The organism is Vibrio penaeicida, from assembly GCF_002933855.1.
GTDB classification, from domain to species: domain Bacteria; phylum Pseudomonadota; class Gammaproteobacteria; order Enterobacterales; family Vibrionaceae; genus Vibrio; species Vibrio penaeicida_A.
The window spans coordinates 1-57671 of record NZ_BFAQ01000005.1; the positions used below are offsets into that span (position 1 = coordinate 1).

Annotated in this window: 52 protein-coding genes and 2 pseudogenes (1 of these 54 running past the window's edge); 29 read left to right on the top strand and 25 right to left on the bottom strand. The window is 44.1% G+C overall.

Annotated features, from left to right (window positions below):
* Positions 1 to 323 precede the first annotated feature (323 nt).
* Positions 324 to 878, top strand: coding sequence for a gamma carbonic anhydrase family protein (locus VPNCDNU1_RS00590; protein ID WP_104398556.1), 555 nt, complete (start codon positions 324 to 326; stop codon positions 876 to 878).
* Here VPNCDNU1_RS00590 and VPNCDNU1_RS00595 read toward each other — a convergent pair.
* The 4 genes from VPNCDNU1_RS00595 to VPNCDNU1_RS00610 form a co-directional block, all read right to left on the bottom strand.
* On the bottom strand, positions 865 to 1131 hold the full coding sequence (locus tag VPNCDNU1_RS00595) for a DUF1488 domain-containing protein (protein ID WP_104398557.1): 267 nt from the start codon (positions 1129 to 1131) through the stop codon (positions 865 to 867). The two genes, VPNCDNU1_RS00590 and VPNCDNU1_RS00595, sit on opposite strands and share 14 nt — an antisense overlap.
* A gap of 6 nt (positions 1132 to 1137) precedes the next feature.
* Complete coding sequence (gene aroE / locus VPNCDNU1_RS00600; protein ID WP_104398558.1) at positions 1138 to 1968, bottom strand: shikimate dehydrogenase; 831 nt, start codon at positions 1966 to 1968, stop codon at positions 1138 to 1140.
* A gap of 98 nt (positions 1969 to 2066) precedes the next feature.
* The gene (gene hemF, locus VPNCDNU1_RS00605; RefSeq protein WP_101115238.1) at positions 2067 to 2984 is read right to left on the bottom strand and encodes an oxygen-dependent coproporphyrinogen oxidase; all 918 of its coding nucleotides are present in this window, start codon (positions 2982 to 2984) and stop codon (positions 2067 to 2069) included.
* Between the two features lie 23 nt (positions 2985 to 3007).
* On the bottom strand, positions 3008 to 3565 hold the full coding sequence (locus VPNCDNU1_RS00610) for an L-threonylcarbamoyladenylate synthase (protein WP_104398559.1): 558 nt from the start codon (positions 3563 to 3565) through the stop codon (positions 3008 to 3010).
* Positions 3566 to 3757: 192 nt separating this feature from the next.
* Here VPNCDNU1_RS00610 and purE point away from each other — a divergent pair, with 192 nt between their 5' ends.
* Positions 3758 to 4243: a 5-(carboxyamino)imidazole ribonucleotide mutase gene (gene purE / locus VPNCDNU1_RS00615; RefSeq protein ID WP_104398560.1), complete on the top strand. Its 486-nt coding sequence runs from the start codon at positions 3758 to 3760 to the stop codon at positions 4241 to 4243.
* Positions 4244 to 4248: 5 nt separating this feature from the next.
* Positions 4249 to 5376, top strand: coding sequence for a 5-(carboxyamino)imidazole ribonucleotide synthase (locus tag VPNCDNU1_RS00620; RefSeq protein WP_104398561.1), 1128 nt, complete (start codon positions 4249 to 4251; stop codon positions 5374 to 5376).
* 80 nt (positions 5377 to 5456) lie between these two features.
* Here VPNCDNU1_RS00620 and VPNCDNU1_RS00625 read toward each other — a convergent pair whose 3' ends face one another.
* From VPNCDNU1_RS00625 to VPNCDNU1_RS00640, 4 genes are read right to left on the bottom strand one after another with little or no spacing between them, the layout of a single operon-like run.
* Positions 5457 to 6026: a DNA topoisomerase family protein gene (locus tag VPNCDNU1_RS00625; RefSeq protein WP_104398562.1), complete on the bottom strand. Its 570-nt coding sequence runs from the start codon at positions 6024 to 6026 to the stop codon at positions 5457 to 5459.
* 13 nt (positions 6027 to 6039) lie between these two features.
* Complete coding sequence (locus tag VPNCDNU1_RS00630; RefSeq protein ID WP_101115243.1) at positions 6040 to 6513, bottom strand: DUF494 family protein; 474 nt, start codon at positions 6511 to 6513, stop codon at positions 6040 to 6042.
* 2 nt (positions 6514 to 6515) lie between these two features.
* A complete protein-coding gene (gene dprA, locus VPNCDNU1_RS00635) occupies positions 6516 to 7616 on the bottom strand; it encodes a DNA-processing protein DprA (protein WP_104398563.1) in 1101 nt (366 codons plus the stop codon).
* Entirely contained in the window at positions 7617 to 8711 is a 1095-nt protein-coding gene (locus tag VPNCDNU1_RS00640) for a LysM peptidoglycan-binding domain-containing protein (protein WP_371410772.1), read from the bottom strand.
* Between the two features lie 129 nt (positions 8712 to 8840).
* On the opposite strand from VPNCDNU1_RS00640, the gene def reads away from it, so the two are divergent.
* The 5 genes from def to VPNCDNU1_RS00665 all read left to right on the top strand — a co-directional run bounded on the left by def (position 8841) and on the right by VPNCDNU1_RS00665 (position 14702).
* Positions 8841 to 9362 carry a peptide deformylase gene (def, locus tag VPNCDNU1_RS00645; protein WP_104398565.1) on the top strand — a complete coding sequence of 174 codons (522 nt, stop codon included), beginning with the start codon at positions 8841 to 8843 and terminating at the stop codon, positions 9360 to 9362.
* A 34-nt stretch (positions 9363 to 9396) separates the two neighbouring features.
* A complete protein-coding gene (gene fmt, locus VPNCDNU1_RS00650; RefSeq protein WP_104398566.1) occupies positions 9397 to 10344 on the top strand; it encodes a methionyl-tRNA formyltransferase in 948 nt (315 codons plus the stop codon).
* Positions 10345 to 10460: 116 nt separating this feature from the next.
* Positions 10461 to 11741 carry a 16S rRNA (cytosine(967)-C(5))-methyltransferase RsmB gene (gene rsmB, locus VPNCDNU1_RS00655; RefSeq protein WP_104398567.1) on the top strand — a complete coding sequence of 427 codons (1281 nt, stop codon included), beginning with the start codon at positions 10461 to 10463 and terminating at the stop codon, positions 11739 to 11741.
* Positions 11742 to 11822: 81 nt separating this feature from the next.
* Complete coding sequence (gene trkA / locus VPNCDNU1_RS00660) at positions 11823 to 13199, top strand: Trk system potassium transporter TrkA (RefSeq protein ID WP_101115249.1); 1377 nt, start codon at positions 11823 to 11825, stop codon at positions 13197 to 13199.
* 57 nt (positions 13200 to 13256) lie between these two features.
* On the top strand, positions 13257 to 14702 hold the full coding sequence (locus VPNCDNU1_RS00665; RefSeq protein ID WP_104398568.1) for a TrkH family potassium uptake protein: 1446 nt from the start codon (positions 13257 to 13259) through the stop codon (positions 14700 to 14702).
* A gap of 51 nt (positions 14703 to 14753) precedes the next feature.
* Here VPNCDNU1_RS00665 and trhA read toward each other — a convergent pair whose 3' ends face one another.
* A complete protein-coding gene (trhA, locus tag VPNCDNU1_RS00670) occupies positions 14754 to 15407 on the bottom strand; it encodes a PAQR family membrane homeostasis protein TrhA (RefSeq protein ID WP_104398569.1) in 654 nt (217 codons plus the stop codon).
* A gap of 166 nt (positions 15408 to 15573) precedes the next feature.
* The gene (locus tag VPNCDNU1_RS00675) at positions 15574 to 16374 is read right to left on the bottom strand and encodes a sporulation protein (RefSeq protein ID WP_101115252.1); all 801 of its coding nucleotides are present in this window, start codon (positions 16372 to 16374) and stop codon (positions 15574 to 15576) included.
* Positions 16375 to 16947: 573 nt separating this feature from the next.
* On the opposite strand from VPNCDNU1_RS00675, the gene VPNCDNU1_RS00680 reads away from it, so the two are divergent.
* From VPNCDNU1_RS00680 to VPNCDNU1_RS00695, 4 genes are all read left to right on the top strand, one after another.
* Positions 16948 to 17211, top strand: coding sequence for a YihD family protein (locus tag VPNCDNU1_RS00680; RefSeq protein ID WP_101115253.1), 264 nt, complete (start codon positions 16948 to 16950; stop codon positions 17209 to 17211).
* 340 nt (positions 17212 to 17551) lie between these two features.
* On the top strand, positions 17552 to 18970 hold the full coding sequence (gene ccoG, locus VPNCDNU1_RS00685; RefSeq protein WP_104398570.1) for a cytochrome c oxidase accessory protein CcoG: 1419 nt from the start codon (positions 17552 to 17554) through the stop codon (positions 18968 to 18970).
* A 48-nt stretch (positions 18971 to 19018) separates the two neighbouring features.
* Complete coding sequence (locus tag VPNCDNU1_RS00690; protein ID WP_104398571.1) at positions 19019 to 20005, top strand: serine/threonine protein kinase; 987 nt, start codon at positions 19019 to 19021, stop codon at positions 20003 to 20005.
* A gap of 42 nt (positions 20006 to 20047) precedes the next feature.
* Positions 20048 to 20650 carry a thiol:disulfide interchange protein DsbA/DsbL gene (locus tag VPNCDNU1_RS00695; protein WP_104398572.1) on the top strand — a complete coding sequence of 201 codons (603 nt, stop codon included), beginning with the start codon at positions 20048 to 20050 and terminating at the stop codon, positions 20648 to 20650.
* Between the two features lie 76 nt (positions 20651 to 20726).
* On the opposite strand, the gene VPNCDNU1_RS00700 is transcribed toward VPNCDNU1_RS00695, so the two are convergent.
* Positions 20727 to 21611 (bottom strand): acyltransferase, encoded by an 885-nt coding sequence (locus VPNCDNU1_RS00700; protein WP_104398573.1) that lies wholly within the window; start codon positions 21609 to 21611, stop codon positions 20727 to 20729.
* A gap of 201 nt (positions 21612 to 21812) precedes the next feature.
* On the opposite strand from VPNCDNU1_RS00700, the gene VPNCDNU1_RS00705 reads away from it, so the two are divergent.
* Positions 21813 to 22787, top strand: coding sequence for a DUF2860 family protein (locus VPNCDNU1_RS00705; protein ID WP_104398574.1), 975 nt, complete (start codon positions 21813 to 21815; stop codon positions 22785 to 22787).
* Positions 22788 to 22846: 59 nt separating this feature from the next.
* On the opposite strand, the pseudogene VPNCDNU1_RS00710 reads toward VPNCDNU1_RS00705, so the two are convergent.
* Positions 22847 to 23524: pseudogene (locus VPNCDNU1_RS00710) on the bottom strand (ATP-binding protein); the annotation flags it as partial.
* Between the two features lie 165 nt (positions 23525 to 23689).
* On the opposite strand from VPNCDNU1_RS00710, the gene VPNCDNU1_RS00715 reads away from it, so the two are divergent.
* The 6 genes from VPNCDNU1_RS00715 to VPNCDNU1_RS00740 all read left to right on the top strand — a co-directional run bounded on the left by VPNCDNU1_RS00715 (position 23690) and on the right by VPNCDNU1_RS00740 (position 31495).
* A complete protein-coding gene (locus VPNCDNU1_RS00715) occupies positions 23690 to 24337 on the top strand; it encodes a TnsA endonuclease N-terminal domain-containing protein (RefSeq protein ID WP_201797099.1) in 648 nt (215 codons plus the stop codon).
* The gene (locus tag VPNCDNU1_RS00720; protein ID WP_104398576.1) at positions 24330 to 26249 is read left to right on the top strand and encodes a Mu transposase C-terminal domain-containing protein; all 1920 of its coding nucleotides are present in this window, start codon (positions 24330 to 24332) and stop codon (positions 26247 to 26249) included. The genes VPNCDNU1_RS00715 and VPNCDNU1_RS00720 overlap by 8 nt, the downstream gene beginning before the upstream one ends.
* Positions 26246 to 27136: a TniB family NTP-binding protein gene (locus tag VPNCDNU1_RS00725; protein ID WP_104398577.1), complete on the top strand. Its 891-nt coding sequence runs from the start codon at positions 26246 to 26248 to the stop codon at positions 27134 to 27136. Before VPNCDNU1_RS00720 ends, VPNCDNU1_RS00725 begins: the two co-directional genes overlap by 4 nt.
* Positions 27094 to 28245, top strand: coding sequence for a TniQ family protein (locus VPNCDNU1_RS00730; protein ID WP_104398578.1), 1152 nt, complete (start codon positions 27094 to 27096; stop codon positions 28243 to 28245). Before VPNCDNU1_RS00725 ends, VPNCDNU1_RS00730 begins: the two co-directional genes overlap by 43 nt.
* A gap of 166 nt (positions 28246 to 28411) precedes the next feature.
* The gene (locus VPNCDNU1_RS00735; protein ID WP_104398579.1) at positions 28412 to 29539 is read left to right on the top strand and encodes a hypothetical protein; all 1128 of its coding nucleotides are present in this window, start codon (positions 28412 to 28414) and stop codon (positions 29537 to 29539) included.
* A 120-nt stretch (positions 29540 to 29659) separates the two neighbouring features.
* A complete protein-coding gene (locus tag VPNCDNU1_RS00740; RefSeq protein ID WP_104398580.1) occupies positions 29660 to 31495 on the top strand; it encodes a hypothetical protein in 1836 nt (611 codons plus the stop codon).
* A gap of 510 nt (positions 31496 to 32005) precedes the next feature.
* Here VPNCDNU1_RS00740 and VPNCDNU1_RS00745 read toward each other — a convergent pair.
* Complete coding sequence (locus VPNCDNU1_RS00745; RefSeq protein WP_104398581.1) at positions 32006 to 32458, bottom strand: hypothetical protein; 453 nt, start codon at positions 32456 to 32458, stop codon at positions 32006 to 32008.
* Between the two features lie 168 nt (positions 32459 to 32626).
* On the opposite strand from VPNCDNU1_RS00745, the gene VPNCDNU1_RS28765 reads away from it, so the two are divergent.
* Positions 32627 to 32764, top strand: coding sequence for a hypothetical protein (locus VPNCDNU1_RS28765; protein ID WP_167404689.1), 138 nt, complete (start codon positions 32627 to 32629; stop codon positions 32762 to 32764).
* A 153-nt stretch (positions 32765 to 32917) separates the two neighbouring features.
* Positions 32918 to 33445: a hypothetical protein gene (locus tag VPNCDNU1_RS00750; RefSeq protein WP_104398582.1), complete on the top strand. Its 528-nt coding sequence runs from the start codon at positions 32918 to 32920 to the stop codon at positions 33443 to 33445.
* 204 nt (positions 33446 to 33649) lie between these two features.
* Here the strand turns inward: VPNCDNU1_RS00750 and VPNCDNU1_RS00755 are convergent, their stop codons facing one another.
* From VPNCDNU1_RS00755 to VPNCDNU1_RS00780, 6 genes are all read right to left on the bottom strand, one after another.
* Positions 33650 to 34273: a hypothetical protein gene (locus VPNCDNU1_RS00755; protein WP_104398583.1), complete on the bottom strand. Its 624-nt coding sequence runs from the start codon at positions 34271 to 34273 to the stop codon at positions 33650 to 33652.
* A gap of 151 nt (positions 34274 to 34424) precedes the next feature.
* On the bottom strand, positions 34425 to 35468 hold the full coding sequence (locus VPNCDNU1_RS00760) for a hypothetical protein (protein ID WP_104398584.1): 1044 nt from the start codon (positions 35466 to 35468) through the stop codon (positions 34425 to 34427).
* 13 nt (positions 35469 to 35481) lie between these two features.
* Positions 35482 to 37842 (bottom strand): sensor histidine kinase, encoded by a 2361-nt coding sequence (locus VPNCDNU1_RS00765; RefSeq protein WP_104398585.1) that lies wholly within the window; start codon positions 37840 to 37842, stop codon positions 35482 to 35484.
* The gene (locus VPNCDNU1_RS00770) at positions 37826 to 39496 is read right to left on the bottom strand and encodes an N-6 DNA methylase (RefSeq protein WP_104398586.1); all 1671 of its coding nucleotides are present in this window, start codon (positions 39494 to 39496) and stop codon (positions 37826 to 37828) included. Before VPNCDNU1_RS00770 ends, VPNCDNU1_RS00765 begins: the two co-directional genes overlap by 17 nt.
* Before the next feature lie 139 nt (positions 39497 to 39635).
* Positions 39636 to 40058 (bottom strand): hypothetical protein, encoded by a 423-nt coding sequence (locus tag VPNCDNU1_RS00775; protein ID WP_104398587.1) that lies wholly within the window; start codon positions 40056 to 40058, stop codon positions 39636 to 39638.
* Between the two features lies 1 nt (position 40059).
* Entirely contained in the window at positions 40060 to 40449 is a 390-nt protein-coding gene (locus tag VPNCDNU1_RS00780) for a hypothetical protein (RefSeq protein WP_104398588.1), read from the bottom strand.
* Between the two features lie 496 nt (positions 40450 to 40945).
* Here VPNCDNU1_RS00780 and VPNCDNU1_RS00785 point away from each other — a divergent pair, with 496 nt between their 5' ends.
* Positions 40946 to 41521 (top strand): recombinase family protein, encoded by a 576-nt coding sequence (locus VPNCDNU1_RS00785; protein ID WP_104398589.1) that lies wholly within the window; start codon positions 40946 to 40948, stop codon positions 41519 to 41521.
* A gap of 19 nt (positions 41522 to 41540) precedes the next feature.
* On the opposite strand, the gene VPNCDNU1_RS00790 is transcribed toward VPNCDNU1_RS00785, so the two are convergent.
* The 3 genes and pseudogenes from VPNCDNU1_RS00790 to VPNCDNU1_RS00800 form a co-directional block, all read right to left on the bottom strand.
* Entirely contained in the window at positions 41541 to 42062 is a 522-nt protein-coding gene (locus VPNCDNU1_RS00790) for an ankyrin repeat domain-containing protein (protein WP_104398590.1), read from the bottom strand.
* Positions 42059 to 44686, bottom strand: a complete 2628-nt coding sequence (locus VPNCDNU1_RS00795; RefSeq protein WP_104398591.1) for an S-type pyocin domain-containing protein — start codon at positions 44684 to 44686, stop codon at positions 42059 to 42061. Before VPNCDNU1_RS00795 ends, VPNCDNU1_RS00790 begins: the two co-directional genes overlap by 4 nt.
* A 746-nt stretch (positions 44687 to 45432) precedes the next feature.
* Positions 45433 to 46281, bottom strand: a pseudogene (locus VPNCDNU1_RS00800) (YifB family Mg chelatase-like AAA ATPase); the annotation flags it as partial.
* A 459-nt stretch (positions 46282 to 46740) separates the two neighbouring features.
* On the opposite strand from VPNCDNU1_RS00800, the gene ilvG reads away from it, so the two are divergent.
* The 5 genes from ilvG to ilvA are packed head-to-tail and all read left to right on the top strand — an operon-like array spanning position 46741 to position 53038.
* A complete protein-coding gene (gene ilvG, locus VPNCDNU1_RS00805; protein ID WP_104398592.1) occupies positions 46741 to 48387 on the top strand; it encodes an acetolactate synthase 2 catalytic subunit in 1647 nt (548 codons plus the stop codon).
* A complete protein-coding gene (gene ilvM, locus VPNCDNU1_RS00810) occupies positions 48387 to 48671 on the top strand; it encodes an acetolactate synthase 2 small subunit (protein ID WP_104398593.1) in 285 nt (94 codons plus the stop codon). Before ilvG ends, ilvM begins: the two co-directional genes overlap by 1 nt.
* A 15-nt stretch (positions 48672 to 48686) precedes the next feature.
* Positions 48687 to 49652: a branched-chain-amino-acid transaminase gene (gene ilvE / locus VPNCDNU1_RS00815; protein WP_104398594.1), complete on the top strand. Its 966-nt coding sequence runs from the start codon at positions 48687 to 48689 to the stop codon at positions 49650 to 49652.
* 11 nt (positions 49653 to 49663) lie between these two features.
* On the top strand, positions 49664 to 51505 hold the full coding sequence (ilvD, locus tag VPNCDNU1_RS00820; protein WP_104398595.1) for a dihydroxy-acid dehydratase: 1842 nt from the start codon (positions 49664 to 49666) through the stop codon (positions 51503 to 51505).
* Positions 51506 to 51508: 3 nt separating this feature from the next.
* Positions 51509 to 53038, top strand: a complete 1530-nt coding sequence (gene ilvA, locus VPNCDNU1_RS00825) for a threonine ammonia-lyase, biosynthetic (protein ID WP_104398596.1) — start codon at positions 51509 to 51511, stop codon at positions 53036 to 53038.
* A gap of 28 nt (positions 53039 to 53066) precedes the next feature.
* Here the strand turns inward: ilvA and punR are convergent, their stop codons facing one another.
* Positions 53067 to 53978, bottom strand: coding sequence for a DNA-binding transcriptional activator PunR (punR, locus tag VPNCDNU1_RS00830; RefSeq protein WP_104398597.1), 912 nt, complete (start codon positions 53976 to 53978; stop codon positions 53067 to 53069).
* Between the two features lie 137 nt (positions 53979 to 54115).
* Between punR and punC the strand changes: the two genes are divergently transcribed.
* Positions 54116 to 55318, top strand: coding sequence for a purine nucleoside transporter PunC (punC, locus tag VPNCDNU1_RS00835; RefSeq protein WP_104398598.1), 1203 nt, complete (start codon positions 54116 to 54118; stop codon positions 55316 to 55318).
* Between the two features lie 60 nt (positions 55319 to 55378).
* Here the strand turns inward: punC and VPNCDNU1_RS00840 are convergent, their stop codons facing one another.
* The gene (locus VPNCDNU1_RS00840) at positions 55379 to 56152 is read right to left on the bottom strand and encodes a transporter substrate-binding domain-containing protein (RefSeq protein ID WP_104398599.1); all 774 of its coding nucleotides are present in this window, start codon (positions 56150 to 56152) and stop codon (positions 55379 to 55381) included.
* A 102-nt stretch (positions 56153 to 56254) separates the two neighbouring features.
* Here VPNCDNU1_RS00840 and VPNCDNU1_RS00845 point away from each other — a divergent pair, with 102 nt between their 5' ends.
* Entirely contained in the window at positions 56255 to 56998 is a 744-nt protein-coding gene (locus VPNCDNU1_RS00845; RefSeq protein WP_104398600.1) for an amino acid ABC transporter permease, read from the top strand.
* Positions 56999 to 57084: 86 nt separating this feature from the next.
* Here the strand turns inward: VPNCDNU1_RS00845 and glmU are convergent, their stop codons facing one another.
* Positions 57085 to 57671 carry the final stretch of a bifunctional UDP-N-acetylglucosamine diphosphorylase/glucosamine-1-phosphate N-acetyltransferase GlmU gene (gene glmU, locus VPNCDNU1_RS00850; protein ID WP_104398601.1) on the bottom strand. It continues 775 nt past the right edge of the window, so 587 of the gene's 1362 nt are visible here — the last part of the coding sequence; its start codon lies beyond the right edge, outside the window; its stop codon occupies positions 57085 to 57087.

Genomic DNA, 57671 nt, shown 5'->3' on the forward strand with positions numbered 1-57671 from the left:
CTATATTGTTAAAGAGCGTGATTTGAGCCTCACTCAAATCGGACGGCTATTTTAGCGAGATAAACGTTAGTGTCAAACACTTTTTTCAGTTTATTTCGTTAGCTTTTCAGCTACCTAATCTAACCTCTGACTCGGTTCGTTTCTTTCGAAGCGTTCCCGTGTCAGCGAGGGGGCATTATAGAGATCGGCATCACATTGGCAAGCCCTTTTTGACGTTTTTTTCAATTTCTAGGTTGTTTGCGTGTTTTTTATTCAAAAGGTGGTATTTTCACTATTCTTCTTTCACTTTTTACCCTTTAATCGCCCTAAATTAAGGAGAAATCATGAGCTCAATTCGAAGTTATAAAGGTATTTGCCCTGAAATTGGTGAAGGTGTCTATATAGATAGCAGCTCTATCTTAGTGGGTGACATTAAAATAGGTAAGGATTCTAGCGTTTGGCCACTTGTTGCTGCCAGAGGTGATGTTAATCATATTCATATTGGCGAGCGTACCAATATTCAAGACGGTTCCGTTTTGCACGTTACTCATAAAAATGCGGAAAACCCTGAAGGCTACCCACTTATCATTGGTAATGAAGTGACTATCGGTCATAAGGTCATGCTTCATGGGTGCAAGGTAGGCGATCGTGTATTAGTAGGTATGGGTGCCATCGTCTTAGACGGCGTGCACATAAAAGATGAAGTCATGATTGGTGCGAGCAGTTTGGTCCCTCCCAATAAAGTATTGGAAAGTGGTTATCTCTATGTAGGGAGCCCAGTAAAACAGGCTCGCCCATTAAGTGAAAAAGAAATCGCTTTTTTGCGCAAGTCCGCAGATAACTACGTCAATACTAAAAATGAGTACAGAACGGTAGTAGAGCCAGTTACTTTCGAATAACAACTTGCCCGCTGTCGTCGTAGTCTTCCTCTTCTATCAAAGATTCGGCAAGCTCTTCCATATCAAAACGGTATTGTGAGAATAGAGTGAGAGCTTGCCGCTCTTCCTCTATAGTCTCTCCGCTCACTCGTTCAATGGCAGCCACTAAAGCGAGACATTCGATCAACATACCAGATTGTTGTGCAGGAAAACGTACCGCGTTATGTTCTTCATCCCAAGTTTGGATATCAGGAAAGAGTATTGATTGATTCATGGCAGGCTATCCTTCCAAGTTTTTTCTTAGTTCTCTGAGAACTTGCTTTGCGCCAGGTCTTAACCCACGCCATACAAGGAAGCTTTCAGCTGCCTGCCCTACCAGCATACCAAGGCCATCGTAAGTATTTACAACTTGGTTATTTTTAGCCCACTGGTTAAATGCTGTCAGCCCCTGCCCATACATCATGTCATAGCTAACGGTTGTTGAAGTGAATATCGAAGAGCTAACCGCAGGTAGGTCACCACTCAAACTAGCAGACGTAGAATTGATCACCACATCAAAGGAAGTATTGATATCTTCCATGGGAACTGCACGAATATCACCAAATCCGTTAAACATCTCCTCAAGCTTTTTCGCTTTAGCAAATGTGCGGTTGGTGACCACTATGCTTTTTGGGGATTGGTCCAAAAGTGGCTTTATCACGCCGCGTGCTGCACCACCCGCGCCAATAACCAAAATACGGACACCTTCTAACGGTACTTGGTATTGCAATAAATCTTGAACTAAGCCTTCACCATCGGTGTTATCACCAATGATTTCTCCATCATCGAGTTTTTTTAGCGTATTCACCGCCCCAGCCAATTGCGCTCTTTCGGTCAGGCGATCAGCAAATTGAAAAGCGTCTTCTTTAAATGGCACAGTCACATTACAGCCTTTCCCACCTTGCGAGAAAAACTCTATTGCTGATTCTACGAAACCATCCACGGGCGCTTGGCGCGTTACATAGGATAAAGACTGATTGGTTTGCCGAGCAAAGAGGGTGTGTATAAAAGGGGATTTACTGTGTCCGATAGGGTTACCAAACACGACGTACTGATCGATAGGTTGCGCCATTTCCTTGCCTGCAAAATTAAATAGGGTCGTTTGTACAGACCCTATCATCATACCCAAATTGCCTCAAGCTACTGGATTCTGAGCGTTATAGCTGGAAATCACCATTCTCTAGGTTTTAGGTAATTTTGGTACAGGTCATCTTCCGGTGTCCCTGGCTCAACCTGATAGTCGTATTCCCATCGTGCTAAAGGAGGCATCGACATTAAGATCGATTCAGTACGCCCACCACTTTGTAGCCCAAATAAGGTGCCTCTATCATAGACTAAGTTGAATTCGACGTAGCGACCACGGCGGTATAACTGAAATTGGCGCTCTTTTTCACCATATTCAGTCTCTTTTCTTCGATCAATGATTGGTACAAGCGCATCGGTATAGCCTTTCCCAACGGCTTGAATATATTCAAAGCTTTTATCGAAACCCCATTCGTTGAGGTCATCAAAAAATAAACCACCGACACCACGAGTTTCATTACGATGTGGAAGGAAGAAATATTCATCACACCACTTTTTATGCTCTGAATACACATTATCACCAAAGGGTGCGCAGATTTCTTTCGCCGTGTTGTGCCAATATAAGCAATCTTCTTCGAAAGGATAAAACGGGGTCAAATCGAAGCCACCACCAAACCACCAGATGGGATCATGCCCTTCCTTCTCGGCAATAAAGAAACGCACATTGGCATGGGAAGTGGGTACATAAGGGTTGTGAGGGTGCATCACTAACGACACACCCATCGCCTCAAATTTTCGACCAGCAAGTTCAGGGCGATGAGCCGTAGCGGATGCAGGCATCTCTCGGCCGGAAACATGTGAAAAGTTCACACCGCCTTGTTCAAAGACGTTGCCGCCACTCATGACTCGAGTTCGACCTCCGCCACCTAAACGTTCAGTCGATTCACGATGCCAAATATCTTCTTCAAATACAGCCTTACCGTCTACCTCTTCAAGCTGCTGGCATATGCTGTCCTGAAGTTCTAACAAAAAGTACTTTACTGCATCTTTATCGATATCTGACATTGCTTGTTCCTATTTTCGGCAGGTTATCCCTGTCTTAATATGGTAGACGTTAAAGCGTCGCGTATTTCACTCGGTTTATCACGACCACCGGTTTCGCCTTCTAAAATTGCGACCAAGTAATCACCTAGCTGTGCATGTACCTCCTGATAAGTCATACACGGAGGCTCACCCGTTAAGTTGGCGCTGGTTGAGGTTAGCGGTTTACCAAACGACTCGCAAAGTTTTTGTACCAATGGATGATCAGTCACCCTTACTGCAATAGAATCAAATTGACCTGAAAGTAGGTTTGATAACCCCGGTTTTGCAGGCATTACCCAAGTAACTGGTCCTGGCCAAGTGTCAAATACCGCTTGGCGAGCTTCATCCGTTAATTGAGATTCATCGACGTATGGCTTGAGCTGCTCAAAATTGGTGGCAATGAGAATTAACCCTTTTTCTACTGGTCTTTTCTTAAGTTCAAGTAGCTTTTGGATTGCTTCTGAATTATCAGGGTCACAGCCGACTCCAAATACACCTTCCGTTGGGTAAGCAATCACTTCCCCATCATGGAGCGCCTGAACTGTGTTTTCAAAATTGGTCAATTTGACCCCCTTATCTTTAACATTTGAGCAGTAGTGTACAAAGAGTTTACACCTCAGCCCAAAAGTAATTTATCAGTAAACTGTATCAAACCTTAAAACGATTTCGCGCAAACGTTTTCCTTACCGAAAATTCTACGTATAATGCGCGCAAAATATCCGCTCACCCAATGAAAGCGCTGAAGGAGTTTTGAGATGCAAGTCGGTATTATTATGGGTTCTAAATCAGATTGGCCAACCATGAAACTAGCAGCAGAAATGCTGGATCGCTTTGGTGTGTCCTATGAAACGAAAGTGGTTTCTGCCCACCGTACGCCACAATTATTGGCAGACTACGCCAATAGCGCAAAAGACCGCGGCATCAAGGTCATCATTGCTGGCGCAGGCGGTGCCGCACACTTACCTGGTATGGCGGCGGCCTTTACAAGTTTGCCGGTTCTAGGAGTTCCTGTTCAATCTCGTGCATTAAAAGGCATGGACTCCCTACTTTCAATTGTACAAATGCCTAAAGGTATTGCAGTGGGCACTTTGGCCATTGGCGAAGCTGGTGCAGCCAATTCCGGTATTTTAGCCGCTCAGATCATTGGTACTCACAATGAAGAAGTTATGGCAAAAGTTGAAGCTTTCCGCGAAGAGCAAACTGAGACGGTTTTAGCTAACCCGAACCCAGCAGAGGATTGATCCCCATGCACGTTCTTGTCTTAGGCGCAGGTCAACTGGCTCGGATGATGTCTTTGGCTGGCGCGCCACTGAACATTCATATTTCTGCCTTCGATGTAGGCACAGAAAACATTGTTCACCCACTCACCCAACAAGTGATTGGAAATGGCTTAGCCACGGCTATTGAACAAGCGGATGTCATAACGGCCGAGTTCGAACACATTCCACACGATGTGCTTGATGAGTGTGAAAAAAGCGGTAAGTTTTTTCCGACAACCGACGCCATCAAAGCTGGTGGTGATCGTCGCATAGAGAAATCGCTACTCGATAATGCCAAGGTGAGAAATGCCAAGTACTTCGTGATCAATACACAAGAAGATTTTGAGAATGCCATCAAGCATGTTGGTATTCCGATGGTGCTGAAAAGCACTCTTGGTGGTTACGATGGAAAAGGACAGTGGCGTTTAAAAGACAAAGCACAAGCCAATGCGATTTGGCAGGAAATGTCTGAGTGCATCGCTGAAACACCAAACCAAGCGATTGTCGCAGAAGAGTTTGTACCGTTTCAGCGTGAAGTGTCTTTGGTTGGTGCTCGAAATGCCTCGGGTGAAATCGCCATCTACCCACTAGCAGAGAACGTTCATACTGATGGGGTTTTAACGCTATCGACAGCCATTGCGGATGAAACACTTCAGGCGCAAGCCAATACCGCGTTTACGGCGGTAGCGGAATCTTTGAACTATGTGGGTGTTTTGGCGCTCGAATTCTTTGATGTGAATGGCGAGTTACTGGTCAACGAAATCGCACCTCGCGTCCATAATTCTGGTCATTGGACTCAACAAGGTGCTGAGACTTGCCAATTCGAGAACCACTTACGTGCTGTGTGTGGGTTACCATTAGGCAGCACTGAGCTGGTACGCCCAACCTCTATGGTAAATATCTTGGGTGAAGACCAAGTGCCAGAGAGCGTTTTGGCAATGCCAGAGTGCCATGTGCATTGGTATGGTAAAGAAAAGCGTGCAGGTCGTAAAATGGGTCACATCAATGTGTGTGCAAGCAGTGATGAGGCGTTAAAAGCCGCTTTGGTTAAGCTTGCAAATATTTTGGATGCAGATGCTTTTCCTGCATTAAAGGAAAGCGCCCAAGCTCTGTAATACGCAACTGCTTATAAAAAGCAGTTACCTATAATAAGCAGCATTACCTGTAAAAGCGGCACTCTACTGAGTGCCGTTTTTTATTGGATTTGTTCTTTCTGGCACTTCCGATTAGCGCACAATACTTTAACGCCAGATGCCAGTTTCTTCTCAATCAGTAGTGAGTAATCACACTCAGTGCACGAACCGACAATGGCTTTATGGTTCACCGCAAACTTGCATTTCGGGTAGCTATTGCAGGCGTAAAAAGTTTTGCCATAGCGCGACTTTCTTTCGACCAGATGACCTGTTTTGCATTCAGGGCAGGTAATCTCTTCTTCCTTTTTCTGCTCCTCTTTAGGGGCATCTAAGGACTCAATATGATGGCAATCTGGGTATGCACTGCAACCGATAAACATGCCATAACGACCCTGCCTCAGCACCAATTCATTAGCACACTCTGGACAAGGGACACCTAACTCTTTAACAATATGACCATCGTTTTGACCAATCGTACGAATGTAGTCACAAGATGGGTACTGATTGCACCCTAGGAAAGGACCATGTTTACCATGACGTAAAGACAATTCTCCACCGCATTGAGGGCACGGCTCTTTTTCCAGTGCGTGCTCATGGGCAGAGAATAATTGCGAATCAATTTTACCGCTCATTCACCCAAAACCATTAATGAAGAATACCACTCTCGGTAGTATACAAGAGCTCCTCCATTTGGGTGTAGGCGTTTTCATTACCCGGTACATTAAACAGTACCATCAATACAATCCACTTTAGATCGTCCAGCTGAAAGTCACTGGTTTCCAAGCCCATTACTCGATCAATGATCATTTCACGAGTTTCGGCGGTCAACACTTCAACTTGCTCCAAAAACAGCAAGAATCCACGACATTCTATATCTAAACGTGTCATTTCAGTGCGCGTGTAAATACGTACCGACGTAGCTGCACTGGTTCTCATGGCGGATTGTGCGTCGCTTTGTTGTAGCGCTGCCAAGTCCTCTAACCAATTCAGGGCTTTGTAAATTTCTTTTTGGTGGAATCCAGCTCTGAGAAGCTCATCTTCCAACTCATCTTGATCGACCATCAATTCCGCATCACTGTGGATATAGGTCTCGAACAAATACATCAGTATGTCCATCATAGTTAGCCCCTCCCCTTTCGAATATAGCCACCAGGTACTGCAACAACATACCCTGAAAGCTCAAGCTCCAGTAGTTGCATCATGACTTCATGCACAGGTATATGGGTCCGCTCTGCAAGAATATCAACGGGTGTTGCTTCTAACCCTACGTTAGCCATTAGTTCAGGAAATGGCAATTCTTCTTGCGAGGCTTCTTCACTAAATATAGATGTTTGTTGGGAAAACGACCAAGAAACTAAATTTTCTACTTCTTGAAGAATATCTTCGGACGATTGGACTAAACAGGCACCAGACTTAATGAGTGCATTCCCACCTCTGGAATTGGGGTTGTGAATTGAGCCGGGCAGTGCAAAAACATCGCGACCTTGCTCTGCTGCGTATCGCGCTGTTATCAACGACCCACTGCGTTCAGCAGCTTCAACAACAAAAACGCCAACCGACAATCCACTAATAATACGATTGCGGCGCGGGAAGTGCTCAGGTCTGGGTTTGGTGTTGGGTCGAAATTCAGAAACGAGCGCGCCTTGCTCAATAATCCTTTGCGCTAGTTTTCTGTGCCGAGCCGGATAGATGCAGTCAAGCCCCGAGCCCAGCACAGCAACAGTTTGACCGCCTCCCTCCAACGCGCCATCGTGAGCGTGTCCATCCACACCGAGCGCCAAGCCACTGGTGACTACTAGCCCATTTGAGGATAAATCTTTGGCAAACGCCCTCGCTGTTTGTAGCCCTTCTATACTGGCGTTTCGACTGCCAACCATGGCTATCTGTGGGGCGCTCAAAGACCGAACGTCCCCTTTAACAAATAGTGTGCTTGGTGGAGAAGATACTTCTTTGAGTAGTGGCGGGTACGATTCATCGAGCAACGTAACAATATGATGATGTGAGACCTGCTGCCATTCCAAACACTCATCAACCTCTGGGTGTGAACTAGTTTTAAGGAATTGAATTTGTTTCGGCTTAAGCCCTATGGCTTGCCATCGCTCTTCACTGGACGCAAGTAAATTGACGGGAGAATCAATAGTGAGCAATCGAGTCAGAGACTGACCACCCAATTGAGGCGTAAAACTCAATGTCAGCCAAGCTCTTAACTCATTTTCGGTCATTTAACTGTCTTCGTCCTTAGCTTCCAATGCTTCATTTTGTTGCTCTTTCAATAATGGAGAAAGTCCCAAGGTTTTGGTGTGAATCGGTGCTTTGCTTCGGGTAATCAATGCAATACTGAAAGACGCGTACGGTCGAATAACGATCATTTCCCCGACGGAAACATCCGGAAGATTCTCGCTAAGCCATCCATCATCCACAATGTAGTTGCCTCGACTTCCAGAAACACCTAATCCTTCCTCCCAAAGGTCAAACATAGTGCCTTGTTCCACGTTATCGTTAAGCCCGCGATCAATAATGACGACCTGGTTACGTCCAATAAACTTACTTCCTTCTAAAGAACCAAGAATAGAAGCAGAAACATTTTTAGGCGCTGGTTCTGGATAAAACGTATTAGAGAATGACAAACCTTCATGATGCTGGTGAGGCAATGCAAAATCATTAGATAGAATTTCTTGCTTCTGGGATTCCACTTTCAATGAACTCAGCTTTTCCTCTGATCTTACTAACGTTGCTGTCGCAACCATTTTCAAAGAAAAGACTTCTTCACCATTATCACTGCGCTGATATTCAGCCACAGAACGATAGATACCCCAATGTTTCTCTGTGGTACTGCCATCAATGAACAATTGATCGTGTTTACTCAAGAAACGTCTTCCATCTTGTGTCCCGATCACTCGCATTGCGCTGTCTAATGTATCTTTAGTGACCAGCCGATCCGAGTTGATGTATGGCAAAACCAGTCCTTCAGGTAAGGTTGGTACGGCATCTTTATCAAGAATTCTGGCTTTAGGAGAAAGCGTAAGAAGCGGTTTTCGGCTCAGCATAGGTTGCCCATTTCGCCATACCAAAGTCAGCTTGTCGCCTGGGTAGATAAGGTGAGGGTCGTTAATATCTGGGTTAATTTGCCAGAGTCGAGGCCAAAGCCATGGGCTGTCGAGGTAAAGTGCCGATATATCCCATAGGGTATCCCCTTTTTTAACTTCGTACGTTTTCGGTGCGTTTTCTTTAACCGATAAAACATCACTTTTTGCAAGGACACTATGTGTGACAACACATGTTATTATAGCTAAAGAGGTACGACCTAACTTGGCCATTATTCCTTTCATAACCTCAGTTTCCCTATCCAATATTGGCTAGGATGCTGTCATTTAGGTTATAAAATGTCTAGAATTGAGCCAGCTAGGTTTTAGCTGTTTCGGCACAGTTCAATATTTAGAGTGTATATGTCTGTATTACAAGTATTAACTTTCCCTGATGATCGCCTTCGCACAGTGGCTAAGCCCGTCGAAGCAGTGACACCAGAAATTCAAAAAATCGTCGACGATATGTTAGAAACCATGTACGACGAAGAAGGCATCGGTCTTGCTGCAACGCAAGTCGATATTCATCAGCGCATCGTTGTTATCGATGTTTCTGATACCCGCGATCAGCCAATGGTACTGATTAACCCTGAGATCACCGATAAACGCGGTGAAGACGGCATCGAAGAAGGTTGTCTGTCTATCCCAGGTGCTCGTGCTTTGGTGCCTCGTGCGGCTGAGGTTTCTGTTACAGCGATGAATCGCGAAGGTGAGGAATACTCATTTGAAGCCGATGAGCTTTTGGCCATTTGCGTTCAACATGAATTGGATCACCTTCAAGGCAAGTTGTTTGTTGATTACCTTTCGCCACTGAAGCGTAAGCGCATTCAGGATAAGATGCTGAAGCTTAAGCGTTTCAATGAAAAGCAAGCGAAAAACGCCTAATCCAAACCACCTTCATCCATAAAGGAACCTTACCTTGAGTCAGTCTTTAAGAATTGTCTTTGCAGGTACTCCGGACTTCGCCGCCCTTCACTTGGCGGCGTTATTGTCTTCGGAGCACGACGTTATTGCGGTTTACACCAATCCAGATCGCCCAGCAGGTCGGGGGAAAAAGCTTACCCCTACCCCAGTTAAGAGCTTGGCTCTGGAGCACGACATTCCAGTTTATCAACCGGAAAACTTCAAATCTGATGACGCGAAACAAACGTTGGTGGATCTTAATGCCGACATCATGGTTGTAGTCGCGTATGGCATGTTGCTGCCACAAGCAGTATTGGATACACCTCGTTTAGGTTGCGTCAACGTTCATGGCTCGATTTTACCGCGCTGGCGAGGTGCTGCACCGATTCAACGCTCGGTATGGGCGGGGGATGCAGAAGCAGGCGTCACAATTATGCAGATGGACATTGGTTTGGATACGGGTGATATGTTGAAAATCGCCTCTCTACCTATTGAAGCGACCGACACCAGTGCAACTATGTACGACAAGCTGGCCGTTCTTGGTCCAGAAGCGCTTGTCGACTGCTTAACTGATATTTCCAATGGTAAGGCACAACCCGTCAAGCAAGATGACGAGCAAGCCACTTACGCGAAGAAGCTCAGCAAAGAAGAAGCCCGTATCGATTGGAATGACGATGCCGCTCACATAGAGCGCTGTGTTCGTGCCTTCAATCCATGGCCCATCAGCCATTTTGAAGCTGCAGATAACACCATCAAAGTTTGGCAAAGCCGCTTAGATAGTCAAACCACCGATAAAGCAGCTGGTACCATTCTTCAAGCGGACAAAACGGGTATTTACGTTGCGACAGGTGACGGAGTACTTGTACTAGAAAAGCTGCAGGTTCCGGGTAAAAAAGCGATGCCAGTTCAAGATATATTGAACTCACGAGCATCTTGGTTTGAAGTGGGCACGCAACTCATTTAAATCAAACATAACTAATCACAATATTTAATTGGTTAGTACATCGACGAAGTGAAGACTCACTTCAATACGTACTTTTTGAGGGCAGAGATGCCCTCCTTTGCTTTAAGGTATTCATCATGAATGTTCGCGCTGAAGCTGCCAACGTTTTGTATCTCGTTGTCGACAAAGGGCAATCACTTTCTACCGCCCTTCCTGCCGCTCAACAAAATATCCGCCCACGTGACCACGCGCTATTGCAAGAAATTTGCTACGGCGCACTGCGCTACCTCCCTCGTTTAGAAACCATTGCTAATCATTTGATGGATAAACCATTAAAGGGTAAGCAACGTGTATTTCATCACCTTATTCTGGTGGGTATTTATCAACTGAGTTTTATGCGAATTCCTGCACACGCAGCGGTTGGGGAAACGGTCGAAGGCACCAAAACACTAAAAGGTCCTCGGCTTCGCGGCTTGATCAATGCGGTACTTCGTAACTACCAACGAAACCAAGAAGAATTGGATCAAGTTGCAGTTAGCCACAACGCGGGCAAATATGGTCACCCAAGCTGGCTACTAAAATTGTTGCAAACGGCTTACCCTGAGCAATGGGAAACCATTGTTGAAGCTAACAACCAAAAAGCACCGATGTGGCTGCGCGTAAACCACCAGCATCACAGCCGCGACGAGTACCTTGAGTTACTCAAAAATGCAAACATTGATAGCAGCGCACACAGTGAAGCATTAGACGCCATAAAATTGGATGCGCCGATCGATGTTCACGCATTGCCCGGCTTTGAAAGTGGCTGGGTATCGGTACAAGATGCTGCAGCTCAACTATCGTTGAATTACCTGACCCCTCAAGACGGCGAATTGATTTTGGATTGCTGCGCGGCACCGGGTGGTAAAACAGCACATATACTTGAGCGCACCCAAAACAGCGACGTTGTTGCGATAGATTGCGACGAAAAACGCCTCAAGCGAGTGCATGAAAACCTGAAGCGCCTCAACCTTCAGGCGAAAGTTATTTGCGGTGATGCTAGGAATCCTCAAGAATGGTGGCAAGGTGAACAATTTGACCGCATTTTGCTTGATGCACCGTGTTCTGCGACAGGGGTTATTCGCCGTCATCCAGACATTAAATGGCTGCGCCGAGCCGATGACATCGACGCCTTAGCCGAACTACAAAGTGAGATTCTCGACGCAATGTGGCAACAGCTTAAACCGGGCGGCACGCTTGTTTACGCGACATGTTCGATCACCCCGCAGGAAAATCGCGATCAAGTGGTTAAATTTCTGAATCGCACATCGGATGCAACGCTAAATGGGTCAGACATCGAAAACCCGGGTAGACAAATTCTTCCGGGAGAAGACGACATGGACGGCTTCTATTACGCTGTATTGAGAAAGCAAGCGTAAGCAAAAAAACAACCATGCTCAATGCGTGTCGCCAAAAGGCGCAGCAGTAGTAAGCGGATAGACAAGCAGAATAGGTAGGCGATGAAAATCATCATACTCGGTGCCGGACAAGTAGGCGGCACCCTTGCAGAAAACTTAGTGGGTGAGAACAACGACATCACGGTAGTAGACCGGAATGGAGACCGACTGCGTGAATTGCAGGATAAGTATGATTTGCGGGTGGTCAATGGGTTTGCCAGCCACCCGGGAACCTTACGTGAAGCGGGTGCTCAAGATGCCGACATGCTGGTTGCGGTCACCAATACCGATGAAACCAATATGGCGGCATGTCAGGTTGCCTTTACGTTATTTAATACCCCAAACCGAATTGCTCGTATTCGCTCACCAGAGTATTTGACAGAAAAAGACGCACTGTTCCAATCCGGTGCGATTCCTGTCGACCACCTTATTGCGCCAGAAGAATTGGTGACGAGCTATATCGAACGCTTGATCCAATACCCTGGCGCACTCCAAGTGGTCAGTTTTGCTGAACGTAAAGTCAGCTTGGTCGCGGTTAAGGCCTATTATGGCGGTCCGCTAGTCGGGAACGCGCTTTCTGCACTGCGTGATCACATGCCTCACATTGATACCCGTGTAGCAGCCATCTTTCGCCAAGGCAGACCCATTCGTCCTCAAGGCACCACCGTCATTGAAGCAGATGATGAAGTGTTTTTCGTCGCGGCGAGCAACCACATTCGTTCCATCATGAGTGAGCTCCAACGTCTTGAGAAACCTTACCGCCGCATCATGATAGTCGGGGGAGGAAACATTGGGGCGAGCTTAGCGAAACGCCTTGAAAAAGAATACAGCGTCAAGCTGATTGAACGCGGTTATCAGCGAGCAGAAAGGTTGTCTGAACAGCTTGAAAATACGATTGTTTTCTGTGGCGACGCGGCCGATCAGGAACTGCTCGCAGAAGAAAACATCGACCAAGTGGATGTGTTCATCGCTCTAACCAATGAAGACGAAACCAATATCATGTCCGCCATGCTGGCAAAACGCATGGGCGCAAAAAAGGTAATGGTACTGATTCAACGCGGTGCTTACGTCGACTTGGTACAAGGCGGTACCATTGACGTGGCGATATCACCACAGCAAGCCACAATTTCTGCACTCCTGACACACGTTCGACGCGCAGATATCGTCAACGTATCATCCTTACGCCGTGGGGCGGCGGAAGCCATCGAAGCCATTGCACATGGGGATGAAACCACGTCTAAAGTTGTTGGTCGTGCGGTAGGTGATATCAAACTTCCACCAGGTACCACCATTGGTGCCATTGTTCGCGGCGAAGAAGTATTGATCGCCCACGACCGAACGGTGATTGAACAAGACGACCATGTGGTGATGTTCTTGGTCGATAAAAAATACGTGCCCGACGTGGAGCGCTTGTTCCAACCAAGCCCATTTTTCCTATAGAGTCAGTGTTGACGCTCTGTGTTTGGGGCGTCGCTCAAACCGTGGTAATAAGTCGATATGGTCCATCTACGCCCGATCTTATTTGTCATTGGACTGGTGCTCTCTAAGCTAGCCCTATTTATGTACGCCCCCACTGCCGTTGCCTTTTTTACTGGTACACCTGGGTTTATCGAATTTGGTCAGTCTGTACTGATTTTGCACGGCGTGGCATTCGTTTGTTTAACCATTGGGCGCACCGCAGAATTCCGGCTTGGAGTTCGAGATCTCTTTTTGATTACGTCACTCGTCTGGACCATCGCCAGTGCCTTTGCTGCCCTTCCCTTCGTGTTCATTAACCACATCAGCTTTACTGATGCGTATTTTGAAACCATGTCGGGGATTACCACCACGGGTTCAACGGTACTCAGCGGACTCGATAGTATGGCGCCGAGTATTCTGCTTTGGCGCTCAATCTTGCAATGGTTAGGAGGAATCGGTTTCATTGTAATGGGGGTGGCCATCTTACCCATGCTGAATGTTGGCGGCATGCGATTGTTCCAAACCGAAAGCTCTGACTGGTCTGACAAAAGTGCACCACGAACAAAAATTGTCGCCATTCATATTGTGTACGTGTATCTCTCATTAACGGCTTTATGCGTGATTGGCTATTTGCTCACAGGAATGTCGGGCTTTGATGCGATTAATCATGCCTTCACCACGCTCTCCACTGGAGGGTACTCCACATCAGACAGCTCCATGAACCACTTTTCCAACGGAGCACATTGGGTGGGGATTCTTTTTATGTTTCTCGGCGGGCTTCCCTTCTTATTGTTTGTTACCACACTGAAAAAACGCGAACTCAATTCCTTTTGGCAAGATGCGCAAGTAAGAGGGTTCGTCTACTTGGTCGCGTTTACCTCTTTGATTGTCGCTGGTTGGTTATGTCTCCATCAGCACTATCTGTTATCCGACGCCATTCGTGTTTCCCTGTTTAATATCATCTCAGTCACAACCACAACAGGGTTTGGCTTGGAAGACTTCACAGCTTGGGGCGCATTGCCTGCCGTTATTTTTGCATTCATGATGATGGCGGGGGCTTGCTCTGGCTCTACATCGGGCGGCATTAAAGTCTTTCGATTCCAAATAGCACTTACCCTGCTGCACAAACAAATGATGCGCTTAATTCACCCGTCAGGTGTTTTTGTCCAAAAGTACAACCATCGCCCTGTCAACGACGACATTGTTCGCTCATTGGTCGCATTTGGGCTGATGTTCTTTATTACCATTATCGTGATTGCCACAGCGTTGGGGGCTATGGGTTTAGACCCAGTCACCGCCATATCGGGAGCGGTCACCGCGGTGGCGAATGTTGGTCCGGGTATGGGGCATGTTATCGGTCCTACGGGGAATTTTGCCCCGCTTCCAGATACTGCGAAATGGTTACTTAGTATTGGTATGTTAATGGGAAGGCTGGAAATACTGACACTACTGGTGCTGTTCTTCCCTGCTTTTTGGAAGCGTTAAAATTTAAGGTTAACCTAATTCAATTTGAGCACGAAGTACTTGCCGACCCAATCAGATTGGGTCAACAAAGAAGTAAATAGCAAAGAAATGACAGGCGGCCCCCCCTAATACAAACCCGTGCCATATGGCGTGGTTAAAGGGAATACGTTTGCTCACGTAAAAAATCACCCCTAAGGAATACACTACCCCACCAATAGCGAGTAAAACCAGACCGCCTACATCGAGCGTGATGGCTAATTGATAAATAACAACAAGTGACAGCCATCCCATGCCGAGATACGTATACAGCGACAGTTTTTTAAATCGGTACACGAAGGCTATTTTGGCAATGATGCCAATCAGTGCGAACGACCAAATAATGATCATCAAGCCAATGGCTAGTGGGGTTCGTAAGCTGACCAATAAGAAAGGTGTGTAACTGCCGGCAATGAGCAGATAAATGGCGCAATGATCCAGCGTTTTTAAAAACCGTTTAGCTTTGCGATAAGGTACGGCGTGATAAACCGTCGAAGCCAGAAACAGTAGAATAAGGCTACCACCGTATACGCTCATACTGGTGATGGTTAGCGTATCTGCATGATTATCTACCGCTTTGATCAGTAAGAACACCAATCCCACTATGCCACAAATCATACCTAGCGCATGTGTGATGCTATTAGCTATCTCTTCACTTACGCTGTACTCAGTCGTTGTAGGACGTGTCATACGCCCCTCCTTCAATTTAGAGCGAATACTCAACAGAAAAGAAGTATGACACACTCAGCGTACAGTTGTAAGCTTAAAATTTTAGCTAGACAGACCGATTCAGATTAACAGATCTGTTTATAGTCAAATGACTATGTTTATGGGCTGACTAGGTTTACAGGGCTGCCTAAGTCGAACTTTCCAGAAACGCCAATACTTGCTGCCCTGCATCTTCACCAGATGTGCTGGATGGCAAAACCAAATGACGTTTTAATTCGTTGCCGCCAAGTAACCCGGCCAACATGCCACCAATGCCTTTCTTGCGGCGATCCACTTCAAACCAAAGCTTCAATTCACCTTCGTCACGGTACGCCACGATTTCCAGCTCTCGCCAGCGACCATGGTAAGGTCCCGTGGTCGGAACAAATTCAAACTCTTGCACAAATGGAAGTTCAAACCCTTTGGCTTCTTCACATTCCACCTGTCGAATACGTAAGCCTTGCTCTTCTAGTGCCGTAAAAATGCCATCCATTAAAGGATCTGGTCGAACGGTCAATACATCTTTGTCTGTTGGATCAATCGCCATAGAAATATCCAAGCCAGTTTCCAGCCACACTTTGGCATCACCGATGGTTACTGGCGTATTCCATGGAATAGGCAGCTCTACATCAAACGTGCGTTCTTCACCGGGTTCAATGGTAAAAGCGTAAGGCAACTGCCATGAAGCCAATGCGTATTTCACGTTTTGCTTCTTGGTTTGCATCCCTTCTTGCACGTGGCTTTTATCGTTATCTGCGGGTACTTCGCGTACGTATCGACAACAAAGCTTCAAATCGATGTTATCGATCTCTTGCGCAGAAGAACCGCCATACACGTGGATTTTAATGCTGACATTCTGCCCCGGAATTAGCACTTCCTGCTGAAGAATAGAATCTACTTTGGCACTACCGATACCAAAGCTGGCTAAGGTTTTCTTTAAAAAAGACATGAACAACTCCTGTGGTTAGGTTCTTCCTTTGCTTTATAACGTGATGATTGGCAGAAGAAAGTTCCGATTATTTTCTATACATATCCTGTACTGCGGACTTGTGCAACATTCATACGAGAGACTCACTAAAAAATGAGCAAAAAACCAGCATTTTGTTCGCACATATTTTGAATAGATGCTAATCTTTGAGCCGGATATGACTTCATATCTATACTCCTGATTTTCTATAGGATTGGCGCTCGCCAGAAGAGATTTTTCTCATAGTGAATCAGGCCATATGATTGGCAAAGGATGTGCCTGACTGTTAGGTAAACGAATGCGCCCAACACCTGTCAGGTTTTCGCACACACATCGTAGTGCGTCTCGACGTCGTTCAGGTTTTGCTTCAGCTCCAGTCTGCAGCAAACCAGCTCCACAGGTAAACTTAGTTGTTAAAAAAGCTCTTGAGAGCCAGAAAGACAAGAAAGTAACCCAAGCGGCTTAATAAAAAGCGCGGTCTCAGACTGCGCTTTTTTATTTCAACAGATTTTGTTAACGTACAAAAATATCACTATGAAATTTGTGGAGAAAGATATGAAATGTCATCGCATCAATGAGTTAATCGAGCTCATGCATCCAGAATGGCAAAAAGAGTCAGACCTCAACTTAATGGCATTCATCCAAAAGTTATCTCAAGAAGCAGGATATGAGGGCAAACTCGAAGATTTGACCGATGATGTGCTGATCTACCATTTAAAAATGCGAAACAGTCAAAAAGAAGACATGATTCCAGGGTTGGCTAAAGATCAAGAAGACGATTTCAAGACAGCGCTTCTAAAAGCTCGCGGCATTCTTTAATTCCAACCGTATTTCAATTCTCTTTCCTTAAAGCGGCGTTTCTGCCGCTTTTGTGTATGCCTATTTTTTTGCTCAACTGTTACTAAGAAAGTTATTAAACCTTGATACCCATAAAAAAATAAATGTTTTATAAACAGTATAATCCTTAGGCAATTCGAGCTGTGTCTTGCTCTTTGTTTGTGTAGTTAAACAGAGTGTCGTGCTCTCTTCATGTACACAAACCTTCTTACGTTCGACTTCTTCGTGTGAGATCTGGCAAGACAACTAGAATAAAAAAAGCAATGTCGAAGAGTGAAGGCAAAAGAACCTTCACCTCAAAACGCCCAAGAAGGACACCTGTATGAGTCAGGACAAAATCGAAGTTAAAGATGTGACTCCGAAAACCTATAACCCTAAAACTCACAAGGGTAAAGGAGACCGTTTTAACCCGAACAACCAAATCTATGTGCGAGAAAGTAAAGGGACCTACCAAAAACTCCGTCGATACGGTGGTTGGTTTTTATTGCTGGTGTTTGGTCTAACGCCTTGGATACCCTACGGTGATCGTCAGGCGATTCTGTTGGATTTAGGCAATCAACAATTTAATTTCTTCGGAACAACCTTGTTTCCACAAGATCTCACTCTTCTTGCCTTGTTGTTTATGATCGCTGCCTTTGGGCTGTTCTTCCTAACTACATTTTTAGGACGAGTTTGGTGTGGCTACCTTTGCCCTCAAACCGTTTGGACATTTATGTACATATGGTTTGAAGAAAAGTTAGAAGGCGCCGCCAATAAACGGCGAAAGCAAGACAGCGGAAAAATGAACTCAAACCTTCTGCTTCGCAAAGCCCTGAAGCACATAGCGTGGTGGTTTATTGCCCTTGTCACCGGCTTTACCTTTGTCGGATATTTTGTGCCCGTCAAAGATCTGGTTATCGACTTTTTCACTTTTAACGCCAGCTTTTGGCCTGTGTTTTGGGTCGTATTTTTCGCTGCTTGTACCTATGGTAACGCAGGGTGGATGCGCTCAATTATGTGTATACATATGTGTCCTTACTCTCGCTTTCAGTCTGCAATGTTCGATAAAGATACCTACATCGTGGGTTACAACACCGAAAGAGGGGAAACACGTGGCGGTCGCTCTCGAAAAGCCGACCCGAAACAGCTAGGGTTGGGGGATTGCATTGATTGCGACTTGTGTGTTCAGGTGTGCCCGACTGGTATCGATATCCGTGATGGCTTGCAATACGAATGCATCAACTGTGGCGCTTGTATTGACGCGTGTGACAAAACCATGGACCGCATGGGGTATGAAAAAGGGCTCATTAGCTACACCACAGAACATCGCCTATCAGGTAAGCACACCAATATAATGCGACCGAAATTACTGGGTTATGGCGTGGTCATGTTACTCATGACGGGGCTTTTCCTCTTCCAAGTGGTGAGCGTTGAACCGATGGGATTATCAGTCCTGCGAGATAGAAACCAACTGTTTAGAATGAACAGCGAAGGGCTCGTAGAAAACACGTACACCCTTAAAATCATCAACAAAACTCAAGAGCGACAGGAATACAGCCTCAACGTAAGTGGCATTAGTGATGTCACTTGGTATGGCTCCCAAACCGTGCAAGTTAGCCCAGGTGAAGTACTTAACTTACCTTTGAGTCTTGGTGCTGATCCTGACAAACTTCGCTCTCCCATCTCAAAGATTCAGTTTATACTCACCGACAGTGACCAATTTACTGTCGAAGTCGAAAGCCGATTTATTAAGAAGCTATAGACTCTTCTCAAGATGGAATAAGGCGCAGTAATGCGCCTTTTTTAATGTATGTCTGAAAATGCCTTTAACTTTGAAGCTCTGACTCCCGACTTCATGTGGTACGCGCTGGAAAGCATTGGAGTCCGTGCGGAATCTGGGCTGCTCGCCTTAAACAGCTATGAAAACCGAGTCTATCAATTCGCAGATGAGGATAAGCGACGCTATGTGGTTAAATTTTATCGACCATCGCGCTGGAGCAAGGCTCAAATCCAAGAAGAACATGATTTTGCTTTAGAATTACTGGAACAAGACATACCTCTTGCCCCTCCTTTGGTGATCAATGGTCAAACATTGCATGAGTACAATGGCTATCTATTCACGCTATTTGATAGCGTAGGCGGGCGCCAATTCGAAGTCGATAACGACGAACAGTTGGAGTGGGTAGGTCGTTTTATGGGTCGGATTCACAAAGTTGCTCAAAGTAAGACATTTAAACATCGTCCTACTTTAGGCTTTGAAGAGTACCTCTATCAACCACGCGCACTATTGCAACAATCCAACCTGATACCCATGCACTTGGAAAAGAGCTTTTTCAACGACTTAGACATGCTTATTGAGCGAATTGAGTCGCATTGGGTTTCTGGAGCAGCTATACAGCGTTTGCATGGAGACTGTCACCCAGGGAACATTCTTTGGCGAGATGGACCGATGTTTGTCGACTTAGATGATGCGCGAAATGGTCCTGCTGTTCAGGACTTATGGATGTTACTCAATGGTGAGCGCCATGATAAATTGGCTCAATTGGATATCATTCTTGAGGGTTATGAAGAATTCTGTAACTTTAATCACAATGAATTGAAACTAATTGAGCCATTGCGCGGTCTACGAATGGTACATTACATGGCTTGGTTAGCTAAGCGATGGCAAGATCCCGCATTTCCAGTTGCATTCCCTTGGTTTAGCGACGCGAAATACTGGGAAGGTCAAGTGCTTGCATTCAAGGAACAATTGGCGGCTTTAGAAGAAGCCCCGCTGACACTCACGCCTCAATGGTAAGTTGTGCTGTGTCCAACACGGTTTTACACGGAGAATAACTACATGAAAAAACTTTTTGCACTGATTGCAACTGTGCTTATCAGCGTTTCTGCCCATGCAGCAAAATTCAGTGAAGGTGAACACTACAAAGTACTGGATCTTCCTGCGTCTTCTTCCCCTACAGTTACTGAGTTTTTCTCATTCTATTGCCCTCACTGTAATTCATTCGAACCTGTTGTTCAGCAACTTAAGAAACAACTGCCAGACAACGCAAAGCTGGTTAAGGTGCATGTTTCTTTCATGGGTGGCAACATGGGCGTACCAATGAGCAAAGCATACGCAGCTATGGTGGCACTAAAGGCAGAAGATAAAATGGTTCCGGTTATGTTCAATCGCATCCATAACTTGCAAAAGCCACCAAAGAATGAAGAAGAATTGCGTCAGCTCTTCCTAGACGAAGGTATTGATGCCAAGGCATTCGATTCAGCTTACAAAGGTTTTGCAGTGGATTCTATGGTACGTCGATTCGACAAGCAGTTCCAAGACAGCGGTCTACGCGGTGTTCCTGCCATTGTGGTCAACAATAAATACCTTGTACAAGCACCATCGATTAAATCAATGGACGAGTACTTCGAGCTGGTTAATTTCCTATTGAAACTCAAATAGCTCACATTGAACAGTCATTAAAAAAAGGAGCCTTTGGCTCCTTTTTTTATTTTTAATCAATTAGTTACATTAAAGTCTATTTACCGTGATAAATATTCTTCAGCACTTCATCTTTATCTCGCCAAATATCCCCAAGCCATTGCTGGAACTGCCTCTTGTAAGGCTTATCGTTGAAGTAATCTCCCGTTACCTCTTCTGTCATCGGTATCAAACGAATACGCACCTCTATTCGCTTCATTTTACCCATTAACATGTCTTTAAACGGGGCATCTACGTTATCTGGGTACGCCAATGTGACATCAATAATATGATCAAATTGTTCGCCCATCGCCGCTAGCGTATAAGCAATTCCACCCGATTTAGGAGCTAATAAGTACTGATAAGGGGCTTTGGACTTTTTCTGCTTTTCAGTTGTGTACCGTGTACCTTCCACATAGTTCACGACTGTGGTGGGTAAGTGTCTGAATTTTTCGCATGAGCGGCGGGTTGTTGCCAAATCCTGACCGCGCTTTTCAGGGTGCCTAATTAAGTACTCCCTTGAATAACGACGCATAAATGGCATATCCAGCGCCCAACAAGCCATACCAACGAAAGGGACGTATAAAAGTTGCTGTTTTAGAAAAAATTTAGGCATGGGTATGCGATCTTTAAATACAGAACAAAGAACAACGATGTCTGTCCAGCTGAGATGATTGCTGATCATCAAGTACCAGCCTTCTTTTTTTAACCCTTCTCCCCCGTCAATACGCCACTCTATTCGGTTAGAAATAACCAATATCAGCCCATTGAGTGTTGCCCAAAGCCACATAAAAAAGTTGGCACCACGAGTAACATGCGTTTTTAGTTTTTGTCCCGGAACGAGAAGTTTGACCAATGCGAGTAAGACGATTGGAATGGAGCACAAAGCAGAAGTCAGAATGACGAGTGTGACGTTGAGAATAAGAAGAAAATAACCAAACATAGCGTTATAAGTATTGAAAATAAGCCCACGTTAAAAATGGTGCATTATTGTACTGCGCTGTCATCTTAATGTAATCCATTTATTTAATGGTCTGATTTGTCGAGTTTTTCGTATGACAGCATGGATTAGTGGATTAATTACCATTTAATATGACATTCTGTACTCTCGCTCAAAAATCAGTATTCGGATAAAGGAATTATCATGGAACGAAAATCGTTAAGTGTTTTACTGTCTGCTTTGGTTGTTTCCTATGGTGCCCAGGCAGAGCTCAGCGATAAGAATGGATTCAGTGGCGAAGTGGCTATCAATGTTGGCTATACCAGTCAAACATCAAATATGAACACAGAAGCCAGCGCTCAGCGTAAAAAAGGCGAAACCCCAACCGAGAATAACGTATTGGTTGCGCCGTTAGGGAATCTTCAATACACGTTCGGATCAGATAAACAGCATCAGGTATTTTTTGGTACTTCTCGCGCTGATATTGCCATCGGTACATTAGCGCTTGAGTTAGGCTACAAAAATGAGTTGTCTTCAGGCATGACATGGAGCCTCGCAGCACTGCCAAGTGTCCTTCAATCCGAAGTATGGCAAGACCCTTATCAGCTCAATGGTAACCGTGCAGAAACCAAAGAATTTGGTACGGCTTATCGCCTTCAATTGGAAAAGACACCGTTGTTTGGTCTCAATTTTGATCTCGCCTATGGGCAAATTAATATTGATAAAGAAACTTCAGGATCAGAATTAGCGTCGGGTGCCGATAAACTGGATCGAAATGGCAGAGTGCTGTATTCCAAAGTCGAAAAATTTGTGCCATTAAGCCGCACCACCTTTTTGCTGCCTTCGCTCAAATACATCCAACGCGATGCCGATGGTTCTGCAATGCAAAACACTGGAATCGGTGCAGACTTAACCGCGATCATGGTTCGCGGTCAGCATCAATTCGTTACTACCGTGTCTTATCTCAATCGCAGCTTTGACGACACGAATCCTGTCTTCGATAAAACCCGAGATGATAATCAACTCAAACTGTTCTTAGCTTATGAATACGTGAACTTCATGGGGTGGGAAAACACTTCTCTAGTGGCTTTTGGTGGGTACGACTCCGTCACTTCAAACATCGATTTCTACGACAGCAGCAACTGGATTGTTGCTACTGGCTTGAATTACAGCTTTTAAAAAGTTTAAGTAACCCAATAACGTATCATTTAACAATGCCAGCTGTTCGCTGGCATTTTTTATACCGCTTGTGCGGTGAGTTGCTTCATTAACCTATCCATGGCGCGATATCCCAAGGCTTCAGCAATGTGTGGACGCTCTATGTTTCGGCTACCCGACAAATCGGCAATGGTGCGAGCAACCTTGATGATTCGGTGGTACGCTCGAATAGACAACCCAAGCTGATGCAACGCATTTTCAAGAAACTCGGCATCTTGCTTTTGTAATGGGCAATACTTGTCAATTTCACGTGTCCCTAGCAACGCATTTACTTTTCCATTTCGCGATTGCATTCTCTCACGTGCAAAATTCACCCTCTGTTTCACAACTTGAGTGGGCTCCCCACGATCTCCTCCCTCAGAGAGCGTACCTTTAGGCAAGGCAGGGATTTCTAAAGACATGTCGAACCTATCGAGCAGTGGTCCAGATAGGCGACCTAAATACCGGAGTATGGCCTGAGGATTCACTCTCGCTTGATTCCCTTCGTAATACCCTGTCGGGCTTGGGTTGAGCGCTCCCACCAGCTGAAAGCGAGCAGGAAAGCGCGTTTTACCCGCTGCACGCGAGATGATGATTTCACCTGACTCTAGGGGCTCTCGTAATGAATCCAGTACCTTTCGTTCAAACTCTGGCATTTCATCCAGAAATAGGAGCCCGTTGTGAGCCAACGAAATTTCACCCGGCCTGGGTATAGAGCCGCTGTGATATCGTGAAATTAATGCGACAATCGGCAACAGAGAATAAGACCTTGCGATAAAGTGTTTTACAAATAAATGCGACGAAATTTAATAAATTAAGTGCGATTGGGGAGTTGTATGTCCAGAAATAGCTGCGACTATGTAAATAAAGGAGTTGCTAGAACTTTGAAACCTACAAGGAGAAGTGTTTCAGGCTTCGTACCTATCCGAAGTGGTTCTTCCGTTGGTTACGAGTCTCTTCTGGAGCGAGATTTTATCGTTCGAGCAGATTCTGACCTTTCTGTATTAGATATCCTTCCACAACCAGTAAGTATTCCATTTTGCTACCCAGACGGTCGAAGCTTTGAATATACACCTGATTTTTTAGTCCACTATCGCCTTGGGTACCACAATGTAGATCATTACACCAAGCCAATGCTTGTTGAGGTAAAGCCTAAAGAAGAATGGCAAAAACACTGGCGTAAATGGCTACCTAAGTGGAAGGCTGCATGGCGATTCGCTCAAGAGCAGGGCTACTCATTTCACATTATGGATGAATCGCGTATAAGAGATTTGACTCTTTCTAACATCGAGTTTCTAAGTAGGTATAAACGAATGCAATTCGATGAAGACATTTCAAATCGTATCATCGCCAATGTTGAACAACATGGGCAAATAATGTTTAGCAACCTAGTTGGCTTTCACTTTTCAGGTATAGGGCAAGCAATTGGTATCGCTCACCTTTGGTACTTAGTCGCTACCAGGCAACTTGATTGTGACCTTTCCCTCCCGCTGTCAAACAACACGTATTTGTGGGTACCTTGTTATGGATAATGAATTTTTAAATAAGAACTTTAAGCCTAACCGAGAGCAAGTCTCTGTGGATGTTGGGAATATTGTATATCGCGGAAATGACTTGTTTGTAATTAAAGAAATTGTTGATTTTTCAACTGTCATTGCAACCAGTCCTGTTACAAACAGAACAGCTGTTCTAAAGGTAAAAGAGTTACGTCCCGCAAATGTACAGATGGAAAACTCGGTCGTTGAAATTGATTTATCTGACATTTCCGAAAAAGATTGGGAAACAGCTGAGTATCGTTTTAATGCAATAAAACCGTTCATCCAGTTGGAAAAAGTGGGAAGAAATTTAGTTAAAAAACGAGCGGAAGAAATAAATGTAGATCCTGCAACCTTATATCGCTGGTTAAAAAGATATAGGAGCTATGGTTTAGTTATCGCTCTAGCGCCTAAACGCAGAGGTTGGAAAAAGGGCAATAGTCGGCTCTCAAACAAAGAAGAAGAAATCATTAACGAAGTGATCAACGACTATTACCTCACGCAACAGCGACCTTCTGCCGCAAACGTCATTCTCGAGGTACAACGAAGATGTCATAACGCTTGTATTAAGTCGCCTTGTCATTCAGCAATAAGAGCTCGAATAGCATCAGTATCAGAGCGAGAAAGGCTAAGAAAACATGGTTTTAGAGACAAAGCAATCAATAAGTTTAAACCCGCCCCAGGAACATTCCCTGGTGCAAACTATCCCCTTTCAGTGATTCAAATTGATCATACCCCTGCCGACATCATCATTGTCGATGACGAACATCGAGAACCCATTGGTCGTCCTTGGATAACAATGGCTATTGATGTCTACAGTAGGATGGTTGTAGGTTATTACCTCTCTCTCGACCCTCCCACAGAAACATCCGTTGCAATGTGCGTAGCTCATTCTATATTGCCAAAAGAAGAATGGCTTACATTACATAACATAGATACTGATTGGCCTGTATGGGGCGTTCCCGCAAAAATACACGTTGATAACGGCGCTGATTTCCGTTCCGATAATTTTCAGCGCTCTTGTGCTGCATATGGAATTGAGTTGCAATTTAGACCAGTTAAGCAGCCCCAATATGGTGGACATGTCGAGCGGCTGCTAGGGACCTTTTTATCGGATATACACAACTTACCAGGCACAACTTTTTCAGATATTAAAGCCCGGGAAGGCTACGACTCAGATAAACATTCAGCACTGACTCTATCTGAGCTTGAAGAATGGCTCGTCAGGAAAATATGTAAAATCTACAACAATAAAAAACATTCCAGCATAGGCATGTCACCTATCCAAAAGTGGAATGAAGGAATATTTGGAACAAATGACTCTCCCGGCGCAGGGCTTCCACCAAGGCCAGTGAATAAGAACACGATTCAACTTGACTTCATGCCATCTTTTTATCGAACTGTGCAACCTTTCGGAGTGAGTATCGATAAGCTTCGGTACTATTCAGAGTCACTGAGACCTTGGATCAATGCAATAGATCCAGAGACAAGTAAAAAACGAAAACTGCTCTTTCGACGAGATCCCCGTTCACTGAAAACTATTTGGTTCTACGATCCTACACTTAAGCAGTATTTTGAAGTGCCATTCTCTGACCAATCTAAACCCGATTTAAGTCTTTGGGAATTAAGAAAGGCTCAAGAAAAACTCAAGCTTTCTGGCCAGAAAGGAATAAATGAGGCACAAATATTCGAAGCTCTAAATGAACAACGTGAACTTGTTGATGCAGCAAAGAAAAATACGAAACGAGCAAGACGCCAGGCCCAGCGCAGAAAGGTTCACGCTCAAGAAGTCACACCGGCTTCCCCATCTATAAAAAGTCAATCGGATTCGAAGTCTTTTACACCTACTGAATCAAGCGACTGGGATTTATTGGAAGAAGAAGTGTCAGGATATGGAGACATTGCATGAGTGACTTAGACCACATTCACCCTGAATTTAGACATATTGCCGCACTAAATAGTCAAGAGAGAATCCAGTTTTTAGAACACCCTCGCTGGATTGGTTACAAACGAGCAACATACTTACTTGAGTTAATGGAAGATTTGTTGAAACGACCAGCAAAACCCCGTATGACAAACCTCTTGATTATTGGTGATTCAAACAATGGGAAAACCACACTTATAAGGAGGTTCAAGTCACTGCATGGAGAAGGTTATGTTGATGATGATAATGATCCAGTCAAACCTATAGTTCTAGCTGAATCCCCACCCAGTGCTGATGAAAAAGGGTTGTACCTGACTCTCTTAAAACAATTTTGGGCACCGCATCGTGTAAGTGACTCAAAATCAAAGCTCCGATATCAGTTAATCGATTTGTGTAGAACTTGCCAGGTCAAAATGATAATCCTCGACGAAATCCATTCTTTATTAACCGGTAGCGCAATAAAACAAAGGGAAGTAATGAATGCTATTAAGTTACTTTGCAATGAGCTCATGATTCCTATAGTTGGGGTGGGTACCCGCGAAGCAGTTCGCGTTTTACATACAGATCCTCAGCATGCAAGTCGCTTTGATGTATTTCCTTTAGTCAACTGGGAGCTCAATAAAGAATTTCAACAACTTCTAGCAGACTTCGAAAGAGTACTGCCACTAGGTAAACCATCAAAGTTGTCTTCACCAAGTATTGCGTCGCAGTTGTTTTCTATTTCAGGGGGAAATTTTGGAGACCTACACCGATTGTTAATTGAGTGCTCTAGAGAGGCGATCATTCAAGGCAAGGAACAAATTGATCTAGATATAATTAAGGGGAAAGTATGGATACGCCCTACTCGTGGCATCCGGGAGGTCCAGCTTTAGAAAGCCGTTGGACGTTTGATGTTCCACTTTATCCAGACGAGCTACTCTCTTCATGGCTAACTCGTGTATCTTTTAAGCACGGATGCGATCCGCTGACTCTGACCGGTGACCTTTGGCCAAAGTGGAGAGTTTGGACTATCGATTTTGATCGAGGGTTTTCACCGGACAAAGTCAAAAAGCTTAGCGGCTATTCTGGGGTTAACAGTGATGCGATAAGTAGCGCTTTTTTATCTCACTTTGCTACTAGATTGTCGCCAACCGTACTACCAATCGGAATTTGGCCTTGGGTTCTCTCACTCGGTTCCAAAAACCGCAAGCACCTTTCAGGCTCTCAAGTTTGTCCTATTTGCCTTGCTCTGGATCATCCGTTTTATAGGACAGAGTGGCGATTCTCATGGCACACGGTATGTGAAAGGCACAAACATCCACTTATACAGCGATGCCCTTCATGCAGAAGCTTGATTGAGCCAAATCAGCTAAAAGTTCAAGATGGGATAACCGAAAGGTGCCCACATTGTAAAAAGAGCATGATAATTGAAGAAAAGATAAACAATCTCATAAATACACCTTCCGATTTATCTTTTCGCTTCCAATCTGAAGCAGACTTTGTCCTCAGAACCGGATACGGTCTTTACGGAAAAGGTAATGTATCCTCCGAACAATGGTTTCACCTCAACCGCTTTTTCATCTATGTAATACGAAAAGCAGCTCAGCAACCTAAGAGTAAATTAGCACAGTCATTAGTTAGTGATTTTGGTGTTCCTCAGTCTTCCTTATTCATTCCTGTATCGGGGTTAGCATTAGAAATGCTCCCTACATTTGAAAGATCGCGGCTGTTATATGGCGCAAAAAAGCTAATGGATGCTGCTCCTCAAGATTTATTTGAGCAACTCGCTAGGTTCGGACCTCCAACCATATTTACGGATAGTAAGGTGCAAACTCTTCCGTGCTTACAAAAATACCTACCTACGTTACGTATTCGAGGCAAGTTTAATAAGAACAAAAGGCAGGCAATGACCGGATTGCCATCTCCAAAAAGTAAGGCTCATGTTAAGAAAAAAATGGCGCGCCTCCTAAGAAAGTATCATTTGAACTATGAAGACTTGTGATGGTTGCAATAAGCCCGTTCAGATAATTGTGCGACGACACAAAGAACTCTTGTATTGCCGAAGCTGCTATACCCTCTACTTCAGGAGCACGCGATGCTTCAAGTGTGGAGAAATTGCAAGACTCCCCACTTTTGAGAAAAAGCCGATCTGCCGAGCATGTGAGAAAATGAAACCATGCGTTCGGTGTGGCGTCGAAGGAAAAAAGCTTGGAAAGCTCACCAAATATGGCGTGGTATGTAAAAGCTGCTACAAATACTTCGTAAAGCCCAAGAAGGGCATCCTTTCCTCTAATAACGATAATTTTGGGACTTGCTCTAGGTGCCATCGACATAGAAAACTCACAAATAAAGTCTGCAAAAAGTGCCTGTTCAATGAAGATGTTCTTTGCATTGAGTGCGGGAAAAAAATTCCTGCTGGAAGAGGAAGGTCTTGCGAAGAATGCTATTGGAAAAAGCTGCTCGATAAAAAAGTACACCTCAGCGCAGCAATGTTTGAGGGGTCTTCACTACAAAACGATTGGATTTCATTTGGACATTGGCTTCAAAAAAGAAGGGGGGCTGAGAGGGCAGCAGTTTTAATCAATCGGTACGCTTCATTCTTTTATGAGATGTATCGTCATTGGAAAAGAGTTCCAAGCTACCCTGAACTACTGGAAGTGTTTGGTGCCGGAGAGCTAAGAAAGGTGCTAAATGTTATTCGCTGGTTAGATGAATCAAATAGAATTTTGTTAGATAAAGATCTTCAGGAGAAAAGCTCAGAGGAAAATAGGATTAAAAAATATTTTCAATCTCTTGAGAAAAGCCCTGAAGCATATCGAGTATTGCATCGTTATCATCTCTATCTGTTATCTAAATTGCACTCAGATTCCATAACGATTCGCACACTGCGCTTATCTCTTTATCCTGCTAGTGATTTACTGAAAAAGTCAAAACTACCAATAACACAATACTGTTTGGAACGGTACTTACGCCAGCATCAAGGTCAACGCTCATCAATCTCAGGGTTCATTACTTTCGTAAACAGAGAATATGGATTGGCACTAAGGATCCCCTGGAAAACAAAAACAGCTCACCGACGTAACCTCAAAAAGTTAGAAAAGGAGATCGTTCAACTTTACTGTGAGAATACCCCTGATAAAGAGATAAAATGGATCCAACTTGGACTTGAATACTTCCACTCAATACCTCGTAAACTTACGAATAAAGTTCAACCTGAGGACATAATTAGAAATGAAGACCTCTCTTACCAAATTATTATATATAAAGCTCACTACTGGTTACCAGCTCTGAAATAAAACAGCGTTAATTTCAATAACAAATATGAACCCAATCACCAAAATATACGATAATACATTGTACTAATTGAAGTTTTCATGATTCACTGATTAGTGAATATTTTGCGACCAAGAGTAAAAATGTTTTATCGAAAGTATCACTATATTTCTGATAATGTCTCACCACTAGTGTATGAAGACTTCCCAAGCGTCAGGAAACCAAGCCAATGCTATATTGCCAGTGCTCATATAGGATTTAGAAAATCAACTATAAATAATGGAAGCTATCAGCAACCCCATTTGATCATTGGGTTTCATCAAACTGACTACGTAAATAGAAGAGTCTACGGAAAGATAAACTTAATAGGTACGCTCGTTTCTCACTCAGTCGAAGTGAAGATTGGTTCTATTTGGAAAAATAGAACACAGCACCGCATTCTATGCAGTCCTTTTTCGAAGTTTAAGGTCAATCATGATGAAAGCGAATGGGAAATCAAATCCTTTAATGAGTTGGCAAAAGATGGTTACTTACCTGATTTTGTTACCAATAGCTTAGATGCTTTAGGCGATACATATGCATTGGTGTTTACAGCAAAGTGCATGAATAGCAATCTTAGTACTTATTTGATAATTCCATGTATGGAGTATTTTCATTCTGTTTACGGCTGCTCAAAAGAATTTAAGAGAGTTTTATGTACCTACCCTTGGGATGAAATTATAGAGCGATTTGCACTGAACTATAGGTCGGGAAATAACGAAGGATGGAATATAAGGCACCCAAAAGGTGGCTTTGTTTCTGGTGACTACAACGCTTTAGCATCAGCAAAATACAGTCAATTTGCCGCAAGTAGCTTCAAGAATTTTTCTAGCCAACTCCAAGTCTCTGAACCTGGAAACATTGTCTGCCCCAAAGTTCGACCTTGGTTTGAAGGTCCCACAAGAATGTGGGTTCGAGGTGAGTTCACGACTAAAAATACCTTTTTTGCATGGCAAATTGTAGGATTCGCAAGTCCCAAGCTACCAAAGCTAGATGTTTATAAAGATAAAAGTGTTGCAAAGCCCGGTGGAGAAGGCAGATATGACCCTACAACATATGCTCAAGAGAGACGTCGCATAGCCAAGCCCGAGCAGGAACGACGAAACAATCTGTCTCCAGATTTAGATTCTCACGACTACGAAATATACGACTCCTCGATACTAGAACTTGGCAATGAAGTTGAGACTAACATTATCAAAATCGAAGTCGAGAAAGAAAATAGAAGGAAAACCAAGCCCAAAGAAGACCAATCAGGGTTGTCTGGGGGAGACAAGCATGGTTCAGGCAAAGACACTGGGCGCACCGTCAGTGGAAACAACCCTCAAAACTATAGAACCTTTGGAACGGTGGAACAGATTTGGGAGTACTTACTTCGATGTAGCAACGACCACGCCCACAAGATAAGTAACGCCAAATGGCTAAGCTCTGATCATACTTTCAAAGCGGACTCCAACCTAGAGTATATAGAACTGTCAGACGTTGATATTTATGAGGACTATTCGAGGTTTCAAAAATACTTAAACAAAAGTAAGCAAGGTGCGGAGGATATTGATAAATATTTAAAACAATCAATATCTTGGATGAAAATCAAACATACTAGCAGAAATAGAGGAGCCGCTATCTTTCGGTTTAAAATAGATAAAAACTATTACTACATTTTTGAGCTAGAAAGAGATATTAAATTCAGCGATTCCAGCCCCGACATTAGTGAAGAAATGAGTGGATCGAGGGGGATCATTTTCCAGATTAGTGACCGCAATCTTGGTAATTCTATAATATCAGCTTTGCTTGATGAAGTTAGGTTTACCAAAGGTATCACCCTAAAACTGTCTCCTATCCTGAGAAATGCAAATAAACACTACGTGTTCAAGCATGGTAACTCAGCTAAAAAGTACCCTGGAGAGTCTACTGTAACTAACGCTCTAAATAAAATGGGATAAATTGTCTCTACTGGTCATGTACTTGAGAAATTACATTTGTGAAATGGGTTCAAAACCGCTAGAAAATTCTAATATTATCTGTACTAGCTCATGCTCGACCTGACAGCTTTGCTGATAAGTCACGATCAAATCGTACACACGTTCCGTTGGCATTGCGACTCAAAGCTGGACAAAACCGTGTCAGTCACTTTACTAGCAGAAGTGATTTTCGAAACAGCCTGTTTCGCTATTACCCTCCTGCACATTGGATACTATAGTTTGCCCAACAACCTGTTGAAAAATTGAGGTATGTAGGAGTTGTTGCAAATTTTGCAACAACTGAGGATTCCTAGGTAGTTGCTTAATGAGTAACGTGCATGTTTTGCATATTAGCTATATCCTATGGTTTGAACTATGCTCCATAATCAGCAGATTTACTTGCGCATCCAATTGTGCAACAGGTTATTGCACAATTGGATAACGCGACCACCTTGTATTCAAACACGATCATTTTAAAATCTTTAGATAAACTTAAAAAACAGCTAAAAGGTTGGGTTCAAAGCGAAATCCCTTAAGCTTGCTCTCATCGCAAAGTGACTTGAACTCTTCTGTGACGAATAACATCGGTCCCACTAGATTTGACTTGAAGATAAGCTTGCTAGAAGCATCCTCATCATCAAACACCAAGGTTTTATAGCCGTCCTCAATACCATTAAGATATTTTTTCATGCATAGGGCTTTGTTTTCTTTCCCAAATTGGAGACAGTTGAAAATATACATGTCTTTGTTATCGACTCGAATTGGTAGCAACTCTCCTTTGGATTTAAGGAATGAGGAAAGTTTTTTGGCAGCTTCTGAGTTCAAGACGAGGTAAGTTCTAAGCCAAAGAAAAATATCTGGAATTTCAGTATTAATGCCCAAAACTTCTTTGCTTGAACAAGAGATATTATTACAAATAGCTTTTTGAGCATTCAGAAACAGCATGACTGGAGACTGGAGCGTCTTTTCGCATTTCTAAGAAACCCAAAACTTTCACCAATTTTTGAGCTTATTTCATATTAATAAATTCGTCCATTGTTGTTAACGTAGTGCAGTCAAGGTGACGCTATGAAGATACAACAATTTGACTATTGAAATCGTAGGAGAATACCAATGATGGATCCTTCAGACAGATCTCAAGAAGAATTAGATTTGTGGTCTGACATAAACAACCCTAACAATGACGCAGATATGGATGATTGGGCTGATGCTCATAACCCCAATAACGAGGACTACCTAGGAGATGACTAATACTCGTTTGATTTAAGAATTTAATCACGCAATGTGCATAACGCTCCTTGCGTGATGTCGCGAAAGAAATCTCGCTGAAACTGTATCTCCTCGCTGAAATAGCCGAGTATAACCATGAAAAAGATGTCCGCCCAAAGTTCAACTGAGAGGTTAATGACTTTACTCGAAACAAGTAAAAAGCAGCTACTTCAAGACTACAAGGTCTTAGATGAAAAGGAGTTTTCCAAGCTTCTTACACAAAATAACCCAAGTTCAGGTATCTCACTAAAAAACCTAAAAGAAAGACAAGAAGTTCTGTATTTCATAAGCGAAAGCGAACTCTTGTACCCAAGGTTTCAATTAACACAGAGCTTTAGGTTCTATGACAAACTTAGAGAGATACTTCCTACTCTCTATCAAAAGCTATCTGGTTGGGATATTGGTTTTTGGTTAACTCGCCACCAAACAATAGAACTTTTCCAGCCTAATCTAAGTGAAGCGACAATTTCGTCTCTGGTCAGTGTCAATGAATCGATAGATGAAATAGCCAATGTAATAGGAGATAAGTTACGTCAGCAAAAAAACACTTTAAGTGCTAAACCCTTGGATCTTATTAAAAATAATGATGAGCGTATTGACTTATTTTTTGAAGACTTGTTACTTGGTGACAGCAGGGAAATACCCCATAAATATTTGCCCTAGATCCCGCTTCACAGGTGTCAATGCCTATCCCAGAAACCACGTTACAGACTTCAATCACTATTAAGTGTCGACTGTGAAAAACCTCTCACAATCAACTTCTTGGACATGTATTTCACCTAGCAACAGTGCACATTTCACACGGATTAAGTCTAACCTTCAAATTATCAAAGGACTCTCGATAGCCTATCATTGATAGTTACACTTCTAATTGCCTGCCAAATCAAACATATTTGAACCACATAAACGCTCATAAAGCGTTGTATTTCCTCTTTTTTTTAGAGATTCGAAGTAAACTTTTTCCCATATTCTGTCATTTTCCAAGACTATAGTTTTCCATCGTGATTGCTTAAATACACTAGAAACATCGGTGTCGATCTGCTGAAAAATCAGGTTAATGGCTTGTACTAAGTCCAACGGTAAAGAAGGAATGCGGGGTAAGTCAACACAACTTATTAACTCATACCGATGATTATTTTTTTGGTCATCATGTATGTTCCCACCGTATTGAACATGAAATACTGGGCGATCATTTCCTAACTGCTGAGCATCGATATCAAAATGAAAGCGTCTGATTACATAACTAGCTTCAGGATCCATTTTTCCAATCGAGTACCCATTATCTTCTGGTATCTCTCCTTCAGCTTTCGCAATAAAGCACAAAGAGAGCGACTGATAAAAATAGCCATTGTTATCAAACCTAAGCTCTCCCCCAAAAGATATATTCTCTCCTGATATCAAGTTACTAGAAATTAGCCTTTTTGTACCGATCTCAAATGGAGTAATAGATAGGTCATGCTTTGACACTGCACTATTAGCTCCAAACTGCATGGTATTGCTCTTGAGCCTAGAAATAGTAACGTGATTAACATAACGACTTAATGTCGGATTAGAAGTAAGAAACTCTAAACAGCTCTTAATGTTTGCCCTATAATCTTTATAGAACATAGACATATGATTACAAGATTTAGCCATTGCTTACCTAGTCAATATACAAAATAGGGTCGAATCCAGCTATATCTTCACTGAGATCACCTTCTACACAGCATTCCCAATGGCAAGCTACCCACTCACCGCTTTCTCTATCAAGAGCCACTGTTTGAGGTAAGGGAACGTCACAGATTTCACAGCAAGACCAATAATTTTTATCAATACCAAGTAACTCTGGAATTCGTTTCCATGGTTCAGAGGGAGATTCTCCTTGTGACAACTCTATAGCAAAATTATATGCCATCTGAGACCACCAACGTTCAGGAAAACTATCGCAAAAGACACCTTTGTACTTTAACGGTTCGAGTTTTTCCTCGTACATTTTAGTAAACGTGTCTAGGAAATATTCTTCTTTCAAACCTAAGAGAGTTGCGAACTCAAGAGTACTCATTGTCGGTCCACGACGAACTAAAAAGTACTTATTTATCCAGCGAGCAAAAAGCAGGCAAGGTTTATCAGCATCATTTATTTCATTTTGTACTCTAGATCTTAGGGTTTCTAATAATGGATAAGGCAAACTATTTCGGACATCGCCACATTGCTCGTCAGGGACACACAACAGGTTAACGTAACTATCCAAGTCAACACTGGCATTTCTTATCGCTCGAAATGAGCCACAGTCACTTGCTAGAACGTCCTTACCTGAAGTCTCAGTTAGGAAACGGTGAGATATTTTTTTATCATAGTGATCGCCAACTTCAATATTTTTGTCAATTAGCTGACTGATTAAATAGCAAGGGACATCAGGAAAAGCCTCTTTACACAAACTAGTCATGGTATAGCCCGTTCCGTCATAGTTTTGCCCATCACGGTTCTCTACTCCTTGTAGTTTGTAGTCAACTACCACGAGGTCTGGTGAATATTTTTTCCTGCCATTGATACCTAGTTGTTCAAACTCTACAGGGTGGAATGGCGTCATTTCAAACCTTGCATCTTTTTGTAACTGTTCAATTAATCCAGTCCTTGCCGAAGGTCCACTTGTTTGTAAAGAGTTAGCTTCGTCATCAATAAAGATAACAACGTATTTCTTTTGCATTAATTATGAGCTCCTAAGGTAGCTGAACCTGAACAGTTGTGGACCAACTTGTCATCGGCTCTATAAACTTCACCTGTCCTTTACTCTGCGCAACCATTCCTTTTACTATATTTAGCCCCAAACCAGTTCCTTTCCCTAAAACTGCAAGATCATCTAAGTCAGAAGCTTGTTCCATTCTTTGGTAGATTTCGCCTGTAGGATCCGTAATTAGAGGCTTAAAAACATCTTCCCACAGTGACTCATCTAGACCAATGCCATTATCAGAAATGTTCAGAACGAGTTTATCCTCCCTCGAAGCCGAGATTAAAATCTCTCGCTTTTGGCAGTTTTTTACTGCGAGAACCGCTTTAATTGAGTTTGAGAGTAGATTTACTAAAATGGAATAGAAAGAGGCTTCAGGCATTGGCGCCGTTTTAAGAAATCGTTTGTCAATATCAACGTCGACAGAAATGTTATAAGCTCTGGTAATGAATGCAAAGCCATCAACCACAGAGCGAACCGCATCAGATACTCTAATTTGCTTATTTTCGATCTTGTGAGTAGACGAAAAAACCCCAATCAATTTTTCAAGAGACATGAAATGGTTACGAGTTTGACGCAGAGATGTCGCTATATCTAGCAACCATTTAAAATCTAATGAGCTACTTTCCGCGTTTGCAACCCATTGTTCGATACTACCGGCATCCGTGTCTAAGTTTGAGATTAACCCTCTAAATTCATGTGCAAATACGAAAAAGAGTGGACCTGTTGACGCAATAGACCTCAGTAAGGATACTTCTTTCTCACTAGTATCAAACTCTGTTGATAGTAGCTCAGTTGCTTTCCTTGCTATATTTTCTTTATCACTTGCAAGAGCAATTGCCTCACTATCACTCGAGGCAACCTCACCACTTATGGCTTTCTGAATTATTTTAAGTGCTTCAGATACTCTCTTTTCTCGGTTTGGTCTTAAAGATTCAAAATATTCTGACTCATTTGTAGTATTAATAACTGGCGTACTAAAGACTTTATCAAACTCTTCTCTCACACGTTCAGCTTCTTCGTCTGCGTGAAGAAATTTAAAAGTGGAATATTGAATCGTCATCCACTCTACGGCTGTGCGTAAAGCCTGATATAAGTCCTTAAAGGCTTCATTTTCGATAAAGCCCTCACGATTGAGTTTAGTCTGGAAGAAATCACTGGTGTTACCCTCCATCATCACACTACCAATGAGCATCTTGTTAGAAAAAAGATCTAACATTGTCCTTTTCGGATCTAACCCATAGCTTTCCGCAATGACACTCAACTCATGGTTATCAATTTTTGCCTTTCGGCGACCAACATCTTTGTCAAGGTTTAACCAGTCATCCCCATCTTGACCATACGGGTAAACCCTGAACCCTTCACTATATACTTTGACACCTGCATGAGCTGCTCGTATTGGTCTTATAACTTTTAACGGTACTATCTCGGGATTTCTTAAATAGCCAGTTCTATCTGGAAAGTAAGACAAATCAAAAGCAATACCAGCGAGCTTTGGAAACTTATCTTTTAACTTATATTCTCTCTTGCCTAAAAGCTTAGCTTCCAAGATAAACTGAATCTCTCCTTCATCCGTTATGGTTGCTCTGAGCCTACCCCAAGATGAATTCAAGATTTTTTCGTTTAAAGACAAATCAACTTTATCACCCAGCTCAAATTCTTCTGCTTTTACAGACAAGTCAAAACCAGGGTCTTCTTCAAAGCCTTCTCTTCGACACTGAGATGACATAGAAAGAGAGGCTAGTTCTTTAAGGAGTCCGTTGTACGAAATTTGCGTCCACTTTTCTTTTAAGTTGAAAAGTGTAATCGTAGTTCCTGAAGACAAATCGTAGCTGCTAACTTTTCGGTGTTTCGCAGAAAAATCAATACTTATTAGATCTACGCCTTTCCTAAAGTCATCCCATCTAACTGTAATCTCTGTGACTTCGAATAAACCATCATCAATTTCTTTTACTGTCTCTAAATGAATGGCATCAGCAAGTTTTTGACAAGCAAAGCGACCAATACCTTTACTTCCGGTCTTCTTCCTCCCATACCTATCAGATATAGGGAACCTCTCTTTGTTAGAAGTAGATATCCGCATCCAATTATTCTTGAGCTCTTCCCAAGACATTCCTTCGCCGGTGTCACGGATAACGATCTTACTTCGCTCATTTATTTGCCGAACATCGTGGAGTGATATTTCAACTAGAGAAGAATCAGCATCGTATCCATTTTTAATAAGCTCAGACAAGGCTAGATAATTTTTAGTTACTAGCTTTTCACCTAACTCAGATAGAAGGCGTCCGTCAACAGAGAATGACAGATCTTCTTCATATTCCTGAAAATCCACTGTACTAGCTATTTGATTCATGTAATCCCTTATATCTATCTTCTCTTAAGGTACGCACCATTCGCGCGAAGTTTTGCAGGACAGAAAGTGGTAACCCCGTTGTATTACTTATAATTTCATCAACTTTTGACTGAGCTTCCTCTGTTTTATTCTGAATTATTAATGCATCGATAGAGCTGAAATTTTTAACTAGATTCTTCTCTAGGTTGTCATCTAGCAAAAACTGAATTCGTTTTGCTGCACTTGGTTCTAGCTTCAGAACACCTGAGCCATAAGCTCTACCTTGAAGCTCAGCAGATAACTGAGAGAACGATGAAAGCAAAGAAACAGAAATAGCTTTCTTTTTTATAAATGACATACCTTCATTAAAGAAAACACGATGTACGGAGTTAGAGCAATTTACTCGTGCAGAGTTAATGACTAATCTCGGAGAACGGTCAATCATGTATGATAGGAATGCATCCGGGTAACGTTTATCATCGGGAAAATACCATGCCGCTCTCTTTCTAAATGTTCGATTACTTTTCCTAGTCTTTGCAGGTACACGTGATAGGTAGTTTCGGATAGCTGAGTGTCTTTCATCAACTGATTCCGGACAGACTAAAAACGATTTAGCCCCTTCTTCCTGGATTCGCTTTTGCCTTGACGAGTTGTGAAGTAGGCCTTTTAAGGTAGAAAAACGTCCAATAACTGGCTTTAAATCACATTCATCTAGCTCGTAGCTATCGATAGTTTCTTTATCAACAATAAAAGTATTATTGTCGCCAGTAACCATACCTATGACTATCTTGGCAACCATATCCATCGCAACTGCTTGTTTCTCAGTAGAAAGGCGTTGGAACGCCTCAAGAGTAGAAATATCAAACAGGGCATGTTTATAATTTTCACAAGACACACTGTTCAAGCTGGCTTCTTGAGTAATTTCAGAAAGCTCACCTACATCAGCTGCTACTGCATAGCCAACTTTTACAGGGGGACTTTTCTTAGCTTTGAAACCATCAGCAAAAAGTATTACGGATACTTCGTCAGCATCATCACTTTGAAAAAACCGTTTGCTTAGCTTAATCACTTTAACAAGCTGAAAATGGTAGCTATACACTTTCAGTAATTCACTGGCATAATCTGCATGTAATAAGCTACTAGGTAAAACCCAAGCGACTCTACCGCCTTCTTTAATGAAAGACAGACTATGGAGGAGAAAAAACGCCCAAAGGCTAGCATTACGACCAATAGTCCCTCTAGCGTAGGGAGATTTTCGCAGTAAATTAAAGCAACTAATCCTTTGTTCTTCGCTCATATTGTGCATAGACACATAGGGTGGATTACCTAAAACGGCGTCAAAGCTCTGCTTGTTAAAGTCTCGCGGTAATATCTGTATAAAATCTTTATGAACAAATTGCCCATTGATGTTAGTAGCATCTCCTAACATCTCAGATAAATAGTCAAAAGCTCTTGCATCTATATCCGCTCCAAAGATACGAGATATAGGTTTTGAGCAACCTAGCTCAGAAAGCCGATTGACACTACTTTCTAAAAAGCCGCACCCTCCAAAACTTGGTTCAAAAACCAAGTCATCTGAGGACCTAATCCCCCAGTCACATAAAACCTTACTCAAACTTGTCGGGGTATAGTAAGCGCCGAGGGCTTTTCTGATTGTTTTCGTGTGCAATGTCATGACTCTGAAGTTAGTAAACTAAGCACCTTATATCGATATTGAATTCATTAATCAATCGATATTGTGTATCGATAACAAAACAAACTAACAGGGCAGGAATCGATAACCAATGGTTCTGAAAACTCAGAAGTTACCGACCTCACAGGAAAAACCTTTGAGCCATTCCAATGATTAACCCAGAAACCGATCCCCCACCAAAAAGTGCTTTGGTGAACAAAATACTGTTGTTCATCTTTCCAAAAAACAATCTTCCTGTTTCTCTGGAATGCTCAGTCTCTTTTAGGTGAAGGCTTAATCTACCGTCAACGATCATATTCTCTTTATCTCTTGCCCAAAGCACTTTTACGAGATCTTGCTCAATATCATCAACGACAAAGTAAAGCCGCTCACTTGTAAATACGAACCAACACTGCTGAGTCTTACTTTTAAAAACCAGAAGAGTTCCTGTACTTTCTGGAGTTTCCAAATCAAAATCAAACTTATTAAATGTTGAAATGCTATCTCTGATTGTCTCTGAAGCATTGAAATTAGAGCGTCCAAGCATTCTATTGAATAGCCTCATATTACACCCCACTTATTTCAATTTTTTCAGTAGATAGTTCGCTGTTTGCTGAAGATAATAACCTTGGAAGTATTAACGGCCAGCCCACACCAACAAAAATGCATGCAGTTCGATTAACTTCGAAAATACCGAATCCAGCACCTAATAGACCACCTATTCCAGAGCCTAATCCCCACATTAAAAACATACCAAGGGATTTATAACCAACATAAGATAGCGCTAAAATACTTGCTTTATTTAAAGTTTTGACTATGAGAAAGTCCAAACTAACTACCAAAAAACCATATACCGCTGACGCAGTCGCAAATGCAAGCATCGTGGACTCTTCAGCACCCTGATAAACACCTTCCGCTCCAAAAGCAAGCGCAAAAATGGATTCATAAAATGTCATAGAGCCCTCCCCCAAATAAGCATATAATTTCACAAAAACATACCTACGGTAAACATTTAAGCATCGATACAGGAGAAAATTGTGATGTGTTAAGAATCAATGTGTATTCAATGCCTTGAACGGGGTATGAAGCCCAACGGAACGAAAACGTACGCTAACAAAAATCGGGCATGACATTTAAGTTATGACACAGCCAGTAGTTGTAGCGGACCGACTTTATAATCCCTTCGACCTGATTTTTATCCGCCATTTCCGGACCACAATCATTGACTCTATCGAAAACGGTCGGCTCACATTAAGTGGGAATGAGACCACATTAATTGACACTGAGACTGACTTTATCCGGCTCGACCTACTTTAATTGACTCTATATGAGAACAGTCGGAAAATTCATCAAAACTATCAAAATGTATACTTTGTGATAGCGCTGTAAAGCACCTATCAAAACTACTATCATAAGTATCAAATCAAAACCTATAAGAAGATTTGATAGATTATGTCCAAAATTGGTTACGCACGAGTTAGCTCAACGGGGCAAAGTCTGGCGGTTCAGCTAGAGAAACTGAATCAGGAAAAATGCGAGCGCATTTATCAGGAAAAGCGCAGCGGTCGGACTGCGGACAGACCTGAGTTTCAATCCTGTATGAACTACTTGCGCGAAGGCGATACATTAATCGTGACGCGTTTAGATCGCCTTGCTCGTTCAGTTGTCCATCTTGCCCAGCTCGCTAAACGCTTTAAGGTTGAGGGCATCGATCTACTGGTCATCGACCAAAACATCGATACCAGTACCTCAACAGGCAGACTAATGTTTAACATGCTGGCTTCAATCGCTGAATTTGAGAACGACCTGCGCACTGAGCGACAGGCTGAAGGGATTGCGAAAGCCAAAGAAAATGGGGTGACGTTTGGGCGACCGCCAAAACTGACTGAGCCCGTCAAACACGATATATATGACCGAAGACAGAAAGGCGCAACCATTAACCAACTCGCGAAAGAATTTCAATTGGGGGAGGCGTCTATTTATCGCGCTATTCGTGCTGTAGCGAATTTACATGACGCTTCTGAATAACGCATGTCGAGTCTTTGAGTTAGTATTGGGAAAGCAATTCAATAATGTCAGAGGGCATATCATCTAAAAAGTTAACGATTTCCCTGAACGACTTAGCGTTGTCATCACTTCGGCTATCTGGGTCTGCTTTAGCATCAAGAAGTGTTTTCACCACCTCAAAGATAAACGGCTTTCCCTTAATTGCGAGTCTAAGGGCGTTGACACCTTTCTGGTCACGATGCTCTATCAATTTATCGGCACCGTTTTCCAGCAGAAGGCGCATCCCCTCAACGTTACGCTGGCGCACGGCGTACATCAGAGGCGTATAGCCATAACTGTCGATGGCGTTGACATCTAAGCCTTGGTCAATCAGAAATTGGATGGTCTCATGCGGTACTTGTTTATTTGTTGATTGAAGGCTCTTGTGCAAGTAAGTCCATTTTTCCTTTTCTGTGACCGCTAAAATATCACATCCGTCATTTATCCAACGTCTCGCCTCTTCAATTTTTCCTCGTTTAAGAGATTGAAATAGCTTGAACTTTGGTGAATCTATAGAATTCATCGGTTACTCCTCTCTTCTAAAAACTCAATCATATCGTCCTGAATATCATCTAAATCATCATACCCCGGCTTTTCATTCACATGACTGAGGTTGGTTATCCTATCCTCAATCTGGTAATAATCCGGGCGACTGTTCATAAAATCGTTCAGCTCTTGCTGACTCATCCCAAGCTCCTCAGCAGCGCGAACTACTCGACGGTTTTCTTTGCCGTGCACATGTCCGTATTGCCAGTCGGTTAGCACATTACCTTTATCATCAATAAATTGACCTTCTCTTTTTTCAGTGCTCGCCTCAATTTGCCGTTTAGTCTCGGCTCGCAGCTTCGGTCGGTCAAGTTTGGGTTTCGGCTCGCCCGTGGATGCAAACTGCCCCTTCTCATCCCTAGGCTGTTGAGTATACACCACATACAAAGGTGGAATACCCGTAGACTCGGGGAACACCACTACGGTGTCTCGCCAGTCACCTTCTTCTGGAATGGGCAATGTGGTCGTAGCGTTTTCTGTATCGGGAATGGGGGTGACCACAATACTGTCGGGCTCAAACCCGTCGTCATGGTCTGGGGTAGTTTGCCAGCTGGGGTCACCTTCGTCTATCGGTGTCCAGACCAGTGGTTGGTCGCCTTCCAGCATCACCGAGTACTGCCCGTTCTCTTCTCTTGCGTAACGCACCGGAATGCGGGTATCGTCTGTGTGATAAGCGCGAACGCTGGGGTAGTATTCACCTTCTTTAGGGTCAGTCAGGTGAATACGTACTCGGCTTTGTACGGTTTTTTCCTGTCTAAGTTCATCGTCGGTGTATTGCGTGTCATCCCCGTAGAGCTGTTGCCCAAGGATAAACAGGGCACCGATGGTGGGGGATTTGAGGCGATAGCCTTCTAACCAACTCTCTGCCAGGTTACCGGCGACTTTCTCAAGCTGGATACCCGCTTTGTCGAGTTCAGACAGTGGCTTTTCTCTCAGGTTGTCGCCCACCATACCCCCCGAGGTTGCCAAAGCGGTTTGCGTTTGTGCGGCTTGTATCGCTTGCTGAGTTTGAATCGCTCGTCCAACCATGGGGTTGGCGTGCGCCTGACCAAAGAAAAACGCCCAAGGACCAAAATGGGTGATGGGCTCGTCACTCACTCCGGCATCGATGCACCCTTCTGGTTGCTCGCAGGATTTGGCAAACACCCGATTAGGGGTAAAGTCAGCCAGCCGCACCACGGGAATGTCATCACTCAACAAACGCTCAGAGTTAATGGATTGGATGTGGGTGCCGGACAGAAATCGTTCTGAAAAGTCGTAATGCACATTCAGGGCGTGGTTGTAGGTGCCCATAGGGACTGGGGGCGTGTCAAAGAGGGATTCTTTTTGGGACGCTTCGACCACTTTCACGTTCAGGCTATGACCCACTGCCAGTGACATGGGGTTTGCATCATAAGCGGGGTTTAACGCCAGCAGAGCTTTGGGTGTTAACCCGTATTGCTCCGCAATCTGCATCCAGCTTTCGCGCTCTCCTGTATTAGGGTCTCGCGCTACGATGTGGTTTATCGGCTCGGGCGGGGCTTGGCTCTGCTCATCAGTACTTGCTCGCTCAACGATGGCGTGACTCTGGGTTGCCAGAAGCTGGTTGATATCGAGTTTCACCCCATGAGTAAGCAGCCAGTCTTCGTTAACGTTCGACAGCTCCTCTAGGGTGATGGGGCGAGGCAAGTAAACGAGATGCTGGTTATCACACACTTTCCCGCCCAACTTCCAATACACCAAAATCGCGGTCTGGTCGGTGTTGTAACCTCTTTCCGTGTTGAGTTGATGAGGCTGAGAAGCGGTGGCGTAATAACCCCAATTGCCGTCACCGATAATCCGGTATTCCTGCACCAAAGCGTGGCGGTGAAAATGGTAGTAATAGCCTTGAGTGGGCAGACCTAACCGCTCTCCCACCTGCATCGTAGGAGACACCGGAATAAAAGCTTCATAGGCGGTGCGGGACCCCAAAGCTCTCACTTTTACGGGATGTTTAGGCGAGATGCCCATCGGAATGTTCGCCACATGAGCCAGCAGATTTTTGGGTTCGTTAAACGCCGTCAGTACCGTATACAGAGTGCCGTGCTCGGTTTGGCTGTCCATCCAGCGCCCTAGCATGCCTTCTTCTGCGGTTTTCGCCAGCACAAAGTGAGCTCCGATGTTTTTTCTGAATGACGCCTGTGAGCCTGCCACCTCAACGCTGTATTCGTATTTCAGGGACGGCGCTTCCTCGGTACTGTCTGGTAAAGCTGGTTCGGGGACATAGTGCAAAGGCGGTGGAGGCGGTAAGTTCTGGCTGACACCACTGGCGCGACCTCGCATTTGTGTGCGGGCCAGTAAGGCTTTTTGCCCCGTAGGAGTAACCAGACTTTGCGCCTTTGGATTCACCGCCCAAGTGCGCTGCCCTAATCCTCCAGATTCCTGAACCAGAAGGGGCACCGCCGGAGTATCGGTCAGCAAAACCATGTGTCCTTGCCGAAGCTGATCTTTGAACAACTCAAGCCTTGTACCCGCTGGCATGGCTTCCTTGAGGGCTTTCTCATCAAGGTGATGAAAAGCGCCTTCCACGCGGGCGAATTCGTGCGCCATCAGTTCACTTTGTTGGACGGACTTGTAAGCCACTGACTGACATCCTTTTATTTTGTTCTTATGTCAGCAGTTTATCGTGTTGCTATACATCATGATGAGTTAAGTTTGAGACATTAACCCAAAATGACAAACGGGAGATAGCGGTGAGTGAGGCTATTTATTATGAAGCCTCTGGATAGAATCAATTAATGTGGGTCGAACCGGATAAAGTCGGTCTCAGTGCCAATTAATGTGGTCTCATTCGCACTTAATGTGAGCCGACCGTTTTCGATAGAGTCAATGATTGTGGTCCGGAAATGACGGATAAAATCAGGTCGAAGGGATTATAAAGTCGGTCCGCTACACCTACAGGAACAACCCAAATGGCACGTTTGTGTTTGTTAGCGTACGTTTTCGTTCCATTGGGCTTCAAACCCCTGAACCAAATACAACAATTGATTTTCTAACCTCTATATCAATTGTTTTTAACCATGCTAAAGAGTCCTCATTTTCCATTCCATTGGAGCTTATTCCCCTAATTACACTCTTTTGACGTTTGGGCTGAAAATCTACTTCAATGAAATCACAATGGGCACTTTCGATAGCTAAAAAAGCAAACAGGGACGTTAGAAGCTCTTGTGTGTATTTGATTCTGTACAAGAGTTATATGAGGCATCGCCAAGTATTGTGTTAAACAGTGCTAATAATCAGGAAACATCATTAGTTGATCCCGAATTCAAATGATATGGAAGTTTGTCGCAGCTAATTAAATCTTGTCGCATTTATTTATATAAATGACAGCCGCCGCCAACCAGCGCTGCCATGGAACTGGAATGGTGAGGGGAACGAAAAGGCCGTTTCTTCCAGTTATATTGATTGATTTCTTGCTGGGTGAGTGAGGCAACCGAAGCCGTTTCCATCGCTTCTTGCTCGTCCATATCTGGTAATAGATCACGCAATCGAGACGCCAGCATGGTTTTTCCTGTTCCCGGAGGACCAAGGAACAAAAGGTTATGATTACCTGCTGCAGCTATCTCTAGCGCACGTTTTCCTTGCTGCTGCCCAATAATGTCTTGCAAACAACGAGACGACTCTTGTGTAACTGTGAGTTCGGGGGTCTGGAATAGAGAAAGGGATTTCTGACCACATAAATCAGCGCATACATCCAATAAATTGGCTGCTGATTTATGTGTATTTGCCCCAACCAATGCGGCTTGATCGCCATTGGTATCCGGTACTACTAAACAGCGATTATTCTTATTAGCCGCTAACGCGGCTGGTAACACGCCTTTAACTGATCTCAATTCGCCCGATAAAGCGAGTTCGCCAATAAACTCTATTTGCCCAAGCTTAGTGATGGCGATTTGTTCTGATGCCGCCAAGATCCCGAGCGCAATAGGTAAGTCGAAGCGCCCACCTTCTTTTGGTAAATCTGCCGGAGCCAGATTCACCGTTATGCGCTTGGCAGGAAACTCGAAGCCAGAGTTGATAATGGCGCTGCGCACTCTATCACGCGACTCTTTCACCGTTGTTTCAGGCAAGCCCACCAAAGTAAAACCAGGCATACCATTACTGATATGCACTTCAACCGTCACCTCTGGAGCTTCCACTCCTACACACGCGCGGCTGTGAATAATTGCTAAAGCCATGTTGCATCCTTGCCTATTATTTATACACAGTGATAATTTTATAACTATCTAATTTTTAAATAATTATTCACTTTATAGCTTTTTTCCGTACGCGATAAATGTGAAAAAAGTCTTACTTTTCCCTTGTCATGTAACCAAAGAGTGTGTTACCACTAGAAACGCAAACAATTTCACAACTTTTGAATAATTAGAATTAATGAATTTAACTACTCGCATTAACGCACTCGTTGCCCTGATTATCGTGGTCATTATTAGGACCGCGCGGGGGATTGTGGGTAGGAAGTAACCACAGAATAGCAAAAACCCCCGCGCTGAGAAGCTCGGGGGTTTTTTTATAACTTAAGACATGATTAACCGAACACAATTAGGTTAATACAGGAAGAAATGGGAGCACACGATGTGCAATGGCAATAAAGGGATGAAGCCGTTTCATCCCTCGCAAATCGCAGGAGAACAACTATGACAGGTGCTGAATTAGTTGTTGCGGCTTTGCAGCAAGAAGGTATTAAGACAATATTTGGCTACCCTGGCGGGGCAATCATGCCAATATATGATGCGTTATATGATGGTGGTGTGGAGCACATCCTATGTCGCCATGAACAAGGTGCTGCTATGGCAGCCATTGGTATGGCTCGTTCAACTCAAGATGTCGCTGTCTGTATGGCCACATCTGGACCAGGCGCAACCAACCTAGTCACTGGACTCGCGGATGCATTTCTCGATTCCGTTCCATTGGTTGCCATCACAGGTCAGGTTGCCAGCTCTCATATCGGTACCGATGCCTTCCAAGAAATGGACGTCATTGGTATGTCTTTAGCGTGTACTAAGCACAGTTACCTCGTTACAGACATCAATGATCTCGCTCCCACTCTTGCTGAAGCTTTTGAAGTGGCGAAAAGTGGCCGTCCAGGCCCAGTCATTGTCGATATTGCTAAAGATGTGCAGTTAGCTCAAGCACCAACTGAAATACTGCCTCATTTTGAACCACCAGCCATCCCAGTTGCCAGCACAGAAGCCATATCACAAGCTCAAGAATTGCTTTCACAAGCAACGCGCCCAGTTTTGTATGTGGGTGGTGGTGTACAGCTTGCTAATGCGACCGAGTCAGTACGTGAATTTTTAAGAATTAACCCAATGCCTTCTGTTAGTACACTGAAAGGTTTGGGTACTGTTGAGCGCCATGACCCTCATTACCTAGGTATGTTAGGGATGCATGGTACGAAAGCGGCGAATTTAGTGGTTCAAGAATCTGACCTACTGATCGTTGTGGGTGCTCGCTTTGATGACCGCGTGACAGGAAAACTCGATACTTTTGCCCCGCACGCCAAAGTTATTCACATTGACATCGATGCCGCTGAGTTCAATAAGCTGAGAACGGCAAACGCCTCAATACGCGGCGACATCAACGTGATACTTCCTCAGTTAGAGCTTTCACAAGATATTTCCCCTTGGGTTCATCACAGCGAAAGCCTAAGAAGTGGCTTTAAATGGCGTTATGACCATCCGGGTGACCCAATTTTTGCGCCGCTCTTGCTGAAGCAACTCTCTGACATGATGCCGGATTCATCGATTGTTTCTACGGATGTCGGTCAACACCAAATGTGGGCTGCGCAGCACATTCAACCTCGTGAACCTCAGAATTTCATCAGCTCTGCCGGTCTTGGCACCATGGGCTTTGGTTTGCCTGCAGCAATGGGCGCAGCGGTTGCACGTCCTAACGACCAATCTATCCTTATATCAGGAGATGGTTCGTTCATGATGAATGTGCAAGAGTTGGGGACACTAAAGCGCCGCCAGATTCCAGTAAAAATGGTACTGCTCGACAACCAGCGTTTGGGCATGGTTCGTCAATGGCAGTCTTTGTTCTTTGATGGCAGGCACAGTGAAACCATTTTAGATGACAACCCAGATTTCATAATGCTGGCACAAGCGTTTGGTATTCCGGGCAAACAAATCACGCGTAAGGAAGAGGTTGAGCCAGCGCTGAAAGAAATGCTAGAGAGCAAAACGTCGTACCTGCTTCATGTATTGATTGATGAAGAGCAAAACGTGTGGCCATTAGTACCACCTGGTGCTTCGAACAATGACATGCTGGAGAACACCTGATGCAACGCTATTTATTAGATATCAAAGCCGACGATAAACCCGTGTTGCTGGAACGTGTTCTTCGCGTTGTACGCCATCGCGGTTTCATTATTCGCCAAGTCGCTGCCACTCAAAACCATGAAAGTAAAGTGGCCAGTGTTGAGATCATCGTTGACAGTGATCGCCCCATTTCTATGTTGGTCAGCCAGATCGAAAAATTGTGGGACATTCGCTCTGTCGATGTCACTGAGATCGAAACGAACGAACTCCCCAATAATAACTTACAACAAAAAGTGTGTGCATAAGGAAGGAACGCGAACATGACAGCAAGAACAGCCGATTACATCTGGTTTAATGGTGAAATGGTTCCATGGGGTGAAGCGAACGTTCACGTTTTGACCCACGCTATGCACTACGGTACGTCAGTATTTGAAGGGGTACGTTGCTACAACACCCCGAAAGGTCCTATCGTATTCCGTCACTTAGAGCACGCTAAACGCTTAAAAGATTCTGCCAAAATCTATCGCTTCCCGATTCCATATACTGTCGAAGAAATCATGGAAGCCACCCGTGAAACATTACGTCAAAACAAATTGGACAACGCGTATATCCGCCCATTAGGTTTTGTTGGTAATGTCGGTTTAGGGGTATGCCCACCTGAAGGAACAGAAATGGAAGTGATCATTGCGGCATTCCCTTGGGGTTCTTATTTAGGTGAAGAAGCATTGGAAAGTGGCGTTGATGCGATGATTTCAAGCTGGAACCGTGCTGCACCAAACACGATTCCGACGGCAGCTAAAGCTGGGGGCAACTATTTATCTTCTCTCCTCGTAGGCGGAGAAGCTCGTCGCCACGGTTACGACGAAGGCATTGCTCTAAGCGTAGATGGGTATCTATCGGAAGGTGCTGGTGAAAATATCTTTGTCATTAAAGACGGTGTTCTAATGACTCCACCAGCCACTAGCGCCATTCTACCGGGTATCACTCGCGACTCTATCATGACTCTAGCCAAAGACAGAGGCTACGAAGTACGCGAAACCAATATTGCCCGTGAAGCCTTGTATCTAGCCGATGAAGTTTTCATGACAGGCACAGCAGCAGAAATCGTTCCTGTTGCAACCATAGATAAAATTGAAGTGGGCAACGGTAAACGCGGCCCTATCACTAAAGTACTGCAAGACGCCTATTTTGGCTTGTTTAATGGCACCACAGAGGACAAGTGGGGTTGGTTAGATTATGTGTATCCTCAAGATGCCGAATCAACACAAAGTGCACCAGCGAAGTAAGGAATAAAACAATGCCAATATACAGATCAGCAACAACAACACACGGTAGAAATATGGCTGGTGCTCGCGCTTTATGGCGTGCAACAGGTGTAAAAGAAGAAGATTTCGGTAAACCAATCATTGCTGTAGTGAACTCATTCACACAGTTTGTACCTGGACACGTTCACCTAAAAGACATGGGTCAACTGGTGGCAGGAGAAATCGAAAAAGCGGGCGGCATCGCCAAAGAATTTAACACCATCGCCGTTGATGATGGTATCGCCATGGGTCACGGTGGTATGCTTTATTCACTGCCTTCCCGTGAACTGATCGCCGATTCTGTTGAGTACATGGTAAACGCGCACTGTGCAGATGCGATGGTATGTATCTCGAACTGTGACAAAATCACACCGGGAATGTTGATGGCGTCAATGCGTCTAAACATTCCAGTGATCTTTGTTTCTGGTGGACCAATGGAAGCCGGTAAAACCAAGCTTTCAGATCAGTTGATCAAACTCGATCTAGTTGATGCGATGATCCAAGGTGCCGATCCAACGGTATCCGATGAACAAAGCCAGCAGGTAGAGCGTTCAGCGTGCCCAACTTGCGGTTCGTGTTCCGGTATGTTCACCGCGAACTCGATGAACTGTCTAACAGAAGCACTTGGTCTTTCTCAACCGGGTAATGGTTCCATGCTAGCCACTCACGCTGATCGTGAGGAACTGTTCATCAATGCCGGTAAGCGAGTGGTTGAGCTTACTCGTCGCTACTACGAAAAAGACGACGAGACGGCGCTTCCAAGAAACATCGCAAACCGCGCCGCGTTTGAAAATGCCATGGCACTGGATATTGCTATGGGTGGTTCAAGTAACACTGTATTGCACCTATTGGCTGCGGCTCAAGAAGGTGAAATCGATTTTGATATGAAAGACATTGATGAAATGTCTCGACGTGTCCCACACCTATGTAAAGTGGCACCATCCACGCCAAAATATCACATGGAAGACGTTCACCGCGCTGGTGGTGTAATGGCCATTCTTGGTGAACTCGATCGCGCAGGATTACTAAACAGCGATACTCGTACCGTTCTGGGTTTATCTATGCAAGAACAGCTTGCAGAATACGACATCATCCAAACAGAAAATGAAGATGTTCTAAAATTCTTCCGTGCCGGACCTGCTGGTATTCGTACCACAAAAGCGTTTTCTCAAGATTGTCGTTGGGATCGCTTGGATGATGACCGTGAAAACGGCTGTATCCGCACCAAAGAAAATGCCTTTAGCCAAGAAGGTGGATTAGCGGTACTTTCGGGCAATATCGCTGAAGATGGCTGCATAGTCAAAACAGCGGGCGTTGACGAAGATAATCTGAAATTCCAAGGACCAGCTGTCGTATTTGAGAGCCAAGATACCGCAGTAGAAGGTATTTTGGGTGGAAAAGTAAAAGCAGGTGAAGTCGTTGTTATTCGTTATGAAGGACCAAAAGGCGGACCAGGTATGCAGGAAATGCTTTACCCAACCACTTACTTGAAGTCGATGGGCTTAGGCAAATCTTGTGCACTTCTAACGGACGGTCGCTTCTCTGGTGGTACGTCTGGTTTATCCATCGGTCACACATCACCAGAAGCAGCCAGTGGCGGCACCATTGGTTTGGTACAAAATGGCGACATCATTACCATTGATATCCCAAGCCGCTCTATCACCCTAGACGTATCTGAAGACGAATTGGCTACGCGCCGTGCGAAACAAGATGAACTAGGTTGGAAACCGGCGAACCGCCAACGTGAAGTATCTTTCGCTCTTAAAGCTTACGGCAGCATGGCGACCAGTGCAGACAAAGGTGCAGTTCGTGACAAATCGTTGTTAGAGGACTAGCCGATGACACTGACCACTCAAACCGGCGCAGAATATCTGCGCCAAATCTTGCGCGCTCCTGTTTATGAAGTGGCAATGGTGTCTCCCTTTCAAGAGATGCCTCGGCTCTCTGCGCGCATTGGTAATCAAATTCAAATAAAACGAGAAGATCGCCAGCCTGTTCATTCATTTAAGCTACGTGGCGCTTACAACATGGTCGCGAGCCTAACTGATCAGCAAAAAGCATCGGGCGTCATTGCGGCTTCTGCCGGTAATCACGCTCAAGGCATGGCACTGTCGGGTACCAAATTAGGCATTCAAACTACCATCGTGATGCCCAAGACCACACCAGATATCAAAGTCGATGCGGTTCGAGGGTTTGGTGGAAATGTGGTACTTCACGGCAATAACTTTGATGAAGCCAAAGCCGAAGCAGAAAGATTGTCTGCTGAACATGGTTATACTTTTGTGCCCCCCTTTGATCACCCTATGGTGATTGCAGGTCAAGGCACGATTGGTATGGAGATGCTGCAACAAAATGGTCACCTAGACTACATCTTTGTGCCTGTTGGCGGAGGCGGTTTAGCTGCGGGCGTAGCGGTATTGGTCAAACAATTGATGCCAGAAATCAAAGTCATCGCTGTCGAGCCTGAAGAATCTGCGTGCCTAAAAGCAGCATTGGATGCGGGTGAGCCAGTGGTTCTGGATCAAGTGAGTATGTTTGCGGATGGTGTTGCGGTGAAGCGTATCGGCGAAGAAACATTCCGACTTTGCCAACAATACATCGACGGTCACATCAGTGTTTCCAGTGACGAAATCTGTTCTGCCGTGAAAGACATTTTTGAAGATACTCGTGCTATCGCCGAACCCTCAGGTGCTTTAGCTCTGGCGGGTTTGAAAAAGTTTGCCGAACAACATGAGTTGAAAGACAAACAACTTGGTACCGTGTTATCTGGCGCAAACACCAACTTTCATGGTTTGCGTTATGTCTCTGAGCGTTGCGAACTTGGTGAAAAGCGCGAGGGTTTACTCGCGGTGACAATACCTGAGCGCCAAGGTGCTTTCTTCGAGTTTTGTAACTTGATTGGCGGCAGAGCCGTGACCGAATTTAATTACCGTTACAACGATGATCAGCTTGCCAATATCTTTGTCGGTTTGCGCTTACAAGATGGTCAGCAAGAGTTGGACAGCGTCATACAAGATTTACGCGACGGCGGATACCCTGTTGTCGATTTATCTGATGATGAAATGGCGAAATTGCACGTCCGCTATATGATTGGTGGCAAGCCGTCAAAGCCATTGAAAGAGCGATTGTACAGTTTTGAATTCCCAGAATATCCGGGGGCACTTGTGAAATTCTTAAGTACGCTAGGCACCCACTGGAACATCAGCCTTTTCAATTACCGAAACCAAGGCGCGGATTACGGTCGCGTGCTTTGTGGGTTTGAATTGGAGGAATCGGATCTGACTCGTTTCTCTGCTCACCTTCGAGAATTAGGTTATCAGTGCAAGGATGAGTCGGATAATCCGTCGTATCAGTTCTTTTTATCGTAATTTAAAACGGGGCGAAAGCCCCGTTTTTCTATCCGCTTGCAATCCAGTCTTGGTGCAGTTTTTCTGAAGCACCTAGATAATTAATCATCCAGTCACGTAATCGGTGCTCTTCACTCTGACGCCAAACCATACAACAAGCACTCATTGGTCTGTGTTCTACCGTCAGTAGTTCTCTTGAGTAAAGCTCCCCACGCTCCAAGTACCCTTGTGCGATGTGTTTAGGCATATACCCTACCCCAACACCATTTTTTAAACACTCTATGGCGCTGAACCAATTAGGCAGTAATATGCGCCGTTGCTCTTTGTAATGCCAGTTGTGCCGCTTAGGTAGCGTTATGGACGTATCATCGAGACAAATCGCAGGGTATGGACTTACGGTATCTTCATTTAGGACGGGTTCTAAAACGCAAGGGTGCGCTGGCGACATAACGAAGACCCACTCTAAATCCCCCATAGAACGAATACCAAAATCGCCTCCAACAGGCACCGCAGCCGTAGCACCAAGTACGATATCTGTCCGCTCTTGCGAAATCGCTTCCCAAGATCCGTTAAACACTTCCATGTTGATTTGTAATTCAGCAAAATCGAAAGTCTGGTAAAAATCTTCAATCATCGGCTTTAATTTGTCGAGTTTGACGACGTTATCGAGGGTAACCTTCAATGTTTGATGCCACCCCAATGCTGCACGACGCGTTTGAGCGCGGACCTCTTCCATTTCTCGCAGCATCTGCCTTGCGTGCTGAATAAACGTTTCACCTGCAGGGGTCAGTTCTACTTTTCTGGGCAATCGACGAAACAACAGCACGCCCAAATCTTGCTCGATCTGCCTGACACCATAACTCACCGCAGACGGCACTTTATGTAGACGCGCTGCCGCCGCGGTAAAGCTGCCCATTCTTGCAACCGTATCCAACATTTCTAAAGATTGTTTTGAGAACATTTGCTTTCAAAATTTTTGATTGATAACTACAAAATATAGCGCTTATCGTTTCCTATATCCAAAAATAGAATAATTTAATCAAAGAAGGCGACCAGTGGATCGCTTTTAAACCATCAAAAATTTTAAACGGAAAATTGATGAACATAACTAAATATCAACTCTTTTATCTTGCATGCTTATCGATGCTCGGTTTTATTGCTACCGATATGTACCTACCCGCATTCAAGGCAATGGAGCAAGATCTAACGACAGGTCCCGAATCCATCGCTCTTTCTTTATCTATATTCCTAGGTGGCTTGGCTGTCGGTCAGCTAGTTTGGGGATTAGCCAGCGATAAATTTGGTCACAGGAAAACACTGGTTATGGGGCTGCTGATTTTTTCTGCCGCGTCGATGGGACTCGTTTTTACTAAAGAAATTTGGCAATTACTAAGCCTTAGATTTATTCAAGCGATTGGAGTTTGTGCACCAGCAGTCATTTGGCAAGCCATGGTCATTAGTCAACATTCAAAGAAAGTAAGCCAACAAATTTTTTCAACCATTATGCCCTTGGTTGCGCTATCACCAGCTTTAGCACCACAGCTTGGCGTGTTGCTACTGAACAACATAGGATGGCGCAGTATCTTTATTGCACTAACGCTAATGGGTGTCGTATTAGCATTCATGACACTCGCACAAAAAGAGTCCAACGCCCCACATAAATCCACCAGCGTAAAAGCAGACATTTCTGCTCTCATGCACTCTCGGGTTTATCTAGGTAATGTGATGATGTTTGCCACTGCTTCAGCGGCTTTTTTTGCCTACCTTACTGGCATGCCCGAAATAATGGCAAAACTTGGCTACGACGCGAAAGATATTGGCATGAGTTTCATCCCTCAAACCATCGCATTTATGTTGGGTGGGTATTTAGGGAAACGCTTTGTGGGTCTATATGGTGATGAGCGAGTGTTAAAACAGCTACTGGCTTTGTTCAGCGTATCCTCCATGTTGGTGTTTGCCGCAACACAATGGGCTCTGACGACCATCTACCCGCTACTGATACCCTTTTGTTTTATCGCTGTAGCGAATGGTGCTCTTTACCCAATAGTTGTAAACCGAGCATTATCAAGTGCGAAACAAAGCCCAGCAACAGCTGCGGGGTTACAAAATAGCTTACAAATTTGCATCAGTGGATTAGCTAGTGCGTTGGTTGCATGGCTTGCAAGCGATGCGTTAAAGGTTACGGGAATAGCCATCATCATTTGCTTAGCTGGACTTTGGCTGGGCTATTTTGTCTCGCATGAAAAAGCCGCTAGGCATTTCACACTGCCAGATAATTCGCGAGTTGCGAGAGAAGATTAAGGCAAAAAGAAAGGAGCATAACGCTCCTTTCGCTCCATTTTTACTATCGAGTTGTGTCAATCAAAGGCTTTTCAAACCCCACTTTTCAGCTGTTTGCTTAAAGAAGCCCTGTGTTTTCTTTAACTCTACCCAGTGATTAACGTAGTTGATCCACACTTGGTCATCTTGCGGTAGCAACATAGAAATCGGGGTTGGACGGCGTGGCTTTTCAACTGGCACTATCGCGAGTTGCTTAAACTTTTCAACCAAGGTCGCCGCTTCTACGTTTGACGTGACAGATACATCTGCACGGCGAGCCAATAATTCTTGGAAATCACGAGCAGGCGCTTCGATGACAACGTGCTTTGCATCAGGGAAGAAATCTTTCACCATTTTTTCCTGAACGGTACCTAGCGTCGCAGCAACTCGGATATCTGATTGATTGAAATCGCTCCAATCAGAAAATTTAGCTAAATCTTTTTTCTGAACCACAGGGACAAAAGCTAGATAAAAATACGGTTGACTGTACCCAGCCACTTTAGCACGCGACATATTAAGTGATGCACTACCTGTAATATCGTATTTATTCGCAGTTACACCATTAACCAATGTTTTCCAATCGGTTGCGACGTATTCCGCTTTCACACCCAGATCTTTCGCCAGTTCTGTAGTGACATCAATATCAAAGCCTCTGTAACTGTTATCTGCTGGATTTTTCATCGTCATGGGGTTCCAATCTCCAGTCGTGCCCACACGAAGTACACCCGCATCCAATATTTCATGCAAGCGGCTAGCCGCCTGAGCTTGCGCCAATCCCAACAGCAATACACTAAAACCAATTAACCACTTTTTCATTTTAATTCCTTTTTAATGTTCGAAAAAACAACGTTTTCTCATGACAACACTGATAACATAGCAATATCTTTAAACATTTTTTAGCGTTTGGTTATAAATATTGTGCGCTTGTCTTCGCTTTTTGTTGCTTTGTCCGTATTCCTCCTATCAGGGTGCAGTGACTATGAATGGGGTTGGTACGTTTTAGACCCCACGACCGATCAAGGTCTTATCAACCTCAAATTCCTCATAGCTGGATTTGAGGATACGATATACATCTCTTTAATCAGCATGCTGCTCGCAATGTTATTGGGGTTAATCGTAGCGTTACCAGCTTTGAGTGAACGTAAATCGCTTCGAGCAGTGAATCGAATATACGTTGAAAGTATCCGTTCCATCCCCGTGTTAGTACTGTTGCTGTGGGTTTATTACGGTTTGCCTACACTTATGGATGTCTCGCTCGACTATTTTGCAGCAGGGGTGATAGCACTTACTATCGCTGAGAGTGCCTTTATGGCAGAGGTATTTCGTGGTGGTATCCAAGCTATTGCAAAAGGCCAGCATGAAGCGGCAGAATCGCTGGGGTTAAATTACTGGCAGAAAATGAGACTGGTCATATTGCCACAAGCCTTAAGACAAATACTCCCTCCGTTGGGTAACCAATTTGTCTATATTTTGAAAATGTCATCCTTGGTCAGTGTTATTGGTTTGAGTGACTTAACTCGTCGAGCCAACGAATTGGTCGTCAACGAATACTTACCACTCGAGATCTATACCTTTTTGGTACTCGAATACTTAATACTGATCCTATTTGTTTCCCAATGCGTTAGGTGGCTAGAAAAACGTATTGCTATTCCAAGTAACTAGCTCTTTTAGGGTTGAATACAGATACAAAAAAGGCTGACATAACCGTCAGCCTTCTTAATGCTTATCGAATTAAAACGCTATCACGCTTATTTGATTTTAACTGGTCGTTGCCAGTCAGCGATCTTGCGCTCTTTCGCGCGAGTGATGACTAACTCACCCTCGTCGACATCTTTTGTTAATGTTGTTCCTGCACCAATCGTTGCACCATTCGCTACTGTTACAGGCGCGATGAGCTGGCTGTCTGACCCAACAAAAACGTCATCGCCAATGATGGTTTTGAATTTATTTGCACCGTCGTAGTTACACGTAATCGCACCAGCACCAATATTGGTGCGTTGACCGATTTCAGCATCACCCAAATACGTAAGGTGATTTGCTTTAGAGCCTTCACCCAAGCGTGCATTTTTCACTTCAACAAAGTTGCCAACATGAGCATCGTTACGAAGCTCAGCACCAGGTCGAAGGCGGGTGAATGGACCAACAGTACACTCTTCGCCCACAGTCGCACCTTCAATTACGCTGTAAGGGCGAACGATGGTATTGTCATCAATCTCACAATCTTTCAGTACACAGCCAGTACCGATAACCACATTATCACCCAAGCTAACATTACCTTCGATGATCACGTTGGTATCAATTTCAACGTCCATTCCACACTGTAGTGTGCCACGAA

Coding starts and splice junctions, on each gene's coding strand:
- VPNCDNU1_RS00590 (WP_104398556.1), top strand. CDS start 324: ATGAGCTCAATTCGAAGTTATAAAGGTATTTGCCCTGAAATTGGTGAA.
- VPNCDNU1_RS00595 (WP_104398557.1), bottom strand. CDS start 1,131: ATGAATCAATCAATACTCTTTCCTGATATCCAAACTTGGGATGAAGAA.
- aroE (WP_104398558.1), bottom strand. CDS start 1,968: ATGGCGCAACCTATCGATCAGTACGTCGTGTTTGGTAACCCTATCGGA.
- hemF (WP_101115238.1), bottom strand. CDS start 2,984: ATGTCAGATATCGATAAAGATGCAGTAAAGTACTTTTTGTTAGAACTT.
- purE (WP_104398560.1), top strand. CDS start 3,758: ATGCAAGTCGGTATTATTATGGGTTCTAAATCAGATTGGCCAACCATG.
- VPNCDNU1_RS00620 (WP_104398561.1), top strand. CDS start 4,249: ATGCACGTTCTTGTCTTAGGCGCAGGTCAACTGGCTCGGATGATGTCT.
- VPNCDNU1_RS00625 (WP_104398562.1), bottom strand. CDS start 6,026: ATGAGCGGTAAAATTGATTCGCAATTATTCTCTGCCCATGAGCACGCA.
- VPNCDNU1_RS00630 (WP_101115243.1), bottom strand. CDS start 6,513: ATGATGGACATACTGATGTATTTGTTCGAGACCTATATCCACAGTGAT.
- dprA (WP_104398563.1), bottom strand. CDS start 7,616: ATGACCGAAAATGAGTTAAGAGCTTGGCTGACATTGAGTTTTACGCCT.
- VPNCDNU1_RS00640 (WP_371410772.1), bottom strand. CDS start 8,711: ATGGCCAAGTTAGGTCGTACCTCTTTAGCTATAATAACATGTGTTGTC.
- def (WP_104398565.1), top strand. CDS start 8,841: ATGTCTGTATTACAAGTATTAACTTTCCCTGATGATCGCCTTCGCACA.
- rsmB (WP_104398567.1), top strand. CDS start 10,461: ATGAATGTTCGCGCTGAAGCTGCCAACGTTTTGTATCTCGTTGTCGAC.
- trkA (WP_101115249.1), top strand. CDS start 11,823: ATGAAAATCATCATACTCGGTGCCGGACAAGTAGGCGGCACCCTTGCA.
- VPNCDNU1_RS00665 (WP_104398568.1), top strand. CDS start 13,257: ATGGTCCATCTACGCCCGATCTTATTTGTCATTGGACTGGTGCTCTCT.
- trhA (WP_104398569.1), bottom strand. CDS start 15,407: ATGACACGTCCTACAACGACTGAGTACAGCGTAAGTGAAGAGATAGCT.
- VPNCDNU1_RS00675 (WP_101115252.1), bottom strand. CDS start 16,374: ATGTCTTTTTTAAAGAAAACCTTAGCCAGCTTTGGTATCGGTAGTGCC.
- VPNCDNU1_RS00680 (WP_101115253.1), top strand. CDS start 16,948: ATGAAATGTCATCGCATCAATGAGTTAATCGAGCTCATGCATCCAGAA.
- ccoG (WP_104398570.1), top strand. CDS start 17,552: ATGAGTCAGGACAAAATCGAAGTTAAAGATGTGACTCCGAAAACCTAT.
- VPNCDNU1_RS00690 (WP_104398571.1), top strand. CDS start 19,019: ATGTCTGAAAATGCCTTTAACTTTGAAGCTCTGACTCCCGACTTCATG.
- VPNCDNU1_RS00695 (WP_104398572.1), top strand. CDS start 20,048: ATGAAAAAACTTTTTGCACTGATTGCAACTGTGCTTATCAGCGTTTCT.
- VPNCDNU1_RS00700 (WP_104398573.1), bottom strand. CDS start 21,611: ATGTTTGGTTATTTTCTTCTTATTCTCAACGTCACACTCGTCATTCTG.
- VPNCDNU1_RS00705 (WP_104398574.1), top strand. CDS start 21,813: ATGGAACGAAAATCGTTAAGTGTTTTACTGTCTGCTTTGGTTGTTTCC.
- VPNCDNU1_RS00720 (WP_104398576.1), top strand. CDS start 24,330: ATGGATAATGAATTTTTAAATAAGAACTTTAAGCCTAACCGAGAGCAA.
- VPNCDNU1_RS00725 (WP_104398577.1), top strand. CDS start 26,246: ATGAGTGACTTAGACCACATTCACCCTGAATTTAGACATATTGCCGCA.
- VPNCDNU1_RS00730 (WP_104398578.1), top strand. CDS start 27,094: ATGGATACGCCCTACTCGTGGCATCCGGGAGGTCCAGCTTTAGAAAGC.
- VPNCDNU1_RS00735 (WP_104398579.1), top strand. CDS start 28,412: ATGAAACCATGCGTTCGGTGTGGCGTCGAAGGAAAAAAGCTTGGAAAG.
- VPNCDNU1_RS00740 (WP_104398580.1), top strand. CDS start 29,660: ATGTTTTATCGAAAGTATCACTATATTTCTGATAATGTCTCACCACTA.
- VPNCDNU1_RS00745 (WP_104398581.1), bottom strand. CDS start 32,458: ATGCTGTTTCTGAATGCTCAAAAAGCTATTTGTAATAATATCTCTTGT.
- VPNCDNU1_RS28765 (WP_167404689.1), top strand. CDS start 32,627: ATGATGGATCCTTCAGACAGATCTCAAGAAGAATTAGATTTGTGGTCT.
- VPNCDNU1_RS00750 (WP_104398582.1), top strand. CDS start 32,918: ATGACTTTACTCGAAACAAGTAAAAAGCAGCTACTTCAAGACTACAAG.
- VPNCDNU1_RS00755 (WP_104398583.1), bottom strand. CDS start 34,273: ATGCAGTTTGGAGCTAATAGTGCAGTGTCAAAGCATGACCTATCTATT.
- VPNCDNU1_RS00760 (WP_104398584.1), bottom strand. CDS start 35,468: ATGCAAAAGAAATACGTTGTTATCTTTATTGATGACGAAGCTAACTCT.
- VPNCDNU1_RS00765 (WP_104398585.1), bottom strand. CDS start 37,842: ATGAATCAAATAGCTAGTACAGTGGATTTTCAGGAATATGAAGAAGAT.
- VPNCDNU1_RS00770 (WP_104398586.1), bottom strand. CDS start 39,496: ATGACATTGCACACGAAAACAATCAGAAAAGCCCTCGGCGCTTACTAT.
- VPNCDNU1_RS00775 (WP_104398587.1), bottom strand. CDS start 40,058: ATGAGGCTATTCAATAGAATGCTTGGACGCTCTAATTTCAATGCTTCA.
- VPNCDNU1_RS00780 (WP_104398588.1), bottom strand. CDS start 40,449: ATGACATTTTATGAATCCATTTTTGCGCTTGCTTTTGGAGCGGAAGGT.
- VPNCDNU1_RS00785 (WP_104398589.1), top strand. CDS start 40,946: ATGTCCAAAATTGGTTACGCACGAGTTAGCTCAACGGGGCAAAGTCTG.
- VPNCDNU1_RS00790 (WP_104398590.1), bottom strand. CDS start 42,062: ATGAATTCTATAGATTCACCAAAGTTCAAGCTATTTCAATCTCTTAAA.
- ilvG (WP_104398592.1), top strand. CDS start 46,741: ATGACAGGTGCTGAATTAGTTGTTGCGGCTTTGCAGCAAGAAGGTATT.
- ilvM (WP_104398593.1), top strand. CDS start 48,387: ATGCAACGCTATTTATTAGATATCAAAGCCGACGATAAACCCGTGTTG.
- ilvE (WP_104398594.1), top strand. CDS start 48,687: ATGACAGCAAGAACAGCCGATTACATCTGGTTTAATGGTGAAATGGTT.
- ilvD (WP_104398595.1), top strand. CDS start 49,664: ATGCCAATATACAGATCAGCAACAACAACACACGGTAGAAATATGGCT.
- ilvA (WP_104398596.1), top strand. CDS start 51,509: ATGACACTGACCACTCAAACCGGCGCAGAATATCTGCGCCAAATCTTG.
- punR (WP_104398597.1), bottom strand. CDS start 53,978: ATGTTCTCAAAACAATCTTTAGAAATGTTGGATACGGTTGCAAGAATG.
- punC (WP_104398598.1), top strand. CDS start 54,116: ATGAACATAACTAAATATCAACTCTTTTATCTTGCATGCTTATCGATG.
- VPNCDNU1_RS00840 (WP_104398599.1), bottom strand. CDS start 56,152: ATGAAAAAGTGGTTAATTGGTTTTAGTGTATTGCTGTTGGGATTGGCG.